The sequence below is a fragment of the Arthrobacter sp. NPDC055585 genome, assembly GCF_053619115.1.
In genome coordinates, this window is sequence record NZ_JBSHIT010000001.1 from 239,422 (window position 1) to 296,680 (window position 57,259).

Sequence of the window (57,259 nt, forward strand, 5' to 3'; positions counted from 1 at the left end):
GGGTGGCCACGGCTCCGGCGAAGAGGGCGCGGCGGATTCCGCCGGGGCAGCGGCGGGCCAGGTAAAGGCCGCCGGCAAGGCTGAGCAGAGCCATTCCCAGCGCGGTCAGGAAGGCCAGCGTCAGGACCGTCTTCACGTCAGCCATGTGGGACACTTCGCTGGCCAGGTACAGCGGATCACCGTCCGGAGTCACCAGGTCCCCGAGGTAGCGGGGGGAAGCGAAGTTCAGCAGGTAGTCCACGGCGTAGGAGCCGTATGTCATGCGGTCATCGGTGCTAAACCCAAAGCTGTCGGCCGGGAAACCGGGGCGGTTGTATTCAATCCACAGGAATACAGGTGTTGCCACGGCGCGGATGGCAGCCGCCAGCAGCATCACCGGGAAGAACACGGCAATTGCCACCTGGATGATCCGGCCAAGGACGGGTTTGGCGGCGGCAGCCCGCTCCCGCTCGGCGCTGCGCCGTGCAGCTTCCTCGGTGGAGATGGCGGGGTCGGTGTCAGCCGGCTGCCGGGTCTCAGGTTCGCTCGTATCCGGCTGTCCCGTGACCGGCTGTTCAGCTGTTCCCGGCCCGTACCAGGGACCGCCTGCGGCGGCGGTAGGGTGGGGGGCGTCTCCCGGCACTGCGTCGTCCGGAGCGCCGGCAGCCGGACGTGTATTTGCGGCTGCTTCCTTGTCCGCGCCCGTTTCATCCGCCGCAGAAGCATCCACCGGGGCGGCAGCGTGCTCTGCGGGCGTACCGTCGGTGCCGTAGCGGCTCAGGTCCGGCATGATGCTGGCAGCACGCATGGGCAGGGTGCTGCGCTGGGCCAGGGAGGGGTGTCCGCCGGGCACCTCTTCGCGTCCGGGACGGGCCTTTGACTGCGGCGGTTCCGGAGCGGGATGAGCTGCGCCGGTTCCGGGCGTTCCCGGCGTCTGCGCATCAGCCCGGTCAGTGGATGTATCCGCAGACGCGGCCTCTGCGGCTTCATCCGGTTTCCCGGCTGACACCTCTGTTTCCGGCGTGGTTCCAGCAAGCCCGGCAAACTCAGCATCCCAGGCGTCGTGTTCTGCCGGGTCGTCCTCGCGGGAGCCCTCAGCGGCCTTGCCGCTGACTATGGTCTCGCTGGCATCGGACGGGCCTGTGCCGCGCCCGTCCGGCGTCTGGCCTGCGGGGACGCCTTCCGTAGTGGGGTCTTGGTCCTGGCTTGCCACTGCTTCGTCTCTCATCCCAATCCTGTATGAAGTCACCGGTGTGGTGGGGGTGTTTCCGGTTCCGTCCTTCATAGACACTACCGGCCGCGGGACCCCGAATCGAAGGAGCCACCCCGAACCGGTGCAACAGCTTTTTGGGCCTCCAGCGCCGCTTAAGCCGACCGGACGGTAGCTTCTCCGGCGTCACGCGCCAGCAGGTCGCCGCGGAAACCTGCGTCGAAGGCACGCTTGCCCAGGATCATCGTGTAGGCCCAGTAGCCAGCCAGCACCAGGGCGCCAATGGAGATGCGCAGCCAGTCCGGCAGCGAACTTGGAGTCACAAAACCTTCCACCAGGCCGGAAATGAACAAAACCACTACCAGCCCCAGAGCCACGGTCATCAGCGATCTGCCTTCCTGGGCCAGGGCGGTGACCCGGGTTCTGGGCCCGGGAGCAACCAGCGCCCAGAAAATGTGCAGTCCGGCGGCCGCGGCAATAAAAATGGCGGTCAGCTCCATGAACCCGTGCGGGAGGACGAAGAGGAAGAAGGTATCCAGCTCCCCGAAGGAAGCCATGGTGCCGGCGGCCGTTCCAACGCCGACGGCGTTTTGGTACAGAATGTAGGGCCCCCAGATTCCGGTGACTCCGAACGCCACCGCCTGCAGCGCAATCCACGCGTTGTTCGTCCAGACCATACCGGCGAAGGACGCGGCGGGATTCTCCGAGTAGTAGCTGGCGAAGTCCGACTCGACGTACTGCCGCAGCTCGGCATCCGTGCCCATCGCAGCCAGGACACCCGGGGTGTTAACCACCCAGTACGCGCTCATGGCCGAGACCAGGACAAACAGCGCCCCGATAATCACAGTCAAGATTCGTACCCGGTAGAACGCGGCCGGAAGCGAATAGACAAAAAACCCGGCCAGGTCCTCCAAGAAATTTGAACGGGCCCCGGTGAATCGGGTCCTGGCGCGGGAAAGGCGCATGGACAGCGCGGCGGAGAGCGCTCCTTCCGGAGCCACGGACCGGACCACGGACAGGTGGGTGGAGGCACGCTGATAGAGCTGCAGCAGTTCATCGGCCTCGGCACCGCTGAGGCGGCGGCGGGCAATCAGTTCATCAAGCCGCTTCCAGTCCTGGCTGTGTACGGCGGCGAAGGCATCCAAGTCCACGCCTCCACCCTAACCGGCACGGCGTCCTGACCTGCATCTGCCTCCCGGTGCAGGCATGGGTAAAGTGGGACCCCAGAGAAGAAGGCACCGCTGCGGGACACACCGGCGGAGTCTCAGGTGGCCGTTCGGGTGGAAGCAGAGGCAGGCATGAGCACGGTAGTGACCGGTGAGGCCGTAGTCCTGGAACTGCGTCCCGCGTCCTTCGCGGCCCGCGCACTCAGCTGCCTGATCGACGTCGTCGCCCAGCTTTTGCTGCTGCTGCTCCTGTTTTTCCTCATCGGCAACACCCTGGACGGTTCGCTGGACCCGGCGCTGACCCGGGCCCTGCTGCTGACCAGCGTGGTTCTCATCCTGGTGGTGGTTCCGGTTGCGGTGGAGACACTCACCAGGGGCAAATCGCTGGGCCGGCTGGTCATGGGGCTGCGCATAGTCCGCGACGACGGCGGTGCTGTGCGCTTCCGCCAGGCCTTCACCCGCGGGATCCTTGCGGTGCTGGAAATCTACATGCTGGCCGGATCCCTGGCATTCATCGTTGCGGTGTTCAACGAGAAGTCCAAGCGGCTCGGAGACATGCTGGCAGGAACGTACTCAATGCGTGAACGGGTGCAGGCACCCCCGCCCCCGGCCGTGGACATGCCCGCAGAACTTGCGCCGTGGGCGGAGCTAGCAGACATCGGCCGCCTGCCCGATCCGCTCTCCCGGAGGGTGTCCCGCTTCCTGGCCCAGTCCGGCAGGATGGCGCCGGCAGCCCGTTCCTCCATGGCCGGCTCGCTGGCCACCGAAGTGTCTGCGTTCGTTTCCCCGCCGCCTCCCGCCGGAACCTTCCCCGAGACCTATCTCCGCGCCGTCACCGCGCAGCGGAGGGAGCGCGACTACTTGCGCCTGAGCGCACAGCATGACCGGACCCAGCGGCTCGGCCAGCGGCTTCACCGGCTTCCCTTCACGGACGCTTAGCCGTACAGCACCCCGGTGAGGACGGAAGCTACAGAGCACACACGTCCTACTTCCCGGACTACGCCCCTGAGCCCCCGGGGCCGGGCCAGGTCCGGGCTCCGCGGCCCGCCGTCGTCCAGGTCTACCGCGATACGGAACCTTCCCGCCGTCCCGGGCGGCACTGACCGGCTGGTTCCCCCGGACAAACAGACAGCCGTGCCGCTTTCCGAAGAAGCGGCACGGCTGTCTGTGCTGTTGCGTTGGGGCGCAGCGGTGCGGTCTAGTACCGGTAGTGGTCCGGCTTGTACGGACCGGCCACGTCCACGCCAAGGTATTCGGCCTGCGGCTTGGTCAGTTCGCTCAGCTCAACGCCCAAGGCACCGAGGTGCAGGCGGGCAACCTTCTCGTCGAGGATCTTCGGCAGCACATACACCTGGTTGGCGTACTCCGGAGTGCCGTCCTCCTTGTTCTGCCCGTGCTTGGTGAACAGCTCGATCTGGGCGATGGTCTGGTTCGCGAAGGAGTTGGACATCACGAAGGACGGGTGCCCGGTGGCGTTGCCCAGGTTCAGCAGGCGGCCCTCGGAAAGCACGATGATGCTGCGCTGGTTCTCGGTTCCTTCGTCGAAGATCCACTCGTGGACCTGCGGCTTGATCTCCACCTTGCGGATGCCGGGCACCCGGGCCAGGCCGGCCATGTCAATCTCATTGTCGAAGTGGCCCACATTGCCCACGATCGCCTGGTGCTTCATCTGTGCCATGTGGGAGGCCATGATGATGTCCTTGTTACCGGTGGTGGTGATGAAGATGTCACCCTGGCCCACAACTGATTCAAGGCGTGCCACCTGGTAGCCGTCCATCGCGGCCTGCAGCGCACAGATGGGGTCGATTTCCGTAACAATGACGCGGGCTCCCTGGCCGCGCAGCGCTTCGGCTGCGCCCTTGCCTACGTCCCCGTAGCCGCAGACGACGGCGACCTTGCCGCCGATCAGCGTGTCGGTGGCACGGTTCAGGCCGTCCGGCAGCGAGTGGCGGATGCCGTACTTGTTGTCGAACTTGGACTTGGTGACCGAGTCGTTGACGTTGATCGCCGGGAAGAGCAACTGGCCGTCAGCAGCAAGTTGGTAAAGCCGCAGCACACCCGTGGTGGTTTCCTCCGTGACGCCGCGGATGCCCTTGGCGATTTCCGTCCACTTGCCCGGAGCCTCGGCCAGTGACCGGCGGAGGGTGTCCAGGATGACCGTGTACTCGTAGGAGTAGTCGGGGTCATCCTCGCTGGGGTTGGCAGGGACGGCGCCTGCTGCTTCGAATTCAACGCCCTTGTGCAGCAGCAGGGTGGCGTCGCCGCCGTCGTCCAGGATCATGTTCGGCCCGCCGGAGCCCTCAGGCCAGGTGAGGATCTGCTCGGCGGTCCACCAGTATTCCTCGAGGGTCTCGTTCTTCCAGGCGAAGACCGGAACACCCTTGGGGTCCTCCGGAGTTCCATCTCCCACGACGACGGCGGCAGCGGCCTCGTCCTGTGTGGAGAAGATGTTGCAGGAGGCCCAGCGGACCTCGGCGCCGAGAGCAGTAAGGGTCTCGATCAGCACGGCTGTCTGCACGGTCATGTGAAGGGAACCGGCAATCCGGGCACCGGCCAGCGGCTGGCTGGGACCGAATTCGCGCCGCAGCGCCATCAGCCCGGGCATTTCATGCTCCGCCAGGCGGATCTGGTGGCGGCCGGCTTCGGCCAGGGACAGGTCAGCTACTTTGAAATCGATGCTCACAGGTTTGCGGTCCTCAGTTCTCAGTGTTGTCGGCCGGGGCGCCGGATGCCGGCAGCAGTACCGGGATGCCCTCTTCGATGGCATAGCGAACGGGCTTGCCGTCCGGTCCGGGAGCGGTGGAAACGAGTTCGTTCCCCTCCTGCCTCAGGGGTGAATGGGTCTGCGGGCAACGCAGGACATTCAGGAGATCGGCGGTCAGGTTAGCCATGGCTGCGGCACTTCCTTGCGAAACGGTTGACTGGTCACGGCCGCGGTTCATCCCCGGCTGATGCCTCCAGCCTATAGCGTGCGGAGCGGCACGGCTTTGCCTAGCTGGGTTCGCTGACTTCTTCGCGCAGTACACGAAGGTGGGAACGCCGTGAACCGGGGATCTCCGCCGGGGGTTCCAGGGCATGCTTGCCGCTGCGGCGTCCGGGCTCTTCGGCTGCGGGGGCTTCCTCCGCTTCGCGGACGGCGTCGACCAGGGCTGAGAGCTCATCGGGGCCCGGGCTCCTCGGGAGTGTGCCGAGGTCCAGGCGGAGCACTTCCCAGCCCCGCGGTGCGGTGAGCCGCTGCGCGTGGAGTTCACACAGGTCGTAGCAGTGGGGTTCCGCGTAGGTTGCCAGCGGACCAAGGACCGCGGTGGAATCGGCGTACACGTACGTCAAGGTAGCGACGGCGGCCTGCCGGCACGCTGAACGTGAACAAAGACGTAAGGATCCCACGGGTCAATACTCTACCCCCGCCGCATCCGGCAGCCGGTGCAGCCACGCCGGTCCTCCCCGCCCGGAAACATGGCCTCCCCGAGGCAGGCGGCGCGGGCTAGAGTAGGTGCCATGTCTCCAGGATCTTCCTCACGGATACGGCTCGACGGCGGATCCGGCGCCGGAGAGCCCGAGCCTGCGGTGCCGCGCCCATTCCGCAGCCGGCGCCGGAACCGCCACGGGCGCGGGCTGCGCGGAGAACTGCTGCCGGCGCATCTGGCCGGGTCCCGGACACGTGCCGAACGCTTTGATGACTGGGTGATGGAATCCGCTGAACGGCTGGAGCGTCTCTGGGGCGAAGATATCCAGACCTACCAGTTCATCGTCCAGGAGATCCCGGACGGCCTCGAGGAACTGGTGCGCCGCGGCGGTTCAATTCCGCTGGCTTCCTCCAGTCCGGGCCTTGGCCCCAAACCTCCGGTGATCACCATCTACCGCCGCCCCGTCGAATCAACAGCACGGGGGCTGGTACCGGTGAATGAACTTATCCACGACGTAGTGGTGGAGCAGCTCGCGTCACTGATGGGTATGGATCCGGAGTCCATCGACCCCACCTACGGCCGGTTCCGGCCGCTGTAGGCCCCGGCCCGCTAGTAGCCGATGCCCACCTGGACGGAACGGCTTCCGGAAGCGCCCTCCGGCAGCGGCAGCACCGAGATGCCGGGGCCCTCACCGGTAACCAGCTGCGCGCCATAGACAGCCTCTCCCACTGCGCTGACCAAAACCGCTGCCAGTTCCCCGCTTCCCATGTCCCGGGACTGCAGCGTCACGGTCCTGCCTTCGGGAATCTGAACGGTCTTCTCCTCCTGCAGGGTTCCGTCGGTTCCCAGTGCACGGACCCGGATCTCGGCCTGGCCGTCGGGCGCGGTCAGGACCAGGGAAGAGCGTCCGCCCGGGACGGAGACCGCCAGGTGTTCGCTGCCCAGCCTGGCATCGGCGGGTGCAACCGCGAGTTCCACCCGCTCGCCGGGGCCAGTACCACGGCTGAACACGGCCGCCGCTGCCACTGCCACATCAGCTGAAAGGTCCAGGGAGTAGGTTCCTTCGGGGAGCTCGGCCAGCGGAATTTCTCCGACTGTGCCGGCCGGCACGCTGAAAACGCCGCCGCCGGGAATTTCCACCTCACCCTTTTCGCCGAAGACCCGAAGGTGGACGGAGGCGTCCGAGGTTCCCGGAACCGCAACGGTCAGCACCGGGGAGACCGATTCGTAGCCGGACTGTTCCGCGAGTTTCCGCGTAGTCTCCGGGGACTGCAGAGCGACTCCGGTGACCACCTGCCGTGGAGCCGGAGCAGCGGTGGGTTCAATGATTTCCACTCCCCCGGCGGTGAGTCCGCGCAGGATGCTCTGTTCGATGAATGCGCTGACCGGTCCGCCGGAGCTGCGCACCCGCACCGCTGCTGAATCCTCGCTGGAGGCCAGCCCGGCAAGGACTATGGACCGCGTCTCACCGGGAGCAACCACAATTCCGCGGCTGCCGCCGGTCTCGATCCTGCCGTCGGCGCCAAAGATTTCAAGGTCCACGGTTGCCGGAGTCGCAGAGGGGTTGTTCAGCCGCAGCACAGCGGTGGCGCCAACCGTGGTCCGTGCTCCCAGCAGCCACATGTCGTTGGAGGGTGTCTGGCAGTTGGCGGCGGCAAGCCCTGCCAGATCTCCGTCCGAGGCGGTGTAGCCCATAACGGCGTTGGCCACGGCTTGCTGGTCTCCGCTGGGTTCAGCTTCGAAAGCGGTAACTGAGCTGACGGTCTGGTTAGCCAGGACTCCGGCCAGCCGGGTGCCTGCCAACGGAACCTCAGTGTCTTCTTCCAGAGCCGCTATGGGCGCTCCGGTGCCAAGCTCGGACAGCGACGCCGGCGCCAGGGTTGTCCCTGTACCGCCTACGACGGCGGTGGTGACAGCGGTGGAAGCTGATTCGGATACGGGGCTGAACTCTGCGTCCACCGATGTGACGTTTCCGGCGAGCAGCCGCAGCGGTTCCGGGCAGACACCGGTAAGCGTTCCTGCGGGCACCTCAGTTGCCGGCGGAGCTGCAGCCAGCTCGGTGCGCGGCGGGGCAGCAATGGCAGCAGCAGCCACAAGGGCTCCGGCGGTTCCGAGCAGCACACTGCCCGAGAACACGGCATAGGCAGTCCTGCGGCCCGCAGCCCTGCGGCTGCGTCCCTGGGCACGCGATGACCCGCCGCTGGATGTCCCGGTGGGATCGGCCATCAGCGCACTCCTTCAGACGAGTTCTTCTTCACCGCTGCGCCCGGTTCCGCTGCGGCAGCCTTTTCAGTACTTTCTTTGGCAGCGCGCTTCCTTCTCCGGGAAGCTTTGTCCCGCCGAACGCGTGGCCCGGGACGGGCATCCTGCGCCAGGGCCGGTTCCTTTTTGCGCTCCGGCACGGGGACCGCGCGGTCCTCCTCCTCAGCGTCCGGGGCTGCAGCCGGGGCTGGGGCGGCAGGTGCACGTACCGGTCCCTGGCGTCCTGGAAGCCGGATGATGCCGGAGCGGGAGGGCGTGGGAACGGCCAGCAGGACCGTCAGTCCAAACACGATGACCTGCACGATTCCGGCCCATGGTTCCCAGGGACTCGTGTAGCTGACCGTGAGTTTTCCGCCTTCTGCGGGGAGCTCAAAAGCCTGTGCCCAGGCATCTGTGGCCGGTTCCAGCGCCTTGCCGTCCAGGCTGGCCTGCCACCCCGTGTCCGCACGTTCAGCCAGTACCAGGCGCCGGCCCTCGGGCCCCGCCGGGATTTCGGTGTCAACGGTGGCCGGGTTGGAGGGAACCAGCTCAAGGGTCTGGCCCCCGGCGTCGACGATGCGGACCCGTGAGGTCTGCCCGGCAACAGTTTCGGTTCCCTGCTCATCCAGTGTTCCCGTTACCCGCCAGAGCCATCCGGAGCCGGTCTGGCCAACTGCGGTCAGGCCCGGAACGGCGTCCAGACGGTCGGCAAGGAGTTCGGCCGCAGTATCCGAGGTCTGAAGCACCACAAAGCCGACGCCAAGCCGGGTAAGGTCCTCACGGGGATCCACACCTGTGCCGGCGGTGATCACCGCGACGGCGCCGCGCAGGGCAGCGGTCGCCTCGTCATCCGGGGCGAGGGTTTCATCTCCGACGGTGCCTTCGACGGCGCGCGCCGCGTAGGCCGCGCTCAGCCCGTCCAGGGTGCTTCCGTCAGCACGCATCAGCGTCGCCGTTATCTGGTCTTCCGGGCCCACGGCCAGCACAAGTGAGCGTGTCTGGTCCGCGCTGTTGCCGCGGTCTGCTGCCGTCGCGGGAAGCACCCTCGGGTCTGTGGGCCGGATGGCAAGCTGCGTTCCCGGCTGCACGCCGCTGGTTTCTGCGGCAGCTGCCGCACCGGTGGCCTGTGGAATGGTCCAGGCTGCCAGGCTCGCTGCGGGTCCGGCACCAAGCAGGAGGACAACGGCAACGGCGCCCGCTGCTGCGGAGCGCCCGGCGGGCCCGGTTTCCTTTTTCCGTCCGGCGAGCACCGCGTCCAGGGCAGGCAGTGCTGCACAGAGCAATGCAAAGACTGCGGCGGAGACCAGCGGGCCGGGGAACGGAGTCACCATTGCTGAGGCTGCACTGCCGGTCACGAGGTAGGCGGACGCTGCGGCCAGGGCCAGCGCCGCCACAGCCATCAGCCATCCAAGGCGCGCCGTGCCAGCCGGCTTGGGGAGGAACAGTGCCGCCGCCGAAAGCACAGCAAGCGGTCCGCCGACCAGCAGGGCAAGCACGAGCGCCCACGGACCGTCAGGCAGGAAACCGAGGCCTGCCACCGGGTCCCCCGCGGAAAAAGCAACGGGGTAGCCAAGAAGCTGCTGCCACAGCGCAGCCGGGGCGAACGGAAGCGGAACACCCGGATCTGCGGCAGCGGCGCGCAGGTTGCCGGACGTGGAAAGGACTACGGGCAGCAGAAGGGCCGCCGGGGCAAGCAGGGACCACCATAGGGTCCGGGCCCGGGAACGCAGGCGCAGCGAGAGCACCAGGACAAGCAGCACGCCGAGGATAAACAGCAGCGGAGCGCTGGCAGTCAGGACGGAGAGCAGCAGTCCGGCAGCCGCAGCAGCGGTCCAGCTCGGAACCCCCTGGACACCGGGCTTGCGGGGAGCCTGGATCTGGTCGGCCGGGGTCCGGGCCTGGTGGGCGGCGGTTCCTGCACCTACGGCACGTGCCATGGCGAGGACCGTCAGCGGCAGAATGATGTGCGCGATCAGCGCTCCCAGGCGTCCCTGTCCCAGGGACACCTGCAGTGCGGGAAGGGTGCCCCAGACCATGGCCGCCCAGAACCTTGCCCCGGGCCGCCGGGTCAGGGCGCCGGAAGCGAACCAGGCGCTCAGGCCCGCCAGAGGCATGGCCAGCAGGACAAGGACCACAACGGCAGCGTTGGCGTTCCCCAGACCGGCTGCGCCGAGCAGCCACAGGACATAGTCAAAGGGGTCGCCGTGGCCGGGGTAACCGGCGCCGACTTCGCTCCACCAGCTGCCGGCGTTGGCCCAGATGGCAGAGAGAGTGCCAGAAACGGGAAGCAGCGCGCCTCCGGTTAGGGCAGGTGCGCCAACTAGCCGGTGAAGTCCGGCCAGGGAGGCAGCCGCGAGGATCAGGGCAGCCGCCAGGGCGCCGGCGCCCGACCAGGCCCGTCCGGGAGCAGCGAGGGCGGCGAAGTCGTCATGGGCGTCGCCGCTGGGTTCATAGGCGTGTGCGGCGCCGGCTGCCTGGGTCTGGTATGCGTTCGCAGCGGCATCAGATTCGTGGACTGACCTGCGGTGTTCACGGACTTCCCGCGGAGTGGTTACCAGCGCGCGGACGGTGCTGCGGGGCAGCCTGCGGGTAGCCGCGGCCCTGCGCCGGGAACGGTAGAGATCAACGGGCCGCAGCACCGCAGCAATACTGGAAACAAGGGAACCCGCAGCGTACCCGGGGTCCTTGGCCAGCATGCCTAGGAAGAATCTGCCGAATCCGCCCAGGACGGCTCCCAGTGCCAGGAACGGCACCTGCCAGCCGGGCGCGTGCTTGAGGCGCAGGAAAACTTCGGCCTTGCGGGCGGCCCGGGCCGTAGCGGCCGGGTTGGGCCGGCTACCGGCGTGCCGGATCCGGGCCGAGGGAACCACCACCACCCGGTTGCCTGCAAGCCGGTTGCGCCAGCAAAGGTCTATGTCGTCCCCGGTGCCGGGAAGGGCGGGGTCGAAGCCGCCCAGGGCGTCCCAGGCGTCACGCCGGATCAGCATGCCGGCAGAGTTCACCGCGAAGATGTCGCTGCGGGAGTCGTACTGTCCCTGGTCCAGTTCATCGACGTCGATCATGGTCAGCCGCTCAGCCCAGCGGCTGATGGACACCCCGACGTCGATCAGTTTGCGCGGGTTGTCCCATTCCACCTGCTTGGCTCCGGCAATGGTCACCGAGGGGGCCAGTTCCACCGCACGCAGCAGCTGCGCCAGCGCACCGGGGTCGGGGGCGGAATCGTCGTGGAGCAGCCAGAGCCATTCCTGCGTGGGATCCGCGGATTCAGCACGCTGCGGCAGCTGCTCCAGTCCTGCTTTGACTGCGGCGCCGAACCCGGACCGGGCACCGGCACCGGTTACTGGGCTGCCTACTGGAAGCCCCAGCTGGAGCAGCGATGCGGAGGAGTCAGTCGAGCCGGCGTCAACGCCGACGCAGAAGTCCGCGGGACGGGTTTGCGCGGCCAGCGCGGAGAGTGTTTCGGGGAGGTACTCGGCACCGTTGTGGGCTACCACTACGGCACATACACGGACGTGCGAAAGAATTAGACTGCCTGCTTCCGAAGCCGGCGGCGTTCCCGCTCGGAAAGTCCGCCCCAGATGCCGAACCGCTCATCGTTGGCCAGCGCGTACTCGAGGCACTGTGAGCGCACAGTGCAGGCAGCGCAGACTTTCTTGGCATCCCGGGTGGATCCGCCCTTTTCCGGGAAGAACGCTTCCGGATCAGTCTGCGCGCACAGCGCGTCCGCCTGCCACCCAAGTTCGCTTTCATCCGCGTAGCCGTCACCAATACCGGGCAGGCCTATCCAGACCGGCCGCTGCTCTGTTTCCGCCGGGGCGGGAAACAGGGAGATGGGAGGATCGAGGAGGTCTTCACCGCTCTGGGGTTCACCTTCGGCAAGTGCTTCGTGGGCGGCAAGGAAGGCTGTGGCAGCATCTTCGAGGCTGCCCCCGGCTCCTTCCCGGAAACGGTCTGCTGCCTGCGGGTCAGCAGGGTCGACGTACCAGTCTCCGGGCACGCCGCGTGAGCCGTAACTCTTTGAAGCCTGCGCCTGGATGTCCGGCCGGCCCTGAATCTTCTCTGCTTGCCCCATGGAGTCCTCCCGGTGTAAATGCTCCAGCAGCGGATATCTGGATTCACCCAGGCGACAATCAGCCTGCTGTGAACGCATGTAGGTCATGGTTTGCTGGAACAAATCCGTCCCCTAATTACACGCGTGTAATACGGTCACGTCAAGCTGTTTCGGCATCCTATAGAGTCGGAACCGTCTCCCGGCGGCGCGCCACGCCGGAAATTTTCCTCCGGACGGTTCCCGCAGCCCGGCCCCACCCTACCGAAAGCGAAAACGCAATGACGGTCAACCCGGTTCCCCGCATACTGAACACGCTCAGGACAGAGCAGGCAACCTCGCCGGCCCTGATCTGGTACGGACCGAATTCCGAACGTGTTGAGCTTTCCGGCAAGGTGCTGGACAACTGGGCAGCCAAGACCTCCAACTACCTCGCTGAAGAACTCGATGCCGAGCCCGGCACCGCCGTCGAACTTGATCTGCCGGTCCACTGGAAGACACTCGTCTGGGCACTGGGCGCGTGGCAGGCCGGCTGCCCAATAGCCCTATCGGCAGCAGCCCGCGCTCCGGTTAGGGCGACGGCGGATAATGCTGAAACCCGGAACCCGGGCGAGCTGGTGGCGGCAGTGGCACTGCCGTCCCTCGCCATGTCCTGGCCGGGCACCCTGCCGGCCGGAACCAGCGACTACGCGGCCGAAGTCCGGGCCTTTGCGGACACTTGGACCGGCCCGGACTACAGCAGTGAACCGGCCGAGGCGATTACCGGCACAACACTAGAACCGGGAGTTGCGTTCAGCGCCCTGACCGGCGCGGAAGAGCTTCAGGGACAGACTGTGCTGGCCCCGGCGGAGGCCGGCATTCAGCGGATCCTGGGCACTGCCCTGGCCGTGTGGGCCAGGGGCGGAACGGTGGTGCTCACCGGCGAAGGCGTCGAGCCCACCGAGCGGATGCTGGCCGCGGAGAAGGTTACTGCTCGGCTTGGGGCCTGACCGGCTTGGCCGGCTCTGCCGCGGGTTCGGCAGCAGAGTGGGCCGGGTCCACGGTTAGCTCCATGGCACGTTCTTCGGCCTCGGCGTCGCTTGCAGAGTTGTTGAACACCCAGTACCGATAGGCGAAGAACCGGACAACTGTGGCGACGCCGATGCCTATGACCCCGGCCATAAACAGCGTTCCGTTGTCCGTGATGCCCATGGGATAGCGGGCGATCCAGGTGAACCCGGTGGAGATGAAAATCCCGATTCCGTTGATCAGGATGAACTGCCCGAACTCGCGGGCTACGTTGGACTGACGGCGGTGGCGGAACGTCCACCAGCGGTTGGCCACCCAGGAGAAGATGGTGGCGATCGTCGCTCCGGCGAACCGCGCCTTGGCCGGGCTGCCCTCCATGACCGTGTGCATGAAAATCCAGGTCAGGCCGTTGTCCACGACGAACGCGACGGCGCCCACGGTGCCGAACTTTGCGACCTCGCGCCAAAAAGCGGACGCCAGGGACCTGAGCCAGGAAATAAATGATCTGATCATGACCCTCCGAGGCCACTCATGTACGCACGGGGATTCCCGCCGGACGAAGGAACTGCCGCGCTATGGCACGGCAGAGAGAACCCACTTTACCTTCCGTTCCCGGAATTTGATCCTCGCTGCCCGTGTTTGGCCCGTGACACAGGGCGGGAACTTCGCGCAGCTTCGGTAACCTGTAGACGTGAGATTTCCTATTATCGGCGTTGTTGGAGGCGGCCAGCTGGCCCGGATGATGGCCCCGGCGGCCACCGAACTCGGGTTTGAGCTGCGGGTCCTGGCAGAAGGCCCGGATGTATCCGCTGTCCCCGCTGTAGCCAATGCCGTCGTCGGCGACTACACCGACTATGAGACCCTGCTGGCCTTTGCCCGCGGTGTGGACGTCCTGACGTTCGACCACGAGCACGTACCCGGAGAGCACCTGCGTGCGCTGGCCGGCGAAGGCGTTAACGTCCAGCCCGGACCGGACGCCCTGCTCCATGCCCAGGACAAGCTGGTCATGCGCGCGGCAGTGGACCGCCTTGGCCTGCCGAATCCCCGCTGGGCGGCAGTTTCTTCGGTCGCGGATCTGATCGACTTCGGCAAGGCATCCGGCTGGCCGGTGGTGCTGAAGACGCCGCGCGGAGGTTATGACGGCAAGGGCGTGCGCATCATTGACGACGCCCCCGCAGCCGTTGCAGCCGGCGACTGGTTCACCGGCACACCCCTTCTGGCGGAGGAGAAAGTTCCCTTCACCCGCGAACTTTCCGCGCTGGTTGCGCGCACCCCGGAGGGCGAAGCTGTGGCCTGGCCCGTGGTCCACTCGATCCAGGTTGACGGGGTCTGCGACGAAGTGATCGCCCCTGCCCAGGACCTGGCACCGGAAACCGCCGCAGCGGCAGCCGAGGCAGCGCTGCGGATCGCTGCAGAGCTGGGAGTCACCGGTGTTATGGCCGCTGAGCTCTTCGAAACGCCCGGACGCGGCCCGGGGTTCCTGATCAATGAACTGGCAATGCGCCCGCACAACTCGGGGCACTGGACCATGGACGGATCCGTGACCGGGCAGTTCGAACAGCACCTGCGCGCCGTGCTGGGCCTGCCCCTGGGCAGCACCGCACTCCTTGGCGGCGTAGCCGTGATGAAGAACTTCCTCGGCGCACAGAACCCGGACCTGTACCTTGGTACCCGGCTGGCCCTCGCGGCTGAACCGGCTGCCAAGGTCCATAATTACGGCAAGACGGTGCGTCCGGGGCGCAAAGTCGGCCACGTAAACGTTGTTGGAGCGGCCGCGGCAGACCTGCCTGCTGTCCGGCGAAGCGCCGAACGGGCCGCCGCGATCATCCGCGACGGCCGCGAACCGAATGAGGAGAAGGCATGAGCACCGCCAATAAGCCGCTGGTCGGCCTGGTCATGGGGTCGGATTCAGACTGGCCTGTCATGGACGCAGCCGCCGCGGCGCTGGCCGAGTTCGGCATCCCCTATGAAGCCGACGTCGTCTCCGCCCACCGCATGCCGGCCGAAATGATCGCCTACGGCCAGGAAGCCCACCGGCGCGGGCTGCGTGTCATCATCGCCGGTGCCGGCGGTGCCGCCCACCTGCCGGGCATGCTCGCCTCCGTGACTCCCCTGCCCGTCATCGGTGTACCCGTGCCCCTGAAGTACCTGGACGGCATGGATTCACTGCTCTCCATTGTCCAGATGCCGGCCGGTGTCCCCGTTGCCACCGTGTCCATCGGCGGTGCCCGCAACGCCGGACTCCTCGCCGTGCGGATGCTGGCTGCGGGCACCGATCCCCTTGCTGCCGGCCTGCAGCAGAAGCTCATTGATTTTGCCGGTGAACTGCGCCAGAGCGCCATGGCCAAGGGCGCACGCCTGCGCACTTCGGTTCCGGAAAGCGCATAGGGCGCGCGGATGAGCAGGAGCGCAGCAGGAGCATCCGGGAGCGTCTATACGGACCCGGTCCGTTATCCGCAGTCAGCATCACCGCGGCTGCGCAGCAAGCGGGCCTTCCTGCTGCTGTTCCTGACGCTGGTGCTTCCCGGGTCGGCGCAGATTGTGGCCGGGGACCGGCGGCTTGGCCGCATGGCCCTGCGAATCACGTTCCTGGTCTGGGCCGCTGTCATTGCGGTGGCCGTGCTGGCGCTCACCAACAGGATCCTGCTGGTGAACATCTTCACCAACCGCTGGGGTTCCTTCCTGATCATGGCCGCGCTTGCCCTGCTGGCCGTGGGCTGGGCCCTGCTGTTCCTGAACACCTTCCGCATCATCCGTCCGCCACTGCTGCAGCGGAATGTCCGACCCGCCGTTGCCGCGGCGATGGTCGTGCTGATGGCCGTCACCAGCGGCGGGCTCGGCTACGGGGCCTGGCTGCTGAACGTCAGCCGGCAGACGTTCGACAACATTTTTGCCTCCGGCCCGGCCTTTGACCCGGTGGACGGACGCTACAACTTCCTGCTGCTGGGGGGAGACGCCGGGGCCGACCGCACCGGACTACGCCCGGACAGCATGTCCGTCTTCAGTGTCGACGCCGATACCGGACAGATCGTCACCTTCGGGCTGCCCCGGAACTTCCAGAACGCCCAGTTCACCGATGATTCCCCGCTCTGGCAGGTTTTCCCCGAGGGCTACAACTGCGGCGACGAGTGCATCCTGAACAGCCTCTACCCGGTGGTCACGGAGCAGTACGCAGACCTCTACCCGAACTCCGAAGACCCCGGCGCCGAGGCGATGATGGACGCTGCGGGCGGCATCCTCGGCCTGGAAATCCAGTCCTACGTGATTGTGGACATGGAGGGTTTCTCCACTCTGATCGATGCAATGGGCGGCGTGAAGATCGACGTCGGCGGCTGGGTTCCCATTACCGCGGCGGAAATCCCCGGCACCAACCTGCACTATCCCCCGGACGGCTGGATCGCCCCCGGCGTCCAGACCATGGACGGCTATACGGCCCTCTGGTACGCGCGTTCACGCGAATTCGTCACCGATTACCACCGCATCGCCCGCCAGCAGTGCGTCCAGCAGGCCATGGTGGCGCAGCTGGACCCTGCCACCCTCCTGACCCGTTTCCAGGCGATTGCCTCGGCCGGTGAGCAGGTGGTCCACACCGACATTCCGCAGGACCAACTAGGCAGCTTTGTGGACCTTGCCCTGAAGTCCAAGAACCACGAGGTCCAGCGGATGACCATTGGTCCGCCGGACTTCGGGACCGCAGCGGACAACTTCGTCACCTACCCTGACTTCACGCTGATCCATTCCCGGGTTCAGGAGATGCTCGCCGAAACCGATGCCGCGGCCGAAGCAACACAAGAGCAGGCACCCCCGGCCCCGGTGGACGACGGCGCGATCGGCCAGGACGACCCGGCTGAGCCGGGGGCACCGGAACCGGCTGCACCTGCCGAGCCCGAGCCCGCGGCACCGGCGAGCCCGGACATCACCGAAGAGTACCTCCAGGAACTGGCCCGCCTGGGCGACACAGCTACGCTGGGCATGCTGCTGGACAACAACGGGAACTGCAGCGCAGGCTGACCCGGACAACCTTCTTCACCTGCGGTCCGCCCGCCGGACTGCCGCCAAGCATCGAAGAGAGAAACATGTATCTGCTTTCCGGAACCCTCCGTCCCTACGCCTGGGGATCCCTGACGGCCATGGCCGAACTTTTTGGCCGCGATCCCAGCGGGGAGCCGGAGGCCGAGCTCTGGTTCGGCGCGCATCCCGGCGCCCCCTCGCCCGTGCTGGGGGAAGAGAACACCAGCCTCGATGAACTCATCGCCCGGGATCCGGAACGGCTGCTGGGAAGGGAGAGCGTGTCAGTGCACGGGGAGGTTCTCCCGTTCCTGGCAAAGGTCCTCGCAGCCGATTCCCCGTTGTCGCTCCAGGTACATCCCACCCGCGAGCAGGCCGCGGCGGGTTTCGCGGCGGAGGAAGCTGCCGGGGTGGACCGCGCCGCAGCCGACAGGAACTACAAGGACTCCAACCACAAGCCGGAAATGGTCTTCGCGCTGACTGACTTTGAGGCCCTGTGCGGGTTCCGGCAGCCCGAAGAGGCCGCGCAGCTTTTCCGCAGCGTGGCCCGGCTCATTGAAGCCGCCGGACATCCCGCGCCGGCGCTGTTCACGGAAACGGCGTCGGACCTGGAGTCGGGACGTCCCGAATCTGAACGGCTGGAGAGCGTCTTCCGGCGCCTGATCAGCGGCGGGGACGAAGTCCGCGAGGCAGTCACGGCTGCTGCCGGGGCGGTACGTTCAACCGAGGGCACCGGGCGGGACGGGCTGGACCCGGCTGTTACCGAACTCGATGAACTTGAGGGCTACTATCCCGGTGATCCCGGCGTGCTCATTTCGCTGCTGCTAAACCGGGTGTCCCTCTCCCCCGGTGAAGCTATTTACCTCCCCGCCGGGAACATCCATGCCTACCTGCGCGGCCTGGGTGTGGAGGTCATGGCCTCCTCGGACAACGTCCTGCGCGGCGGCCTGACGCCGAAGCACGTGGACCTGCCGGAGCTGTTGAAGACCGTCGAGTTCCAGGCGCTGGGAGTCCCCCGCGTCGAGGCGGAACGGACCGGTCTGGGCCAGGAACTGTACCGCCCGCCATTCTCCGAGTTCTCGCTGCAGCGGCTGGAACTTGCCCAGACCGCCGGCTCGGAAAGCATGTCGGCGGCGGACGTTCCGCTGCTGCAGAACGGACCCACGCTGGTCATGGCGCTGCGCGGTTCGCTGGTACTTGATTCCCCGAAACAGGACCTGATCCTGAACCCGGGAGACTGCGCCTTCGTTCCCGCTGACGAGGCCCCGGTGATCGCCAAGCTTGCCTCCCACTCAGCCCAGCACGACGACGGCGCGCTGGCGTTCGCAGTCACCGTCGGGTCAGCGGCCCCGGCAGCGGACCCGGACGCGCCGACCCTGCGGATCTAGTACCGGGGACCGGCAGGAGCCGATGCAGGGGCCTAGCGTCCCAGCCGGCTCCGCAGGGCCCCGATGCCGCCGCGGACCTTCCGCAGCGCCGTCTTGGCCAGCGGCAGCGCATTGGTGAAGACCGGATAGAACGGGGACAGCGGCAAGTCCCAGGTTCCGGCCAGCATGTTCTCGTGCTTCGCCCAGCCCATCTTGAACTTGGAGACGCCGTCGTTGAGCAGTCCGTTGAAGTCGTAGCGAGTGATGCCGCGGGCCTTCATCTCCTGGATGGCCAGCCATTTCAGGGCATAGTTCGCCCGCAGCCGTTCACCTTCTTCGCTCATCCCGCCGTACAGTTCGAAGGCAGTGAAGCCGCTGGCGGAAAGCCACAGGAACGCCACGACGTCGCTGCCCTTGAACGCGGCGTAGACCGGCGAGTCAACGCCCAGGTTGTCGAAGATGTCCAGGTAGTAGCCGTCTTCGTGAATGCCGAACCCGGCGCGTTCGGCCGTCTGCTTGTAGACCTCCAGGCACTGCGAAAGCTCTTCGCGCCGGACCGCCCGGTACTCCAGTTCCTCGCGGCCGGACTTGCGGATGTACTGCCGGTGCTTTTTGCTCATGGCACCCAGCAGCTCCTCCTCATCCTGGCTCAGGTCCAGGATCAGGGTGCGCGGGATCAGAATGGTGTTGGTGCTGGGCCGGAAACCGGCGCGCGGCAGCGCGGCAGCGGCGGGTGAATCCGCATCCCAGTCCGGTTCGACGGTCAGGGCCACTGCATGGTGCTTTGCCTTGGCGTAGGCGGCAACGGCGGCGAGCAGTTCAGTTTCACGGCCCGGCTCTCCCTGCGGACCACGCGGAATGTAGGCGAGGGCCCGGAAAGGGAACGGCAGCCTGCGGATGAGCAGCTGCGCCGTACCGGCAACGGTGCCGCCGTCGGAGAGCAGCAGCCGTTCGGCCTGCCAGCCGTGCTCGGCTTTGGTCTTTCCCCAGCCCCACAGCTGCTGCGGGTGCCCGTTGAACTGGTTGACGAAGCCGTTCCAGGTTGCCGGGTCAGTGCAGGGAGTAACGCTCAATGTCATGCCAACTAGCCTACGTGGAAGCCGGCACCGGCATCGAACGCGCGGTTGTTATGGACCTGAAACCGGACGCCGCCAAAAAGCCCGGAAAATAGTAAGCATGCTTTGTTAGGCTCGAATATGGCTACTTCGACTCCCAGCACATCCAGTCCATCCGAACCGGCGGGTACGGACGCCCGGGGTTCACAAAGCTACTCGGGCAGGGACCTCGCCCGGCAGCTTACGGTCACCGTGTCCTTCATCATCTGCATCGTCGGGTCAGTCATCGGCGTTGGAGTCTTCGGCGGCACCCCCATCGCCGAGGCCGCCGGCGGGGCGCTGAGCGCTGACGCCACGTATCTGGCGCCGGCCAGCCCTGCCTTCTCCATCTGGTCCGTGATCTACACCGGACTCGGTGCGTACACCATCTACCAGTGGCTGCCCTCGCAGCGCGCCTCCGACCGCCAGCGCCGGCTTGGCTGGCTCGTGGCAGCCTCGCTGATCCTGAACGCCGCCTGGATCCTCAGCGTGCAGGCCGGCTCAGTTCCGCTCTCCGTCGTCGTCATTGCAGCGCTGCTCGTGGTCCTGGCGCTCACGTTCGCCCGCTATGCGCGAAGCCGCCCGGACAGCCTGCTCGGCGCCGTCGTCGTCGACGGAACGCTGGGTCTGTACCTGGGCTGGGTCTGCGTGGCGATCTGCGCCAACATTGCCTCGGCCCTGACCTCCGGAGGCTTCGACGGCTTCGGCCTGGACCCGGTCATCTGGGCCGGCATCGTGCTGGCGGCGGCGGCCGGCGTCGGCGTTGGCCTGGCGCTCTACGGCCGGGGCCGGCTGGCACCGGCGGCTGCCCTCGCCTGGGGTCTGTCCTGGATCGCTGTCTCCCGGGTGAACGGTGAGCTGCTCTCCACCCCGACGGCGGTGCTCGCCGCTGCGGCAGCCGCCGTCGTCGTGATTGCCACGGTTGGTGCCCGGTTGGCGGAAATCCGCCGGAACTAGCGCCCACGCCATGAACGGAGGGTCCGGACAGTGTCCGGACCCTCCGTTCGTCAGTTGGCTCAGGCTGGCGCCTGCCGGCCTAGCGCAGGCGGGCGTAGGACTCCCACTTGTGCGACTGGTGCTCGCCGTCAACCACGCGGATGGTTCCGGACTTGGAGCGCATCACGATCGACTGGGTGAGCACACGGTCCTTCTTGTAGCGGACGCCGCGGACCAGGTCGCCGTCGGTGATTCCGGTGGCGGCGAAGTAGCAGTTGTCGCTGGTGACCAGGTCGTTGGTGGAGAGCACCCGGTCCAGGTCGTGTCCGGCGTCGACCGCCTTCTGCTTTTCCTCGTCCGAAGTCGGCCACAGGCGGCCCTGGATGACGCCGCCAAGGGTCTTTACGGCACAGGCGGTAATGATGCCCTCAGGGGTGCCGCCAATGCCCATCAGTGCGTCAACGTCGGTGCCTTCGCGGGCCGCTGCAATGCCGCCGGCGACGTCGCCGTCCATCAGCATGCGGGTGCGCGCACCGGCATCGCGGATTTCCTGGACCAGCGGCTTGTGCCGGTCCCGCTCCAGGATCATGACGTTGAGCTGGTTGATCTTCTTGCCCTTGGCCTTGGCGATCAGGTGCAGGTTCTGCTTGACCGGCAGGCGAAGGTCCACCATGTCCGCGGCTTCGGGACCGGTGACCAGCTTCTCCATGTAGAACACGGCGGAGGGATCAAACATGGTTCCGCGCTCGGCGACGGCCAGCACGGCCAGGGCGTTATTGATGCCCAGGGCGGTCAGGCGGGTGCCGTCGATCGGATCCACGGCGACGTCGCAGAGCGCGCCGGTGCCGTCACCCACGTGCTCGCCGTTGTAAAGCATGGGAGCTTCATCCTTCTCCCCTTCACCGATGACCACAACGCCGTTGAAGTGGACCGTGGAGATCAGGGAGCGCATGGCATCCACCGCAGCGCCGTCGGCTGCGTTCTTGTCGCCGAACCCGACCCAGTGGCCGCCGGCAATGGCCGCGGCTTCGGTGACGCGGACCAGTTCGAGCGCGAGGTTCCGGTCCGGCTCGTCGTCGCCGACTGCCAGAGCGGGTGAAAGAGTTGAGTACTGGGCACCTTGGGACACGTCTAACCTCATCTTTGAAATTCGGGCTGCGCCGTCTGGAATTGTCCGGGGTTGCTTCAGAAGACAGTTCCAAACAGCGGGCCCGCCTGCTGTTCCTTGTTCCGATCATAGTCGCCAAGTGGCCTGCGCCACCGCTGGACCCCTGCATTTCACGCGGACGGACTCCCTGAAGCCGCCCGGTGCCCTTGCGCAGGAATAGGACTTGCCGCCCCGGATAGGCGATCATGGAAGAGTGAGTGAGCAGCAGCAGCCCGAAGAGCCCGTAACCCCCACTTTGACCGCCAAGCAGGCCAAGCGTGCCAATGCGACGGTGATTGGAATGCTCATTGCCACCGGACTTACCCTGGCAATTGTGCTGGTTCCGGTGCTGCTGAATCCGTACCAGAAGCCGCAGCCGCGCAACGTTGATGTGCAGGCCATTGCCTCCGAGGCAGCCGGCGACGCCGGCTACGATCCCCTGGCCCCTGACCTGCCCGAGGGCTGGACTGCGAACTACGCGCGCTGGGACTCCGGCGTCAACAGCGGCGTCCCTGCCTGGGAAGTGGGATATCTCACCCCGGACACCGAGTTCATCCGCCTGACCCAGACCAACACTGCCAATCCCACCTGGGTCTCGCAGACCACCAAGGACTCACTGGTTGCCGGAGAGCGGAGCGCCGGAGGCGCCACCTGGCAGCTGCGGGACAGCGCCAACGGTGAAGCCCACTTTGTCACTGAGGTCAACGGAATGACCGTTGTCCTCAGCTCGGAAGGCGACCTGTCCTCCGTGGACGCGCTGGCTGAAGCCGTACTGCAGGACCTCGCCGCGTCCGGGCAGTAGCACCAAAGCCGCGGTTCGGGTGACTTGCGGCGGTAACAGAACACCGGATCGGTAAAGAAGCGCCGTATTCTTGAACCGTGACCGAATTGAACAGCCCCCTTACTTCTCCCACCACTCCCGCCCAGGCCTGGCAACGCCTGCGCGAAGGCAACGAACGCTTTGTCTCCGGTTCCTCCCGGCACCCGAACCAGGACGCACCCCGGCGCAGTTCCCTCGTCAACGAGCAGAACCCCTTCGCGGTGATCTTCGGCTGCTCCGACTCGCGGCTCGCTGCTGAAATCATCTTCGACCTGGGTCTCGGCGATGTTTTTGTTGTCCGGACGGCCGGCCAGGTCACCGACGACGCCGTGCTGGGTTCACTCGAATACAGCGTCGGCGTTCTGGGCGTGCCGCTGATCGTGATCCTGGGCCATGACAGCTGCGGCGCCGTCACTGCCGCCAAGCACACTGTTGACACCGGTTCCATGCCGGCCGGTTACGTCCGCAACCTGGTTGAACGGATCACCCCGTCCGTCCTTGCTGCCCGCCGGAACGGCCTGGAAGACGTCAATGACATGGTGGTAGAGCACACCCGCCAGACCGCCGAGCGCCTGGTGGAAAGCTCCCGCCTGATTTCCGATGCCGTAGCCTCCGGCTCCACCGCAGTCGTGGGGCTCTCTTACCGGCTGGCTGAGGGCCGTGCCGACCTGGTGTCCAGCATCGGCAGCCTTGAGCCTGAAACCACCGGCCTGGCGGCCGGCTAGCGGGCAGGGAATCCCGCCCCATTCCGACACGCGTTTTCAGCGCCGGCGGGCGTGCCGACTAGGCTGGTAGCCATGACTTCCAACTCCGCTGAATACCGCATTGAACATGACACGATGGGTGAGGTCCGCGTCCCGGTAAACGCCCTTTACCGCGCCCAGACCCAGCGCGCCGTGGAGAACTTCCCGATCTCCGGCAAGCCGCTGGACGACGCACACATCGAGGCACTGGCCCGCATCAAGAAGGCTGCGGCCACTGCCAACGCCGAGCTGGGGGTGCTCGACGACGAGCGCGCCAAGGCGATTGCCGCTGCAGCTGACGAAGTTGCTGCCGGAAACCACAACGGACAGTTCCCGATCGACGTGTTCCAGACCGGCTCCGGCACGTCCTCGAACATGAACACCAACGAAGTCCTGGCAGAGCTCGCCACCCGTGCCCTGAAGGCTGCCGGCAGCGAGACCTCCGTTCACCCGAACGACCACGTCAACGCCTCGCAGTCCTCCAACGACGTCTTCCCGACCTCCGTCCACGTTGCCGCCACTTCCGCCCTGATCAACAACCTGATCCCGGCGCTCGAACACCTGGCCGCTTCCCTGGAGCGCAAGGCAGAAGAGTTCAAGGACGTCGTCAAGTCGGGCCGCACGCACCTCATGGATGCCACCCCGGTAACCCTGGGCCAGGAATTCGGCGGCTACGCTGCGCAGGTCCGCTACGGCATCGAGCGTGTACAGGCGTCCCTCCCCCGCGTTGCCGAAGTTCCCTTGGGCGGCACCGCCGTCGGCACCGGCATCAACACTCCGGCCGGCTTCCCGCAGCGCGTGATCGAGCTGCTGGCTGCCGACACCGGCCTGCCGCTGACCGAAGCACGGGACCACTTCGAGTCCCAGGCCAACCGCGACGCACTCGTTGAGGTCTCCGGCATGCTGCGCACCATCGCAGTATCCTTCTCCAAGATTGCCAACGACCTGCGCTGGATGGGCTCCGGCCCCAACACCGGCCTGGGCGAAATCGCCATCCCCGACCTCCAGCCGGGCTCCTCGATCATGCCGGGCAAGGTCAACCCGGTCATCTCCGAAGCCGTGATGCAGGTTGCCGCCCAGGTCGTGGGCAACGACGCCGCCATCGCCTGGGCAGGCACCTTCGGCTACTTCGAGCTCAACGTCGGCATCCCCGTCATCGCCTCGAACCTGCTTGAATCGATCCGCCTGCTGTCCAACTCCTCGGTCATCATGGCGGACAAGATGATTGACGGCATCGAAGCCAACGTGGAGCGTGCCCGCTACCTCGCCGAGGCCTCCCCCTCGATCGTGACCCCGCTGAACAAGTACATCGGCTACGAGAACGCCGCCAAGATCGCCAAGTTCGCGGTCAAGGAAGGCAAGACCATCCGCCAGGCCGTCGTCGAACTCGGTTTCGTCGAGCGCGGAGAGGTCACCGAGGAACAACTCGATGCTGCCCTCGACGTCCTCTCCATGACCAAGCCGCCGCAGGCTTAGTTTCCGGCATGACTGAAGGGGGCTGCCCGCGGGCAGCCCCCTTTTTGCTGCCCGCCTGCCTCCGCCCGCAGCGCTGTTTGCACTAACAGTATCAGCGTGCAAAAGTTTACTTCGTGAAGAATAGTGCAGAATTCGACGGCGGCCTCCGGGAACGCAAGCGGGCAGCCACCCACAGCGCCATCACCAGTGCTGCCCGCGGCCTGACCGCCGAACGCGGACTGGCCGGCTTCACAGTGGAGGAACTCTGCGAGCAGGTGGGCATCTCCCGGCGCACCTTCTTCAACTACTTCCCCGCGAAGGAAGATGCCGTACTCGGCGCCCCTGCCTCGCTTGCCGAGGAACTCACCGAACCGTTCATCGCGGCCGGAACACCGGGTCCGGGACTGTCCCCCACCCTGCTCCAGGACCTCGTGGACCTTTCCGTGGCCCATATGGAGTCCATGGCTGTCTCCCGGACCGAGCTCGCGCAGCTCAAGGACGCCCTGTCCACCGAACCCAAGCTGGTGCTGAAACTGATGCAGGGCACCCGCGAGGCAGACGAGCGCCTGCGCCGGCTCATCGCCCGGCGCGAGCACCTTGAACCCGCAGATCCGCAGGTCACCGCCGTCTCCACCGTCTTCTCCGCCCTCATCCAACGGGCCGGACCGGAGTTCTTCGATCCGGACAATAAACGCAGCTACCGTGCGGTGCTCACCTCCACAGTCGAGTCCGCCCGGGCTGCCTTTTCTTCCTTCTCCCCCGTCACTGCCAGCAAGGACCCTTCATGACCACCACCGCCGCGCGCTCCTCCGGACCGCTGCTGCTGACCCAGAAGCGCATCTGGATCATCTTCTCCGCCCTCATCGCGGGCATGCTCCTCTCTTCCCTGGACCAGACCATCGTCTCCACCGCCATGCCCACGATCGTCGGTGAGCTGGGCGGCGTCGAACACCAGACCTGGATCACCACGGCCTACCTGCTGGCCACCACCATCGTGATGCCCATCTACGGCAAGTTCGGCGACGTCCTGGGCCGGCGCAACCTTTTCCTCTTCGCGATTGCGCTGTTCACGATGGCTTCCGTGGGCTGCGCCTTTGCCACCGACTTCTGGATGTTCGTCCTCTTCCGCGCCATCCAGGGTCTGGGCGGCGGCGGCCTGATGATCCTCTCCCAGGCGATCATCGCGGACATTGTTCCGGCCAATGAACGAGGCAAGTACATGGGCCCCCTGGGCGGCATCTTCGGTCTCTCCGCCGTAGCCGGTCCGCTGCTGGGCGGGTTCTTCGTTGACCACATGACCTGGCAGTGGGCGTTCTACATCAACATCCCGATCGGCATCGCAGCGTTCCTGATCGCGTTCTTCACCCTCACGCTGCCGAGCAAGAAGGCGGAGAAGCGCATCGACCTTCCCGGCGTCGTCCTGCTCTCCATCGCCACCACCTGCCTGATCTTCTTCACGGACTTCGGCGGCGACGCCGACCGCGGCTGGACTGATCCGCTGACGCTGGCCTTCGGCGCCGGCCTGCTGGCCGCCGCGTTCGCCTTTGTGATGGCCGAGCGGCGGGCACAGGATCCGATCATTCCGCTGAGCCTGTTCAAGAACCCGATCTTCGTCAACAGCACCGCCATCGGCTTCACCCTGGGCATGGGCATGTTCGCTGCCCTGGCCTTTGTTCCGACCTTCCTGCAGATGTCCACCGGCACCTCCGCCGCCGCGTCCGGCCTGCTGATGCTGCCCATGATGGTGGGCATGATGGGCACCTCCATCTGGTCCGGCCTGGCCATCACCAAGACCGGCAAATACAAGAAGTACCCCATCTCCGGTGCGGTCCTGGTCCTCGCCGCCCTGCTGTGGATGACCATGCTGACCGCCCAGACCCCGGTGTGGGTCATCTGCTCCCAGCTGTTCGTCTTCGGCGCCGGGCTGGGCCTGATCATGCAGGTTGTGGTGCTGGTGGTGCAGAACTCCGTTCCGGTGGACCAGATCGGCACGGCCACGTCCTCGAACAACTACTTCCGCGAGGTCGGCGCCTCACTGGGTGTGGCGATCTTCGGCGCCATGTTCACCACCCGCCTCTCGGAGAACCTCATGGGTGTCTTTGAAGGTGCCGGGTTCGACGCCGCAGCGGCCGGCGAGGCAACGGCCACGCTGCAGCCGTCTGCCATGGCCGCCCTGCCCGAACCGGTCCGGGACGGGATCGTCAATGCCTATGCCGAGTCCCTGGCGCCGGTCTTCTGGTACCTGGTGCCGTTCCTGGCCCTGGCACTCATCCTGGCCTTCTTCCTGAAGGAGATTCCGCTCTCCGATGTTGCCGGCATGGTGGCACGCGGCGAGGCTGTGGGCGGCGAGGAAGCGGACCGGCTCGAAGCCGAGCGGCTTGCGGGCCCTTCCACTGCTGCCCCGGTCTCAGGGGACGAGGCGCCTCCCGCCGGGCCGGAGGGTTCCCCGGCATCCGGGCCGGAGAAGAGCTGATACGACGGAACCTGGCGGGCCGGGGGTTCCTCTCAGCGCGCTGTCATCAGGCGTAACGCGGCATGGGGAAGGCATGGTCCTGGACGCACCTTCACCCCGCGGCCCTTAGGATGAGCAGGACGCACCGCCGGTGAACTCCGGCAGTGTGAGCGCACGTGTGCCGGCGCAGGGTTCTCCCGGGAACCCTGCGCCTTCCCCAGCCAGCCGAAGGACCTCGCGGTTCTCAACCTCCAGGACTTTGATTGAAAACCAAGACGCTTACCTCCGGCATCGGTTCTTCGGCCCTCGCTGCGCTGCTGGCACTCACCTGCCTTGCCGGTCCGGCGGCTGCAGTTGAAAACGGATCCACAGAGCCCGAAGCCGTCGAAGTCAGCGTGGCAGAACAGGCCCGGATCATCGGTCCGGACGGTGCAAGCCTCGGCCAGGGGCTTACCCGCATCAACGCCACGGGTGATGCCCAGACCCCGGCAGGAGACCTAGCTGCCCCGACAGCCAAGGCCCCCGATGCTGCACCGTCAGCCGGAAACTGGCAGCCGCCCGGGATCCAGGGAATCGATGTGTCCAGCCATCAGGGCAACGTTGACTGGAACGCGGCCTGGAACCGCGGTGCGCGTTTTGCCTATGCCAAAGCCACCGAAGGCACTACCTACAAGAACCCCAACTTCGGCCAGCAGTACAACGGCTCCTACAACAAGGGCATGATCCGCGGTGCTTACCACTTCGCGCTGCCGAACGTCTCCTCAGCCGTGGAGCAGGCCAACTTTTTTGTGAACAACGGCGGCGGCTGGTCAGCAGACGGCAAAACCTTGCCTCCGCTGCTGGACATCGAATACAACCCGTACAAGTCTCTGGGCAACACCTGCTACGACATGAGCCCTTCCCAGATGGTGAAATGGATCAAGGCGTTCTCAAACCAGGTCAAGGCCCGCACCGGCCGGGTTCCGATGATCTACACGACTACGGACTGGTGGATCACCTGTACCGGGAACAGTGCCGCGTTCAGCGAGCACCCGCTTCATATCGCCAACTACAACCATGTTGGGGCGGGCCCCCTGCCGGCCAGCTGGAGCGCCCACAGCATTTGGCAGTACAGCAGCTCGGGTCCGTTCGTCGGCGACTCCAACGTCTTCAACGGTTCAGCTGCGGGTTTGACCGCCCTGGCACGCAACAGTGCCCCACAGGGACCGTTCAAGGATGTTCCGGCGAACTCTGGCTTCGCCGCTGAGATTGCCTGGCTGAAAAACAAGGGAATCACCACCGGGTTCGACGACGGGACCTACGCTCCGCTGCAGCCCGTAAATCGCGACGCCATGGCTGCTTTCCTTTACCGGCTTTCGGGCAGCCCCGCGCATAAGCCCGCTGCCAGGCCCAGGTTCACTGACGTGCCCGCAGGCAACCAGTTCTACAAAGAGATCGACTGGCTGTCCTCGTCCAAGGTGACGACGGGATGGAATGACGGCACCTTCAAGCCCGTGGCGGCGATCAACCGCGATGCCATGGCCGCTTTCCTCTACCGGATGGCAGGAAGCCCGGTGTACACGCCTCCTGCGGTGTCGAAGTTCAGGGACGTCGGCACGGACCACCTCTTCTACAAGGAGATCAGCTGGCTGGCTGCTACCGGCATTTCGACCGGCTGGACTGACAGCACGTTCCGTCCAGGTCAGCCGATTGCCCGCGACGCCATGGCTGCCTTCCTGTACCGCTTCGACCGGAAAATCTAGCCCTCGCACGGTTACCCGTGACACAAACACCCTGACGGCGGGTAGATGGCATGATGCCGGCGGAACGCACCGGCTACACCTCGAAGACGGGCACTCCGGTGGAAGTCCGTGCCAGCTCGATCAGCATCCGGTGCCGGGCGTTTAGTTCGGGCAGCGCATCCAGGGCGAACCAGCGCACGTCGGTGGATTCGTCGTCGTTCACCCGCGCGGTCCCGGCTACCCAGGAACAGCGGAAGACCAGATTCAGGAACTGGCAGCGGTCCTGGTTGGGGAACATGATCGGATCCGTGGTGCCAACGTGGATGAGGTGTTCCAGCTTCGCCTGCACTCCGGTCTCTTCCTCGACCTCGCGCAGCAGGCCCGGGCCGGGCTCTTCCCCTGGTTCCAGGATGCCGGTGATCAGCGTCCAGCGTCCGTTGTCCGCCCGCCGGCACAACAGCACCTCTCCCTGCGGATTAAAGACAACGGCGGCCACCCCAGGCAGCCACAGCAGCTCATGGCCCACTTTCTCGCGCAGGGAAAGGATGAAGTCGGGTGTGGGCATGGCTCTACTCTAGGCCAGGGACTGCGAGCGCCAGCAAAGCACCGGCCAGCATAAACGGACCGAACGCGATCCGGGTCTTGCCGGTTCCCCGCCGCGAGAGCACCAGTGCCAGGCCCCACAGCCCGCCCAGGACAAACCCTGCCGCAGCGCCTGCCAGCAGGTAGCCGAATCCCGCGAATCCGAGGTAGAGCCCCAGGACACCGGCCAGCTTCACGTCCCCGAGCCCCAGCCCGGACGGTGACACCACACGCAGCAGCAGATACCCGGCGAGCAGAAGCACCCCGCCGAGTGCCATGGATACGAAGCGGCCGGGTTCTCCGGCGGCGAGCGCGGCAGCCCCCAGCAGCACGGCTGAAACAGGATATGCCGGCAGCACCAGCCGGTCCGGCAGCCGCCGTGTCCGCAGATCCGCGGCCGCCAGCATCCAGGCCAGCACCACCAGGTATCCCAGTGCCGCGGCCAGCAGCAGCGCGGACAGCCATGGCCCGCTCCAGTACTCCCCCAGGATCCCCCACATGCGCCCTACGGTACGCCACCGCTGAACCGGGGGTACCGCAGGACGCAGCGGCTGTGGATTACCTAGCCAATAGTCCCCTCTTCCAGCAGATCGGTCACCAGCGCCGCGATGGGAGAGCGCTCGGAGCGGGTGAGGGTCATGTGTCCAAACAGCGGGTGGCCCTTGAGCGTCTCTACAACGGCGGCTATTCCGTCATGACGGCCCACCCGGAGGTTGTCCCGCTGGGCGACGTCGTGGGTCAGGACCACCTTGGAGTTCTGCCCAATCCGGGAGAGCACGGTCAGCAGGACGTTCTTTTCCAGGGACTGGGCCTCATCCACAATCACAAAGCTGTCGTGCAGCGACCGTCCGCGGATATGGGTCAGCGGCAGTACTTCGAGCATCCCGCGGTCCAGCACTTCCTCCACAACTTCCTTGGAGACAAGGGCTTCCAGGGTGTCGAAGACCGCCTGGCCCCACGGGCCCATCTTCTCGCTTTCACTGCCGGGCAGGTAGCCCAGTTCCTGGCCGCCCACCGCGTACAGGGGGCGGAAGACCACCACTTTCCGGTGCTCCCGGCGCTCCAGGACTGCTTCGAGTCCGGCGCACAGCGCCAGTGCGGACTTGCCGGTTCCGGCCCGGCCGCCCAGTGAGACGATCCCGACTTCCGGGTCCATCAGCATGTCGATGGCCAGCCGCTGTTCCGCTGAGCGCCCATGGAGCCCAAATACATCCCGGTCCCCGCGGACCAGCCGCACCTGTTTGTCCGCCCCCACCCGGCCCAGCGCCGAGGAGCGGCCGGAGAGCAGCACCAGACCGGTGTTGACCGGCAGGTCCGCGGCTTCCGGCACGAAGACCGGCTGGTGCTCGTACAGGGCACTGATCTCGGCGTCCCCGGTCTCGACTTCCGCCATGCCGGTCCAGCCCGTGTCCCGGACCAGTTCGTTCCGGTACTCGTCGGCGGTGAGTCCAACTGCTGCCGCTTTTACGCGCAGGGGCAGGTCCTTGGACACCACGGTGATGGTGCGTCCCTCATCGGCGAGGTTCCGCGCAACGGCAAGGATCCGGTTGTCATTCTCCGATCCGCGGATTCCCAGCGGCAGCACTTCCAGGGATACGTGGTTCAGTTCCACCCGCAGGGTGCCGCCCGAGTCTCCGATGGGAACCGGCCGGTCCAGGCCGCCGTGCTCCACTCGCAGGTCATCAAGCAGGCGCAGCGCGGCACGGGCGAAGTAGCCCAGCTCCGGGTCGCTGCGTTTGCTTTCGAGTTCACTGATGACCACCAGCGGAAGGATGACCTCGTGTTCGGCGAAGCGCAGGATGGCCTTCGGATCGGACAGCAGGACTGATGTATCAAGCACGAACCCCTGAGGATTGCCGGCGGCGCCGGTGTGTTCTGGCAGGGATGCTTTGGTTACGGCCACTTAGAACTCCAGTCAGGGACCGCAGGCCCCGAATAGCTAGAAGTGTTCTTTTCCGCAGTCCGGCACGGGATGCCGGGCTGGGGCCTCCCTGCAAACACACTGTCTGCGAGCATGTGTGAGCATCCGGCCTCCGGTTCCATCAGCATGGGGCTGATCGATACGTACAAGCTACGCCCGCATGTGGGCAGCAGGACACAGGGACACGAACGAGTTGTATTTGTTCACATCATGTTTACGCCGGGGCCGCGGAGATGCCCGGGAGTTAGCTGTGCAGGTGTCCGGGATGCCCCCACGACGCCGCCGCGGCCGCGCACAGAGCAATGATCGCCGGCCCCAGTGCCGCCAGTCCCAGGAGCAGATAACCGGCGCCGCCGCAGAGCGAGCCGAGGGTCAGCGAGCACCAGAGCAGCAGGTAGCGGTGCCAGCCGTTGCCCCGCTCCCCGAACAGGGCAGCGGTAACCTTCTGCCCCAGCTTCACCAGCGTCCCGGTCATGTAGGTTATGCCGATCGACACTTCACCGCCGCGTTCAAAGACGGTGTTGAGCAGGCCCATGGACGCCGCAAGCGCCGGCGCCAGGACCCATTCGGCGCCGGGCAGCGCTGTACTGGCCCAGGCGGCTGATAGGACGGCGGCGGAGAGCAGGCAGATGGCCGGACGGCGGTGAAGGCTCATGACCCGGCGCAGGACGGAGGCAGCCACCACACCGAGGAAAAAGGCTGCGATCAGCCCAAACGCCTGCAGGAAGCCGCTCAGTGAAGTATCTGCAACCGCAGCGCCGGCCCGTGTCGAGTTCCCGGTCATAAAGGAGACAAAGTAGCCGCCCAGATGAAGGAAGCCGACGGCATCCACGTAGCCTGCGGTCCAGGCCAGCCCGGAGGCCAGGGCGATTTCCGAACGGGAGTGCTGCAGCATTGCCAGTTGTACCGGTCAGGATCCAAAACGCCGCTGGCGGCTGGCGTAGTCCCGCAGCGCCCGGAGGAAGTCCACCCGGCGGAAGTCGGGCCAGAGGGCCTCGCAGAAATAGAACTCGCTGTAAGCACTCTGCCACATGAGGAACCCGGAGAGCCGCTGCTCACCGGAGGTACGGATCACGAGTTCGGGATCCGGCTGGCCCCGGGTGTATAGGTACTCCGAAATCTGCGCGTCGCTGAGCTCGGCGGTGATCTCTTCGATGGGTTTTCCCTGGGCCTGTGCGTCGCGCAGCAGTTCCTTCACGGCGTCGACAATTTCCCGCCGTCCGCCGTAGCCGATGGCCACGTTCACGTGCAGGCCCGTGGCTGAAGCCGTCGCCTCGCCCAGGCGCTCGAGCTGGCAGGTCAGCTCGGTCGGCAGGATGTCCAGCGCACCGACTGGCTGGACCCGCAGGTCGCCCCTCTCCCCCAGCCGGTCGAGGGTGTTGGCGATGATCCCCAGCAGCGGCTCCAGCTCATCGGGATCACGGTTAAGGTTGTCTGTGGAGAGCATGTACAGGGTCACTACCCGCACTCCGAGTTCCTCGCACCAGCCCAGGAACTCAAGGATTTTGTCTGCTCCGGCCTGGTGGCCGTCGGACGTCGGAGCTCCGGCGAGCTTGGCCCAGCGGCGGTTGCCGTCCACCATCACGCCAATGTGCTCGGGGATCCGGTCCTTGACCAGGCTTCGGCGCAGGCGCCGTTCGTAGTAGGCGTAAACCACACCGGGAAAGCGCACGGGTGACTCACCTGCCTATCATTTTGAACTGGGGTCCGCGGAACGCGGCGGCTTCTCATCTCAAGGCTACCGCGCAGCGGAAGCCCTCCTGTGCAGGCCGGAGCCGAGCCGTGGCTACCGGCAGGTAACCTACCGGGTCGTAAGTTAGGATTGGCAGCATGAGTTCATCCTCGGAACGAGTACCGGTCCAGCAGGATCCGGAGTCCCGGCAGGCACCGGGACCGCTGGAATCAGCAGTTGAAACCGTAGCCGATGCCCTGGACATCAAGCCCCGGCTTCGCGGCTGGCTGCATGCCGGCGCCGCGCCCCTGGCCCTGGCAGCCGGCATAGTCCTGGTGGCACTTGCGCCCACGACCGGCACCCGCATTGCCTCCGCTGTGTATGCCTTCACCGGCATCCTGCTGTTCGGCGTCTCGGCTGTCTACCACCGCGGCAACTGGAGCCCCAAGGTCAAGACCGTCCTGAAGCGGTTGGACCACACCAACATCATGCTGGTGATCGCCGGGTCCTACACACCGCTGGCGTGGTCACTGCTGCCGCGAGAGAAGGCCGCGGTACTGCTGATCATCATCTGGAGCGGCGCGCTGGCCGGAATTGCGTTCCGGCTGCTGTGGCTGCATGCTCCGCGCTGGCTCTATACCCCGGTCTACATTGCCCTGGGGTGCGCGGCTCTCTTCTACATTCCCGACTTCTGGGCCGTGAACATGCCCGCGGCCATCCTGGTGATTGCAGGCGGCGCGGCTTACATCGCTGGCGCCGTCATCTACGCGATGAAGCGCCCCAATCCCTCAGTGGAGTGGTTCGGGTTCCATGAGATCTTCCATGCCTTCACACTCGCCGGGTTTACCTGCCACTACATCGCCATCATCCTGGCGGTGCTGTCCGTCCAGGGCTAGTTCGGGCACAGGGCTAGTTCGGGCCCAGGCCGGTTAGGTCCGGGCAGCCAGCTCGGCTTCCAGCTCCGTAACGGAGTCCACCGGCCGCCGGCACACCATCCCCCGGCAGACATAGGCCAGGGCCGGCGCTTCTGTTTCCCGCCCCTCCAGCAGACCCACCCTGTCTGCTTCCCCGTGGGCGATCACCAGTCCCGGGCCGCCGGCAGTACGTCCCGCGGAAAGCAGCTGAGCCACCGCTGCGGGATCGGTCCCGGTGACGGCCAGCTCCTGCGGACCGTTCAGGATGAATTGCTGCACGGCCATGGACCAGCCCACGGCCTGGGGAATCGACGGCGCCGCACGCTGCACGTGTGCAACAAGCCCTTCGGCAAGGACCCGGTGCCAGCCAGGGCCGCCGTAGGAAGCTGAGGTGAGGAGCACGCCGGCCAGCAGCGCGGTTCCGCTGGGAACAGCGTCATCGAGCGGGTTGGCGGCAGACTGTCCGCCCTGCGCGTGCCGAATCTGCTCCGCTTCGCCCGCCGTATCAGAGAGCCCGGCGGGGCCCAGGAACCGGTCGACGGCGGTTGCTGCCAGATCCTGTGCGGCACGGTGCCAGCGCGGGTTGCCTGTTGCGGCGTACAGCGCGAAGAGGCCTTCTGCCACGCCCGCGTAATCCTCCAGCTGCCCTTCAATACCCTGTGCCTGCCCGTCGATTGACACCCGGCGCAGGATCCGCCCGTCCCAGTGCACATCCAGCAGGTAGCCGGCCGCCTTCTCGGCGGCGGGAAGCATCCAGTCTTCCGGCCTTCCGGCGTCCGCAAGGGCTGTCGCGGCATCCGCCAGCCCGGCAACTGCCAGCCCGTTCCAGCCGGCCACGACTTTACTGTCACGTTCAGGCTGCGGGCGCGCGGACCGCGCAGCGGCCAGGGCTGCCCGGGCTTCTTCCCACACCCTGGCCTGGGCTTCGTCCGGTACGGCGCGAAGCCGGATCGTGCTGCCGGGAAGCCGATGGGAAGCGCCGTCGTCGGCGTCCAGATCCAGCAGGTCCAGAGCCGCTGACCGTGGCCCCAGGATCTGCTGCAGCTCCGCCCGGGTAAAAACATAGGTTGCGCCCTCCACCCGGTGCCCGTCCACCAGGGTGTCAGCGTCCAGGGAGGAAGCGAAAGCGCCGCCCGGAACAGCCAGCTCCGCTGCCATCCAGCCTGCCGTCCCGCGGGTCACGCGCAGTGCCAGCGCCCTCACATCGGCATCGGCTGCCTGGCGGGAGAAGTGCGCGTAGATCCTCAGGAGCTGGGCGTTGTCGTAGAGCATCTTCTCGAAATGCGGCACCTGCCAGCGGCGGTCGACCGCGTACCGGGCGAATCCGCCGCCCACCTGGTCATAGATTCCGCCCAGGGCCATGGCGGTGAGGGTGCGGCCGGCCAGTTCCCCCGCTGTGCCTGCCGTCGCGGCGCTGCTGTGTGCGTGGGCCAGGAGGAAACGCAGCAGAGGCGACGGCGGAAACTTCGGCGCACCGCCGAACCCGCCGTATTCAGTGTCCTCTGCCCCCGCCAGGGCAGCGACGGCGGCTTCCAGCGCGCCTGCGGCGCCGCTGCCGGTTTCCGGGAGCGGGACCGACGCAGACAGGTCCCCCAGCAGGTTCCGGTTCGCGAGCTGGTTTGAGGCGAGGTGGGCGGCTATCTGTTCCGCGCTCTGCTCGACGTCGCTGCGCCGGTCGCGCCAGGCGGCGGAGACTGCCTCCAGCACCTGACGGAAAGACGGGGTCCCCTGAAGCTGCCGGGGCGGAAAGTAGGTCCCGGCGTAGTAGGTCCTGCCGTCGGGGAGCGTAAACACGCTCATGGGCCAGCCGCCCTGACCTGTGAGGGCCTGGGTGGCTGCCATGTAGGCGGAGTCGACGTCGGGACGTTCTTCCCGGTCCACCTTGATGCTGACGAAGTCCCGGTTCAGCAGCCGTGCGGTCTCCGGGTCCTCGAAGGATTCGTGCGCCATCACATGGCACCAGTGGCACGCTGCGTAGCCGATGGAGATAAAAACGGGCACGTCACGGCGCCGGGCTTCGTCAAACGCCTCGTCCCCGAAAGGCCACCAGTCCACCGGGTTTCCGGCATGCTGGCGCAGGTAGGCGGAGGCCTGGTTCTTCAGCCGCTCCGCCATGGTCCTTATCCTGCCGGATTGGAGCTCGAGGGCCGGGGGTCAGCGTGGTCCGTATTCTCAGCGGCGTCGAGGGCGGCATCCTCTGCAGCTTCGTCGCCTGCCGGTCCCTCAGCCTCCGTGCCGCCGCCTTCACCGGTGATCTGGGAACGGTACCGGACCCGCCGGATCCGCTTGACCATGTCCCGGATGAGGAACACTACGCACAGCGCCAGGAACAGCGTTGCCAGGAAGCCCAGCAGGCCGGGAGTGATGTCCCCTTCCTCAAGGCCGGGCTTTAGGTCGCCCTCGATTGGGTTGGTGACAGTCAGGGTCAGGCTGTACAGCAGGTTCACGAAGTTTCTCTCTCTTGGCAGAAGGCGGCGCACAGGGCACCGGATCTACCCTCTATCGTATGCCAGCGAAGAGGTCGTTTTCAGGTACCTGTGACGGGACCCGGGATTCAATCAGTGAATAGTCTTCCCAGGGCCATACCCGGCGCTGCATGTCGGTGCTGACCGCGAAGAAGAAACCGTCGGGGTCCACCTGCGTGCGGTGGGCCTTCAGTGCCTCGTCCCGCACCGGGAAGTATTCTCCGCACTCAACCTGCGTGGTGGTGGGATGAAGCGGAGCCGGCGGCTGGTGCCCCTCGGTGTCCGCTTCCAGCCAGGCCGCCAGCCGTTCGGCGTACGGAGATTCCAGGCCGGCCTCGGTCAGTGCCTCGTGCAGGGCGCGGAAACGTTCGGGATTGAAACCGCGGTCGTAGTAGAGCTTCAGGGGTTCCCAGGGGGCACCGGTGCCGGGGTACTTATCGGCGTCGCCGGCGGCATGGAAGGCTTCAACGGCTACCTTGTGCGCCATGATGTGGTCGGGGTGGGGGTAGCCGCCGTTTTCGTCGTAGCTGACGATCACGTGCGGGCGGAACTCCCGCACCAGCTTCACCAGCGGAGCCGCTGCGGTCTGAAGCGGGCGGAGGGCGAAGCAGCCTGCGGGCAGCTCCGGCAGCGGATCGCCTTCGGGCAGGCCGGAGTCCATAAAGCCCAGCCAGCGGTGTTCAATGCCCAGCGCGGCCTGTGAGGCTGCCATTTCGCTGCGGCGCAGGCCCGCCAGGTCCCGCTTGGCAGCGGGGATGCCGGCAGCAGCCGGATTGAGTACGTCGCCGCGCTCTCCCCCGGTGCAGGTCGCTACCATCACTCGGACGCCTTCGGCTGCGTAGGCGGCCATGGTCGCGGCGCCCTTGCTGGCCTCGTCATCGGGGTGGGCGTGAACCGCCAGCAGGCGCAGTTCTCCGGGCACTGAATTGGTTTCGGTGGACAACGCGGTTACTCCTGACAGCCGGCGGAACGCGCCGACAAGAATGTTCGATAAAATGAAACAGTGAGCACTGAGGACAGCATTCGGGACAGTACTGGGGACAGCACAGACGGCGTACCGGTTCCCGAGCGCCCCGCGGACGGTTCGTCGCCCGAGACAAGATTAGCCAATCGCTATGGCGCGCCCAAGCCGGGACTCAGCTCCCGCACCAAGATTGTCCTGGGCTCGCTCGCCGGGGCTGCGGCAGTCGGTGCCGTGATCTTCATGGCCATCCCCTCCGGAGCCGGCACCCTGACCTCCAAGGACGTCGGGTTCACCATTCCGGACGCCACCTCCGCCGTCGTCGACTTCAATGTCACCAGGCCCGCCGATGCCACGGTGGACTGCGCTGTGCAGGTCCTCAGTGAAAGCTATGCCGTGGTGGGCTGGAAGACCGTCCGGATTCCCGCGGGCGAGACCCCCACCGTGTCGGTGAGCACCTCGGTTCGGACGGACTCGCTGGGGGTGACGGGCGGCGTCAACGCCTGCTGGATTGTGGAACAGGAATCCTAGTTCCGCGCTCCTGCAGGATCTACTCGCGGAGAAACCCGGCCGCACGTCTTGGGTTTGTGCCTCCTGCTGACTAGTATGGAGGCTACGTTACGCCCCGCCCAGGTGATCGCCGGATAAAAATCCGAGCAAACCGGTCACCGTCCGGCGGGGTCTTTGCTTGTCAGGCCATCCGGCCTCGCCGGCAATTTCAGCCAAGCCGAACCTGTTCCCTGGGTTCGGATGTCACATAAGGAGAGACCCGTGTCTACCAACAGCGCATCTGTCGCCTGGCTCACGCAAGAGTCTTACGACCGCCTGAAGGCGGAGCTGGACCACCTTTCCGGCCCGGGCCGGACTGAGATCGTTGCTCGCATCGAACAGGCACGGTCTGAAGGCGACCTGAAGGAGAACGGCGGCTACCACGCAGCCAAGGAGGAGCAGGGCAAGGCTGAAGCCCGCATCCGCCAGCTGACGCAGCTCCTTGAGAACGCGCACGTCGGCGAAGCTCCGGCGGATGACGGCGTGGTGGAACCCGGTATGCTGGTTGAGGCCAGGATTGCCGGTGACCTGGAGAAGTTCCTGCTTGGCAGCCGCGAAATCGCCGGGGACAGCGACATCGACGTCTACAGCGAGAAGTCGCCTCTCGGCGCGGCCATCAACGGCCTGCGTGCCGGTGAGTCCACGTCCTACGCAGCACCGAACGGCAAGAGCATCTCCGTGGAGATTGTTTCAGCCACCCCTTACGCCGGGTAGCCACGCCGCTTTCAGGAACGGGTCCGCCGGATGGCGGGCCCGTTCGTGCTTTCCGGGCCGTCGTCCCGGCGCCGCAGCAGGATCGCTGCAATCACTCCTCCGGCGGCACCAAAGAGGTGGGACTGCCAGGACACTCCGGCGGCAGTGGGCAGCACTCCCCACAGCAGGGAGCCGTAGATCAGGAACAGCACCCCGCCCAGCAGGATCTGGATCAGGTCCCGGTTATAGAACCCGCGGACCATCAGGTACGCGAACAAACCAAAAACGACGCCGGACACCCCGATGGTCAGTCCCCCGCCAAAGAGCCACACCCCCAGGCCCGAGGCAAGCCAGCAGATCGCCAGCACAGCTGCGAACCGGCGCAGCCCCTCCAGCAGCACCAGGAACGCGAAAGCCAGCAGCGGCAGCGAGTTGCTGATCAGGTGGCCGGTTCCGGCGTGCAGGAGCGGGGAAAACACAATCCCGTCCAGTCCGTCCAGCTGCCGCGGGATGATGCCCAGGCCGGGAAGCAGCGTGGTCTGAAAGGGCAGGGTCAGGAAGTAGATGATCCACAGGCCCGCGGTGAAGCAGGCTGCAACAACCAGTGCGCTCTTCGCCCGCTGCTTCATGGCTTAGCCGTGCAGCACTACGGGGTGGAAGCCTTCGGCGCGCAGATTCTGCAGCACCTTCTCGCAGTGCTCGTGCCCCTTGGTTTCCATATTGATGGTGATTGCTACGTCGCCCATGCTGATCGATCCTCCCACCCTGGTGTGGTCCACTCCGGTGACGTTGGCGTCGGACTCGGCGATGATCCGCGAAATCGTGGCCAGTGAGCCCGGACGGTCATCCAGCAGCATCCGCACCACCAGGTAGCGGCCGGCGGCCGCGAGGCCGCGCTGGATTACCTTCAGCATAAGCATCGGATCAATGTTTCCGCCCGAGAGGATCACAGCAGTGTTGCCCGGATTCTCGATTTTTCCGTCGAGCAGTGCGGCAACCCCCACGGCACCGGCGGGTTCAACCACCAGTTTGGCCCGTTCCAGCAGGAAGATCAGGGCACGGGCCAGTGAATCCTCACTGACGGTGACGACGTCGTCGACCAGTTCCTTGATGATGGAGAAGGGAAGCTGCCCCGGACGGCCAACGGCGATGCCGTCGGCAATCGTGGATACCTTGCTCAGCGGCACCAGCGCGTCGGCAGCCAGCGACGGCGGGTAGGCAGCGGCGTTCTCGGCCTGGACGCCGATGATCTTCACTTCCCGGCCCAGTTCCCGTGCGCGTTCCTTGATCGCGACGGCGACTCCGGCCAGCAGTCCGCCTCCGCCGACACCCATCAGCACGGTGTCCAGGTTCGGGATCTGCTCCAGCAGTTCCAGGCCCAGAGTTCCCTGTCCGGCCACGATGTCCACGTTGTCGAAGGGGTGCACAAATACAGCACCGGTTTCATCGGCGTAGCGCTGCGCCTCAGCCAGTGCTTCATCCACGTTGTGGCCGTGCAGCACCACTTCCGCACCGTGGCCCTGGGTGGCGGCCAGCTTCGGCAGGGCGACACCGAGCGGCATAAAGATCCGGGCCTTGATGCCCAGCCGCGCTGCGGCGACGGCAACACCCTGGGCGTGGTTGCCGGCAGAGGCCGCGACGACGCCGCGGGCCTTCTGTTCCTCGCTGAGCTTGGCCATGCGGACGTAGGCGCCGCGGACCTTAAAAGAGCCGGCCCGCTGGAGGTTCTCGCATTTGAGGTACACGTCGGACCCGGTAAGCCGTCCCAGCGCCCGGGACTGCTCAATGGGGGTATGGGCAATAACCCCGTCCAGCAGCTTTGCAGCCGCCTGGATGTCGTCAAGGGTTACTGGCAGCTGGGGTGAATCGCTCAACGTTGGTTCTCTTCTTTGGTTGCAGTGGGTTCTGTGTCCTGGCCTTCGCGCAGGGCCTCGGGATCTTCGTCTTCTTCTTCGTCTCCGGCTTCCGGAGGAGCCGTGCCCGGTGGCCCGAACTCAGCGTCCCGGTGCAGCATCGGGTCGTGCTCCCACTGCCGGCCGGCGATGTAGCGCACCGTGGCGTTCAGGATGGCCATCAGGGGTACCGCGAAGAGGGCACCGGGAATTCCCGCGACCAGGCTGCCGCCGGTGACGGCGAGGATCACAGCGAGGGGGTGCAGGGAGACTGCCTTGCCCATGATCAGCGGCTGCAGGATGTGGGATTCAATCTGCTGGACCACCAGCACGATGATGAGCATAAAGACGGCATTGGGCCAGCCGTTGGCGACGAGCGCGAGCAGCACGGCAATACCACCGGTGACGAACGCGCCGATCAGCGGGATGAAGGAACCCAGGAATACCAGGACGGCGAGGGGAAGCGCCAGCGGCACACCGATCAGCGCAGCGCCTCCGCCAATGCCAACCGCGTCGATGAACGCGACCACCATCTGCACCCGGACATAGTTGGTCATGGATTCCCAGCCGCGGATTCCTGCCCCAAAGGCAGCGGGCCGTGCCCGCTGCGGCATCAGGCCCACGGTAAACCGCCAGATCTTTCGCCCGTCGAGCAGGAAGAAGACCAGCGCGAACAATGTCAGCAGGATTCCGGCGGCAAAGTGTCCGGCGCTGGTACCAACACTGACAGCGCCGGAGAGAATGCTGGCTGTGTTGTCCTGCAGGGCCGAGGTCGCCTCGTTGAGCAGGCTGTCGATCTGCGTGGATGTTACTCGCAGCGGGCCGTCTGCGAGCCAGCCCTGGATCTGGTCGAAGCCGGTAATCACTTCGTCCCAGAGGTCGCGGAAGCCAAGGGCCAGCTGCCGGCCCACCAGGGTCAGCGCGGCGACGATCAGGCCAAGGAAAGAGACGATTGTGACGGCGACAGCCAGGCCGGAGGGCACTTTGTTCCGGCGCAGCCATGAGCTGACCGGTGCAAGCAGGCCGGCCAGCAGGGCAGCGACCATCAACGGAATAATCAGCAGGGAGAAGTGGGCCAGCAGCCACACCAGTCCCGCACCAACAACCAGTACGACGCCGAGCCGCCAGGCCCAGGAGGCGCTGACACGCAGCGCGTAGGGAACGTCATCGCCTTCGCGTTGAGAGCGCACCGCAGCGGCCTGGACAGCCTTGGGCGCGGCAACTTTGCGCGCATGTGGTCTCATGGGCTCATCTTTCCATATTCAACTGGTCATTCCCTGACCTTTACGCTGCCTCCGGATCAGAGGTCAGCCCGGATTCCCCACTCGGCGCTGAACTCCTCGCCCGGCTCCAGCCAGCGCAGTCCATCGCCTGAATTGAAGCAGTTTGCCGGCGCTGTCATGGGCTCCAGGGCAACAGCACAGGACCTGCCCGGCAGCTTGTCCGTGACAAAAACGTGTACGTAGCTGAACTCCTGCTCAGCCCAAAGCTGCACGCTGCGCCCGTCAGGAGCGGTGAGCTGGTGCCGGAACAGCCCTTCCCGTGCGGTCAGGTCTGTGAACGCGGCGTCCAGGTCCAGCCCTCCCACCCGCTGCCCGGCGCTGAGGTTCTCCGCACCGTCCGCAGGCACCCGCCCGGTGGGGATGAGCGAGGCATCCGTGGTCAGGCGGGCGGCGGCGTCGACCCGGAGCGTCAGCTCTTCGCTTGGCACATCCCCCAGGCGCAGGAACGGGTGGGCGCCCAGCGCGAACGGCGCCTTCCGGGCACCGACGTTGGCCAGCGACTGGCGCACCCGCAGCCCGCCGTCGCTGTCCAGGCTGTACCGGACCGAGTGCACCAGGTGGAACGGGTAGCCGTGCTGGGGGAAGATCTCCGCGGTGAGCAGCACCGAATCCGCCGTGCTCTCCGCTGCCGTGTATCCGGTGTTCCGCAGCAGTCCATGGATGGCGTTCTGCAGTTTCGGCTCGGTGATGTCCAGCTGCTGCTCCTGCCCGTCCAGCTCCCAGCGCGCACCGGCGATCCGGTTGGCCCAGGGCGCCAGCAGAATCCCGGCGGCCGACGGCGGAATGCTCTCATCGGGGTAGGTTTCCACCAGCTGCGTGCCCCCGACGGTGTAGCTGCGCAGCCCTCCGCCGAGTGAAGCTACGACGGCGGCTGCGTTTCCCCGTTCGAGTCGGTGCTGAGCGCCGGTTGCCGGCAGGGCTGTGTCCCCGGTCCCAAAAGTCATCCTCTTAGCCTAGACCCGCCGGGGCCCTGCACAGCCAGCCTTTTCCTCATTCCTCGAAGTGTGTCCGGACCCTGTCACTGACGGCGGCCACTACTCCGGCGGCAACGCTGCGGATTTTCATGTTGCGGGTGTTCGAGACACTGCGCAGGATCTCCACCGCAGCCTCCTGGCTGCAGTTGTTCTGGGCCATGATGATGCCCACCGCTATGTCCACCACGGTCCTGGATTCAAGGGCAGCCTGCAGGTTGCGGGCCCGGAACAGATGGTTATCTATCCGCAGTGCCAGCCGCAGGGTCCGGGACGCGTCCGCCGCCGTCCGTTCCACCAGGCGCAGCGTGCGGGGCTGGAAAAGATGCGGGCGGGGCGAGAAGGCACAGAGCGCCCCGCGGGCATTTCCTTCCAGCGCCAGCGGAACTGCGGCCATGCTCCGCACTCCTTCTTCAGCGCTGCTGCCCGGAAATCCGTGCCAGCGCCTTTCTGTCCACGCGTCGGTGACGACCACGGACGTTCCGGTGGCCACAGCTTCCGCGGCCGGGCCGCCGTCGGCGAAGACGGGTCCGGCGATTCGCTCAGCCCGGTCGTCGCTGTGCCCCTCGGCCCGGGCCCGGCGGGCACGGTCTATCAGCAGTGAGCAGCCCAGGACCTGGCTGCCGAGCAGCGTAAGAGTTAGGACCGCCAGTTCAGACAGGTAGGCCTGCAGTTCTTCCGCGCCCAGGAGCAGTTCCTGGAAGGCGGCAGCTGGTTCCGGATGCACCTCAGTCACGATTCCCCCTCGATCAGTGACTCCGGATGGTACGGACCAGCCCGGGCGCGCAGAAGCGAAATCGGAGAATTTCGGCTTAACGGACGGCGGGACCGGCAGCTTCGCAGCTGCGGTCCCGCCGTTATTGCCTTGTCTTTTGCGGTTAGTCGTTGCCGCGCAGGATAGCCAGGATGCGGATGATCTCCACGTACAGCCAGACCAGGGTCACGGTCAGGCCGAAGGCAGCGGTCCAGGAGTAGCGCTGCGGTGCGCCGGCCTTGACGCCCTGCTCAATCGAGGTGAAGTCCATGATCAGGGAGAAGGCGGCCAGGCCTACGGCCAGCAGGCCAATGATGATGCCCAGCGGAATGCCGGCAATTTCCATACCGCGCACGCCCCACGGATCATCGACTACGCCGAAGATCATCAGGCCCACGTTGACCAGCGAAAACACCGCGTATCCGATGAGCGCGATCATAAAGAAGCGCATCGCCTTCGGCGTCGCGCGGACCTTGCCGCTCTTGAACAGCACGAGGGTTACGGCGAAGACGGCCAGGGTGCCGATCACGGCCTGCAGGCCGATGCCGGGGAACATGGCGTTGAGCACCTGGGTCAGGGCGCCAAGGAACATACCCTCAAGAAGTGCATAGGCGAGGATGAGCCCCGGTACCGGCTCACGCTTGAAGGAGTTGACCAGGCCCAGGACAAATCCGCCCAGTGCGCCGACGATCATCAGCAGTCCGGCTGCCCCGGGCAGCACGAACACCGGGATTGCGGCGCCGAGCAGCACAACTGCCAGGCAGCCGAGTGTTTTCATGATGACGTCGTCGTACGTCATCCGCCCGGTCTCGCGCGGACCTGCCGCCGGTGCCGAGTAAAGGTTCTGCAGATCCTGCGGGCTCATAGGATCCTGCCCCGCAAAGGGGCCGCCTGCAGGAACGGTGGGCGCTCCGCCGCGGGTCTGGGAACGGAAATTCTTTCCGTTGAAAACCGGGTTGCCGCCTAGTGCCATGAAAGTGTCCTCCGTCTTGGGGGGCTTGGTTTAAAGATCAGCCTACCAATCCGAACGTACGGGGCGGCCGGATGATTCCGCCGCGGCCGCACCGTTTGGTAACGGTTTGGTACCTAGAGGGCCCAAAACTGGCTCCGGACTTCCATAATGAAGCACCCGGCGGAGTCGTTACCTGATCGCGACACAACCTCGCACTTTGTGTCACCCCACCGAAACAAACGCCGGGTAGCATGATCACCACTCGTGACTGACATCACAAAGGTCACATATAAAATGCGCCGAAAACCGGCGCATATATACCCCCGGCGGAGGTAATTCACTTTGGGAAGAATATCGGCACTCGCCCGGTATATGGGGATGCTCGTGGCGGTGGCCGGCATATTTGCCGGCCTGCTGCTCGCCGCCCCAGCCGTGCATGCAACGACAGCTCCACCCCCGGCCTCGGAATCCCCGGCACCGGAGAGCAGTACCGAAGTATCAGCGCAGGACTCCGGCAGTGCCGGAGAGGACGAAGTGACCGACGGCGCCGAGTACCAGGACCGTATCAGCGGCGTCCTGCGGAACGCCGGCTCCCCGGTCTCGGGTGTGACCATCAAGGCGAGCGCCAACGGCTACGAAGCCGAAACTGAAACTGCCGAGAACGGGTCATGGTCCATCGGAGTTCCCGAACAGGGCGCCTACGAAGTAGAGCTGGACGAATCCACTCTGCCTGAAGGCGTGGCACTGGCTGAAGGCCAGCAGAACCCGCGCACAGTAACTTTCGCCGGAACCTCAAACATCACCACCCTCTTCCTCCTGGGTGAGGGCATTGTGCTCCAGGGGGACAGCTTCGGCACCAAGCTCGTTGAACGGGCCGTGGCCGGGCTGAGCTTCGGGCTGCTGTTGGCCCTGAGCGCCGTCGGGCTCTCCCTGATCTTCGGCACCACCGGCCTGACCAACTTCGCCCACGGTGAGATGGTGACCTTCGGCGCCGTACTGGCCTTCGGGTTCTCTGCGCTGGGCCTGCCGCTTTGGCTCGCGCTGATACTGGCGGTGGCCGGCGGCGCCGGACTCGGCTATGTGCAGGACGCCGGGCTCTGGAAACCGCTGCGCCGGCGCGGCACCGGCCTGGTGCCCATGATGATCGTCAGCATCGGCCTGGCCCTCGCCCTGCGCTACACCATCCTCTTCTTCTTCGGCGGCGCCACCCAGCAGCTGCCGAACTCGCAGAGTCCCATGCTGGAGCTGGGCCCGGTATCCATCTCACGGAACAACCTCGTCTCCCTGGTTGTCTCGCTGGTCGTCATCCTGATCGTGGCCGCGCTGCTGCTGCGAACCCGGATCGGCAAGGCCACCCGCGCCGTCGCGGACAACCCCCCGCTGGCAGCTGCCTCGGGCATCGACGTCGACCGCGTGATCCGTATTGTCTGGATGGCCGGCGGCGCGCTTGCCGCGCTGGGCGGCATTCTGTGGGCGTACTACCGCCCCGGCGTTTCCTTCAACATGGGCCAGCAGATCCTGCTGCTGATCTTCGCGTCCGTGACCCTGGGCGGGCTGGGCACCGTCTTCGGCGCCCTGATCGGCTCGATCATCGTGGGACTCTTCGTGGAAATCTCCACCCTCTGGCTCGAGGCGGACCTGAAGTACGTCGGCGCGCTGCTCATCATGATTCTCGTCCTCCTGGTTCGACCGCAGGGTATCCTCGGCCGCCGAGAGCGCATAGGTTAGGGGCCTCGACATGGACTTTGGAAACATCCTGCTGGGTGCAGTCAACGAATTTTTCACACCCACCACTGCTGCCTACGCGCTGGCGGCCCTCGGGCTGGCCGTGCATTTCGGCTACACCGGACTGCTGAACTTTGGCCAGGCCGGTTTTATGGCAATCGGAGCCTACGGCTTCGCCATCCCCACCCTGAGCTTCAACGCTCCCCTGCCGGTGGCTTTGCTGATCGCGATGCTCGCTTCCGTGGCCTTTGCGGTGATCCTCGGATTGCCCACGCTGCGCCTGCGGGCGGACTACCTGGCAATCGTCACCATCGCCGCAGCGGAAATCGTCCGTTACATCGTGACCACCAACGGCCTGACGGAAGTCACCGGTTCAGCCAACGGCCTGGCGGCGTTCGAGGGCGGGTTCTACTCGCTCAACCCCTTCGCCCCCGGTGTGTACAACCTCGGCCCGTTCAGCCTGAACGAACGCGATCTGTGGATCCGTGTGGTGGCCTGGACCGTCGTCGCACTGGCCTGCCTGGTCATCTGGCTTCTGGTCCGCAGCCCCTGGGGCCGTGTGGTCAAGGGAATCCGTGAGGATGAGAACGCCGTACGCTCGCTCGGCAAGAACGTCTACGCCTACAAGATGCAGGCCCTGATCATCGGCGGCATGCTCGGTTCACTGGCAGGCATTATCTTCACGCTCCCCCGCGGAGCGGTGCAGCCGGCCAACTACGGCACCGAACTGACGTTCTTCCTCTACACGGCACTGCTGCTGGGCGGCATGTCCACCGTGCTCGGCCCGGTCATCGGCGCCATGATGTTCTGGGCTGTGCTTTCCCTGACCCAGGGCCTGCTCTACGGCGCCATTGAGTCCGGGGCCATCACCTTCCTGAACACTACCCAGGCCGGGCAGCTGCGTTACATCCTTGTAGGTGTAGCCCTCATGCTGCTGATGATCTTCCGGCCACAGGGCGTGCTGGGTAATAAGAAGGAGCTGTCATTCGCATGAGCCATCAAGCAGAGAGCCCCCAGCCGGCCCGCCGGCCCGGTGCCCATGCCGCAGAACCGGCGGCGGAAACCGTACCGGCCGGCGAAGCACCGGCAACCGTGGACGAGCACGAAAACTGGGCGGGCAACAAATACATGACCGATGACCGCCCGATCGCCGCCGACGCAATCGGACCGGGCTGCCGCAAGCGCGATCCGATTCTGGTGGCCTCCAACGTGACCCGCACCTACGGCGGCATCCACGCCGTCGACGTCGAGCATGTGGAGATCCCGCGGAACAAGATCACAGCCCTGATCGGCCCCAACGGCGCCGGCAAGACCACGCTGTTTAACCTGCTCACGGGATTCGATACCCCGCAGTCCGGGGAATGGAAGTTCGAAGACCGCGACCTTGCGGGTGTTTCGGCCTACAAGGTCGCCCGGCTGGGAATGGTGCGCACGTTCCAGCTGACGAAGGTCATGGGCAAGCTGACGGTGCTGGAGAATATGCGCCTGGGCGCCAATGAACAGCCGGGCGAGGCCCTGCGCCGGGCGCTGTTCCGGCCGCTGTGGAAAAAGCGGGAGGACGAGATCACCGAACAGGCCGACGGCCTGCTGGCGAAGTTCAAGCTCGACGCCAAGCGCGCCGACTATGCAGCTTCCCTCTCCGGCGGACAGCGCAAGCTCCTGGAAATGGCGCGGGCGCTGATGGTCAATCCCAAGCTGGTAATGCTCGATGAGCCCATGGCAGGTGTGAACCCGGCACTGACCCAGTCCCTGCTGGACCACATCAAGAACCTCAAGGCCGAAGGCATGACGGTCCTGTTCGTGGAACACGATATGCACATGGTCCGGCACATCGCAGACTGGGTGATCGTCATGGCTGAAGGCAAGGTTGTAGCCGAGGGCCCGCCTGCCGAAGTCATGAAGGACCAGGCCGTGATTGATGCCTACCTTGGCGCACACCACGATGTGGACCTGGGCGATTCAGAAGGGTTCGAGAAGCTCGAAGCGGTTCTGGAGAAGGATCCGGATTCAGACATTCAGGGCGGCGAGGGGCTGGCCCCCGTGACCATCCAGGAACGTAAGGACATGGCATGACGGCTGAAAATTTCGAGGGCGACTCCGTCGTCAAGGTCACCGACCTGGTGGCGGGATACATTCCCGGAGTCAACATCCTCAACGGTTGTTCCATCGAAGCCCGCCGCGGTGAACTCATTGGCATCATCGGGCCGAACGGTGCCGGCAAGTCCACACTGCTGAAGGCCATGTTCGGCCTGGTAAAGGTCCACTCGGGCACCGTTATGGTGCGCGGGCAGGATCTCACCGGGCTGAAGGCCAACAAGCTGGTCAGCCGAGGCGTGGGGTTCGTGCCGCAGAACAACAACGTGTTCGCGTCGCTGACCATTGAAGAGAACCTGCAGATGGGCCTGTACCAGCAACCGAAGAACTTCAAGGAACGCTTCGAGTTTGTGGCTGACCTGTTTCCGGAGCTGAAGAAGCGGCGCAGCCAGCGTGCTGGTTCGCTCTCCGGCGGTGAACGCCAGATGGTGGCCATGGGCCGGGCCCTGATGATGGAGCCGGCTGTGCTGCTGCTGGATGAGCCTTCCGCCGGTCTCTCCCCCGTGAAGCAGGATGAGACGTTCCTGCGCGTACATGAGATCAACCGGGCCGGCGTCTCGGTGATCATGGTGGAGCAAAACGCCCGGCGCTGCCTGCAGATCTGTGACCGCGCGTATGTGCTCGACCAGGGCAAGGACGCGTACACCGGTACCGGACGCGAGCTGATGAAAGATCCCAAGGTCATCCAGCTGTACCTGGGAACCCTGGCTGACACGGCCTAGGCCTGGTCCCAGTCAGGCGAGTGCCCGTCCGGAGCTTCGGCTCCGGACGGGCACTCTGCTTTAACCTGGCATTGCCTGGTCTGGCGTGCCCTGGTCTGGCCCGGATTTAATGGGTGCTCGCCGCCCTCTCCGGATCAGGCCGTTACCTGCCGCCCGCCCCCATGCCTTGGTGGACCGCGTACGGACTTCGTCACGAGCCTTCCGTACCGCTAACACTCCCCCCGCGCCCGGTGCCTCCTGTGCCGGTGCCTCCTGTGCCGGGTTCCTGCGCCGGGTTCCTGTGCCGCACAGCGAAGGGCCCCTGCCGGAGCAGGGGCCCTTCGAGTGGTGCGGTGGTGATTTAGTGTCAGCCTGCCTTAGAGCTTGCCCACCTCGGAGCGGCTCGGAACCGGCTTGTTCTCCGCGTCGAACTGGTAGATACCGATGAAGGCTTCTGTCGGGTCACCGTTCTCATCGAAGGTAACCGGTCCGGAGTAGCCGTCGTAGTCGATGTCTCCGCCTTCGCGCAGGATCGTCACGCAGCCGGCGAAGTCGAAGCACTTCTCACCGTCTGCTGAAACGCCCTGCAGCTCGGCTGCCATGGCGGCGCCGTCGGTGCTGCCTGCAGCTTCTGCGGCCAGGGCCAGCATGGTCACTGCGTCGTAGCTTTCACCCGCGTACGCCCAGTCCTTCAGGGCCGGATCAATTCCGAGGAGGGCATCCTTGAAGTTGTCCGAGGCGAACGGCCCGGGGATGGTGCCCTGGGCGCCTTCGAGCGTTCCGGCGTCGAGGTCGCCGCTGTAGTCCGAGGTGTTGCCGTCAACGAAGAAGATCTGTGACGGGTCAACGCCCTTGCCGGTCAGCAGCGGTGCGATGCTCTTGGCCTGGTCGAAGCTGATCACCACAATTGCATCCGGGTCGGCGCTGGTAACAGCGTCAACCTGGCTGCTGAACTGGGAATCGCCTTCATTGAACATCGGCTCTGCCACGACCTGGCCGCCTGCGGCCTCAACGGAGCTCTTGATGTTCTGCTGCAGGCCGGTGCCGTAAGCGTCGTTCAGCACGATCATGCCAACGGTCTGGGCGCCGCACTCCATGATGTAGTTGCCCAGGGTACGGCCCTGGAGAACATCGGAGGGAGCGGTGCGCCAGTAAAGCCCGTTGTCATCCCAGTCAGTGAAGTCCGGGGAGGTGTTGGCCGGGGAGAACTGAATGACTCCGGCTCCGGTGATCTGGTTGATGACAGTCTTGGAAACACCGGACGAAGCAGCACCGATGATGGCGCTGACGTCCTGTCCCAGCAGATCCGTCACGGACTGCGTGGCGATGTCCGTGGTGGTATCGCCGGAGTCTCGGTGAACAACTTCGATGGGCTGGCCGAGGACGCCGCCTGCTGCGTTGACCTCTTCAACGGCCAGATCGACGCCGGCAATTTCCGGCGGGCCGAGGAAGGCGAGGGCACCTGTGGTGGGCAGCAGGGTCCCGAGCTTGAGCGGAGTGTCCGTTGTCCCGGTGGAGGCTGGAACCGCTGAGGGGTCACCCTTCTCTCCGGGGTCCTCACCCTTGCCGCCCTGGCTGGGCGGGCAGGAAAGTACCGAACTGTTAGCTGCTGGCGAAGAAGAATCCCCGGACGGTGAGGAGTCGGTTCCAGAGTCACCGCCGCTGCCGCAGGCTGAGGCGAACAGGGCGACGCCTACGCCCAATGCTGCCAGCCTTGCTGCGCGGCCGTACCCATCCCCGAGGCCAAGCGGCCCGGTCTTGCGAAGTGCAGTCATGTAGTTTTTCTCCCCGATCGAAAGGCGGGTGCCTTTGATGCTGTCATCAGGTGTTCCTGATAAGAGAAAAAGCTAATGGAAGATTGTGACGAAGATAAGAGGTTCCGGTTACAGCCTTGTAACACTCATCACACTCGTGATGCCAATGTTGCAGGATGCGCAGACCAGCCGTTTGAGATGTTTCACTTTGTACCCCGGGTGGGACTCACAGTGGCCTAGGACCTAGCCAGGAGCATCGGACAACGAGTCCTGGGCGTTGTGATCTGCGATCCGCTGCTCAGCTTCCAGCCACATCCGTCCTAGTTCCAGATCGTAGGCATCCGCAAGCTTGTAGTTGTTCCCGTAAAAGGCATCACCCGGAGAAGCCGTCAGTTCGCCAACAACCGGCCCGCTCGGGCCGGCAAACATGTCTACCCGCATGAAAGGTGTACCAAGTTTCTTGGTCACGTCAGCAGCGATCTGGAGCATCTCCTCATAGTCGTCTGGACGGTCGTGCTCTCCCCGCTTCGTCGTCGACCAGTCACTAATGATGGTGTGAGTGAGGTCCAGCGGTTCGAAGGACCCATCGAAGAACGCGTTTTCCGGGATCGCAGGATTCCGGTTGATCTGCTGAACCTGACCGGGCTCGTCATAGAAGACCGCAATTTTATAGTCGAGCGGCACGGGCTGCCCAGGGTTGCGGCTTTCGATTTTCTCTTCCATCATCAAACGATAAGCGCCTTTGTATTTGCATCGTTCGTAGACCTTTTGCTGCTCGGCCTGGATGTTCTCGAACGTCAGCACCCGGTCTTTGAGTTCGTCATGGAAAGTCCCGTCATCCAGCTTCTCGAGCAGCATGACGCCCCACATGGAGAACATCACCGTAGGTTTCAGGACGAATTTCTTGGGTGCACCGTCGAAAGTGATTTCTCCAGGCGTCTTCCAGAAGTTGTAGACATCCGGAGTCGGAAAACCATGCTCTTTGCAGAAATTGTGCAGCTTGAATTTGTCGTGCACCCACCAAGGGATGTTGGTCTCTTTGCCTGCATTGCGGTGCGCGATCCGGGTGGTCCAGGGCGTCGGCAAGAGGATCCTCCATAGATTTGGGTGCTCGTCAGGTAGACGATACATGAAGTTAGCTGCGCCATACGCGCCGCCTTTGCTGGCGCACTCCAAGCAGAAAAGGGGACAACCGCGTCCGGCCAACTAGTGTCGCGAGTGTCCACGGAACAACTAGAGAAGCCGCCAAGACACTCCATTGGTTGAGTGGCGTCAAAGTCAGCAGCCAGATGAAGAGCGCATGCGTGAGCACAACCATGAGGCCGCCCTTGGCTAGGAGGCTGGTTATGGTATCGAAGGTGGACCCCAGATTCTTAGCCCCGACTTCAACTATGAGAGTCAGGCCGAAACAAACGGATGTGGCCACGATCATTCCCAGTACTGGGGTCCCGAAGTCGCCCGCCTTTATGTCCATTGGGGCAGACGTACCGGTGGAGACCATCAGCACGGACGCACCGAGCGAAACAGCTGCCGCAGCTGTTGGGTAAGGGATCCGGCTACGATACCTTTTGAGGGCCGCGCCTGCGGCAATAAAGATCGTACACGGAACAGCCAAGCCCAAGGAAAGTGGAAGCTCCGCCAAGACTTCCCCAATTGTCGCTGCCAGGATGAGCCCGGACAAGAGGAATGCCCATCTCAGTGCTGCCCTGTTTTCCAGAAGCCGAAACAGGACCGTGGAAAAGAATAGGGCCGTGACAAACCAGAATGCAGAGAACGGCCTCCCAAGATGGGACCCGCCCACAAGCAGTGTCATCAGACGGGATAAGTCAAGGTGACCAGCAATGCTCCACGCCGTAACAACCGGCAGAGCAATCAAGATCAGCCATGATGTGTAAGGGATGATAAGGGTGCGAAAGCGCTTGTCTACCTCAAACCTGACAGTCCTGTTGCCAGTCCACAAATAACCTGAGAGGAAAAAGAAGATAGGAACGTGCCACGTGTAGAGGACTTGGCGAATAAGCTCAGTCTCAAAAACATGACCAACTACCACGGCCATGATGCCAAAGATGCGGATAAGGTCGATAGCGGCCGAACGTCCTGACCTTCGGCCGCTTTGAAGGTGCTGCTGAACCACGGTGCCCCCCTGTCTACGCTTTTGCTTAGCAACGCTAAGCTGTTGAGCGCCCGCACGTCTGAGCAACTCGCCGTGCGGCTCCATCAGGAATCGACAAGGGCCGCAGGTGGGAGCCAATACGTCCTCGCTCGAATGGGCCATCGCGTCCAAAACTGATTGTCCTACGGTAGCTATGGAGTGGTGGGTAGACCAACCACCCCATAGTTGCCAGTTCTATGCCCGACTATCGGAGCACTAGCTTTGCACCTTGGTATCGGTGCCTCCTCGGGACGGAACGTGTCACCGACCTCTCGGTCCCGTTGGCCTCCTGGCCTCTGCCGGTTCCGCTCAGTAGTTGAGTGGAGAGACCGTGAGTCAGGCGTTTTTCGCCACAAGACGTTTTTTTACTTCGCCCATTCCTGCCCCAATTCGGCGTCGCCCTCTTCAGTGAACTTGTAGTTGTCCCCCGTAGAGAACATCTCCAGGGGAGGCTGTCAGTTCGCCGATCACGGGACCATTGGGGCCGGTAAACATATCCACACGAATAAATGGGGGGTGCCCAGCGCCTGCGTCACTTCAGAGGCGATCTTCAGCATCTCCTTTATGTCTCAAGGACGCTGGTGTTCCCTGCTTCTTCGTTGACCGATCTCTAATGATCATGCGGTCCAGGTCTAGCGGCTCAAAGTCGCCATCGAAAATGTATTCCACAATTGCGGGGTTGCGGTTGATCTGAAGAATCTGTCCCGGCTTTTCAGAGAAAACTGCGATCTAATAGTCGAAGGTAACAACTGGCTGGGAACGCTGTTCGGTCTTTTCTTCCATCATGAGGCGCCATGCGCCCTCATATTTCTATTGCTCGTAAATCCGCTGCTGCCAGCCTGAATCTGATCGAACGTGAGGGTTCGGCCTCTGAGTTCTTCATGGAACCTACCGTATTCGAGCTTCTCCAGCAGCATCACTCCCCAAATGGAGAACATCACGGTGAGCTTTAGAACAAACTTCTTCGGCGCATCGTCGACGCGTGCCGAAACTGGTCCCCGAGCCACTCAATCAGGCGGTCACAGGCGTGCTGCCCACTGCGTCCAATTCGGCAACTTTCTCGCCATCCGATATGTGTCGGACGATCTTGGCAGGAACTCCCGCCACTATCACATTGTCCGGAACGTCGTTAATGACTACAGCACCAGCCGCGAGAATGGACCGCGAGCCGATAGTAACTCCACCGAGCACCGTTGCCCCTGCGCCGATCCACGTTCCCCGTCCGACCCGAATCGGGTCCTTGCGTGGGGTCCCGGTACGTCTGGAGCCCGTCGATATGTCGTGGGTGTCCGATATAAGCCGGACGAAGGGGCCGATCGACACGTCGTCTTCGATGGTCACACCAGGCCGGATATAGCTCCCCTGGTTTATGAACACACGCTTACCAACATGGATCGGGCCGACCCAATCTGCACCCCGCCACACCTGTGTGTGGTCACCAAGGGTGATCGAGGCATTCTCGTTGCTCACCAATACGCAATCAGGGCTAACTCTAACGTTGACCCCGAGAATCGTCCGAGACCCGTGCTTGGGCTTCGTCAGTTCTGCAACCGTTTCTTTCAACTCATTTAGCTGAGCAGTGAGTTGTTCAATCATTTCATTGGTTTCCACCCATACAGAATACCGGCCAGCCCTATCAGACCCTCGTCACCGTCGCTGTATTACGGCCATCAAACCACTCCCGTCCTTGTTGTGTTGCCCAGGAATGACCTGATCAAATCAGCAGTCGATCGACGGTAGCTCCTGACACCACCGCAGGGCTTCAGTCATGGCTTCTCTAAACTGAGGCGGCGACGGCGGTTCATGTCCAACGGACCCATCGTAAGTATGGACCCGGAACCTGTTGCAGTTTTCGCCGGCTGCTACGGCCTCTTGGAAGGGCAAGAGGTGTTGTGCGTGATGAAAGTCGTTGGGGTTATCAGCGTAGAGTACATGGTTACCAACGGGAACTGAATATCGCCTTATCGGGGACATATGATCGCCGATGGCAAGTGTCCAGTCATTAGTGAAATCCACGTCCACCACGCCCTCTGTGATCAACTCCGGGTGGTACACCTCAATATACTTCCGTTGCACCCATACCCCGTGGCCACCGACTAGGTAACCGTGGATACTGGTCTGCGGGTTGAACGCTAGACAGACGGACCCAGGAACTAGGGCAGAAACCTGCAAAGCAGCAAAACCGCCCCCCGATGATCCAGTGAATATGATCCGCGATGCTCCTACGGCCTGAGCTGCTCTTGTTGCCCATTCTGCCAAAATCGGCTGCAGATCAACGCCCGGCCAACCGGTGAACCACGCCAGCTCGATGCTGTCGTCTGCGAATAAACCCGGATCCGAGAAGAAAAGCATGGACTGAGCAAATTCGCCAGTTGTTCCAAGGCGTTCAAATCGGGGAAGGTCGAAACGCTTACGGTCCAACGCGCCATGAAATGTGACGATTAGAACATCCGTTCCCTCATTTACCAGAAGAGCGTCCAAAGGCCGGTCATCCTGAAGCACACAGCGGTACCTTGACGCACCCAAATCTGTTTGCGGCTGAAAACTGTCCGGTGACGTGACATAAGAAGTGGGAGCGTTTAGGCCGTCTTTGTCGAGAGCAGATGCTGCTACCGTTGCAGTCCCGTGCATCACATTTTCCATGTGAATAGAATACAGGCCTTCCGGTAGCTTGCCCCAGCCTAATAGCAAGTAACACAAACCACTAGGTAATAACGCATTCCTTTCGGTCCATCTCCTTGACTCCGATGTCACAGGTTGGATCCTGCCAAGATTCCCAGGGGTGGTACAGGCGGTCTTGGCAGGCTGAGCACCCGGTTTCCGTAATTTTGTACCCCAGGTGGGACTCGAACCCACAACACACAGATTTTAAGTCCGCTGCCTCTGCCATTGGGCTACTGGGGCCCGCGCACCGCGACGACGGCGGAATGGCCGGGTTCGAAGCGCATAAACCAGCCTACTTGAGCGGCGCAGAAGCACAGAAACTGCCCGCTGCCCAACCAGCCGTACTGCCGGTTAAACCGCCAGCGGCGGCCGCCGGAGGTATCCGGTCGGCCGCCGCTGTATGGCAGTTTCGCTGGTGTTACTTTGCAGCAGGCTTCTTGGCAGGCGTTGCAGCCTCCACGAATGCCTTCCGCGGGTTCTTCAGGTGCATTAGCTGAGTGAAGTCGCGGCCGAACCAGAAGTTCGATGCCCAGCCGGAAACCACGCGGAACTTGCGCTCGAACATCGGCATGGCCATGCCGTGGTAGCCGCGGTGGGCCAGCCAGGCCGGAAGGCCCTTCATGCCGAAGCCCATGATGTTCGCAACGCCCTTGTACTGGCCCATGCCGGCAACGGCGCCGAGGTTCTTGTGGCGGTATTCAACAACCTGGCCCTCGCCGTAGCGGTCAGCAAGCAGGTTCTTGGCCAGGCGCTTGGCCTGACGGACAGCGTGCTGTGCGTTGGGAACGCAGAACCCGCCGACGCCGCCACCGGTGAGGTCGGGAACAGCAGACACGTCGCCGGCTGCCCAGGCACCTTCCAGGGGACCGTCGTCGCCGGTGATCCGCAGTTCGGCGTTGGCACGCACGCGGCCGCGGTCATCGATCGGGAAGTCGGTGGCGCGGACCATCGGGTTGGCCTGGACACCTGCGGTCCAGATCAGGGTGTCGGCTTCGAACTCGCCGGCCGGGGACTTGTCCGCCATGTTGATCAGCTTCAGCAGGCCGCCTTCGGCGCTGGCCAGGGAGGTGTTGAGCAGGACTTCGATGCCGCGCTCACGCATGGAGGAGACAACCCACTCGGCCTGGTCCGGCTTGACCTCGGGCATAACGCGGCCCATGGCTTCGATCATGACGAAGCGCAGGTCTTCACGCTTAAGGCGGTTGTTCTCCCGAACGGCGCCGCGGGCCATGTCTTCGATTTCCGTGATGGTTTCAATACCGGCGAAGCCGCCGCCGACGACGACGAACGTCAGGGCGCGGGCACGCGCAGCCTGGTCGGTCATCAGGGAGGCGGTTTCGATGCGCTCGAGCACCTTGTTCCGCATTTCCACGGCTTCTTCGATGGTCTTCATGCCAATGCCGACCTCGGCGAGGCCCGGAATCGGGAAGGTGCGCGTGACGGAACCGGCGGACATAACGACGTCGCGGTAGCTGAGTTCGAACGGTGCGCCGCCGTCAGCAGGCTCCACCGTAGCGGTGTGCGTGGCGTGGTTGATGGCCACGACCTTGCCGGAGATCAGTTCGGTGTCCTTCAGGTGCATCCGGTGTGAAACAACGGCGTTGCGCGCGTTGATGGTGCCGGCAGCGACCTCGGGAAGGAAAGGCTGGTAGGTCATGTACGGCAGCGGATCCACTACCGTAACGATCCCGCCGTTGGCCTTGACCTTCTTTTGGAGGTTCTTGGCTACGTACAGACCGACGTAGCCACCGCCAACCA

At 64.9% G+C, this 57,259-nt stretch carries 52 protein-coding genes and 1 tRNA gene (2 of these 53 running past the window's edge); 21 read left to right on the forward strand and 32 right to left on the reverse strand.

From position 1 onward, the window contains the following. Together ACWGQ2_RS00950 and ACWGQ2_RS00955 are read right to left on the reverse strand one after the other, a co-directional pair. A protein-coding gene (locus ACWGQ2_RS00950; RefSeq protein WP_452013379.1) for a lipoprotein intramolecular transacylase Lit crosses the window boundary here: on the reverse strand, positions 1–1,207 show its 5' portion. Its footprint begins 299 nt before the window's first position; the window shows 1,207 of its 1,506 coding nt (coding positions 1–1,207); it begins with the start codon at positions 1,205–1,207; its stop codon lies off the left edge, out of view. A 137-nt stretch (positions 1,208–1,344) separates the two neighbouring features. Continuing rightward, entirely contained in the window at positions 1,345–2,340 is a 996-nt protein-coding gene (locus ACWGQ2_RS00955) for a stage II sporulation protein M (protein WP_452013381.1), read from the reverse strand. A gap of 147 nt (positions 2,341–2,487) precedes the next feature. Here ACWGQ2_RS00955 and ACWGQ2_RS00960 point away from each other — a divergent pair, with 147 nt between their 5' ends. Continuing rightward, complete coding sequence (locus ACWGQ2_RS00960; RefSeq protein ID WP_452013384.1) at positions 2,488–3,294, forward strand: RDD family protein; 807 nt, start codon at positions 2,488–2,490, stop codon at positions 3,292–3,294. Between the two features lie 259 nt (positions 3,295–3,553). Here ACWGQ2_RS00960 and ahcY read toward each other — a convergent pair whose 3' ends face one another. The 3 genes from ahcY to ACWGQ2_RS00975 all read right to left on the reverse strand — a co-directional run bounded on the left by ahcY (position 3,554) and on the right by ACWGQ2_RS00975 (position 5,742). Continuing rightward, positions 3,554–5,038, reverse strand: a complete 1,485-nt coding sequence (gene ahcY, locus ACWGQ2_RS00965) for an adenosylhomocysteinase (protein WP_452013386.1) — start codon at positions 5,036–5,038, stop codon at positions 3,554–3,556. A gap of 13 nt (positions 5,039–5,051) precedes the next feature. Further along, positions 5,052–5,246, reverse strand: coding sequence for a Trm112 family protein (locus tag ACWGQ2_RS00970; RefSeq protein ID WP_452013389.1), 195 nt, complete (start codon positions 5,244–5,246; stop codon positions 5,052–5,054). A 100-nt stretch (positions 5,247–5,346) separates the two neighbouring features. Continuing rightward, the gene (locus tag ACWGQ2_RS00975; protein ID WP_452013391.1) at positions 5,347–5,742 is read right to left on the reverse strand and encodes a DUF3499 domain-containing protein; all 396 of its coding nucleotides are present in this window, start codon (positions 5,740–5,742) and stop codon (positions 5,347–5,349) included. 111 nt (positions 5,743–5,853) lie between these two features. On the opposite strand from ACWGQ2_RS00975, the gene ACWGQ2_RS00980 reads away from it, so the two are divergent. After that, complete coding sequence (locus ACWGQ2_RS00980; protein WP_452013394.1) at positions 5,854–6,360, forward strand: metallopeptidase family protein; 507 nt, start codon at positions 5,854–5,856, stop codon at positions 6,358–6,360. Between the two features lie 11 nt (positions 6,361–6,371). Here the strand turns inward: ACWGQ2_RS00980 and ACWGQ2_RS00985 are convergent, their stop codons facing one another. Genes ACWGQ2_RS00985 through ACWGQ2_RS00995 form a run of 3 tightly spaced genes read right to left on the reverse strand, consistent with a single transcriptional unit; the run spans position 6,372 to position 12,075 of the window. Continuing rightward, positions 6,372–7,988, reverse strand: coding sequence for a DUF5719 family protein (locus tag ACWGQ2_RS00985; protein ID WP_452013396.1), 1,617 nt, complete (start codon positions 7,986–7,988; stop codon positions 6,372–6,374). After that, positions 7,988–11,497, reverse strand: a complete 3,510-nt coding sequence (locus ACWGQ2_RS00990) for a glycosyltransferase (RefSeq protein WP_452013399.1) — start codon at positions 11,495–11,497, stop codon at positions 7,988–7,990. The genes ACWGQ2_RS00985 and ACWGQ2_RS00990 overlap by 1 nt, the downstream gene beginning before the upstream one ends. A 29-nt stretch (positions 11,498–11,526) precedes the next feature. Then, a complete protein-coding gene (locus ACWGQ2_RS00995) occupies positions 11,527–12,075 on the reverse strand; it encodes a WhiB family transcriptional regulator (RefSeq protein ID WP_452013402.1) in 549 nt (182 codons plus the stop codon). Positions 12,076–12,332: 257 nt separating this feature from the next. Between ACWGQ2_RS00995 and ACWGQ2_RS01000 the strand changes: the two genes are divergently transcribed. Further along, positions 12,333–13,040, forward strand: a complete 708-nt coding sequence (locus ACWGQ2_RS01000; protein WP_452013404.1) for a TIGR03089 family protein — start codon at positions 12,333–12,335, stop codon at positions 13,038–13,040. On the opposite strand, the gene ACWGQ2_RS01005 is transcribed toward ACWGQ2_RS01000, so the two are convergent. Beyond that, positions 13,018–13,572: a GtrA family protein gene (locus ACWGQ2_RS01005; RefSeq protein ID WP_452013406.1), complete on the reverse strand. Its 555-nt coding sequence runs from the start codon at positions 13,570–13,572 to the stop codon at positions 13,018–13,020. The genes ACWGQ2_RS01000 and ACWGQ2_RS01005 overlap by 23 nt on opposite strands. Before the next feature lie 178 nt (positions 13,573–13,750). On the opposite strand from ACWGQ2_RS01005, the gene ACWGQ2_RS01010 reads away from it, so the two are divergent. The 4 genes from ACWGQ2_RS01010 (at position 13,751) to manA (ending at position 18,455) form a co-directional block, all read left to right on the forward strand. Beyond that, positions 13,751–14,923, forward strand: coding sequence for a 5-(carboxyamino)imidazole ribonucleotide synthase (locus tag ACWGQ2_RS01010; RefSeq protein WP_452013408.1), 1,173 nt, complete (start codon positions 13,751–13,753; stop codon positions 14,921–14,923). Further along, a complete protein-coding gene (gene purE / locus ACWGQ2_RS01015) occupies positions 14,920–15,447 on the forward strand; it encodes a 5-(carboxyamino)imidazole ribonucleotide mutase (protein WP_452013410.1) in 528 nt (175 codons plus the stop codon). The genes ACWGQ2_RS01010 and purE overlap by 4 nt, the downstream gene beginning before the upstream one ends. Before the next feature lie 9 nt (positions 15,448–15,456). Beyond that, the gene (locus tag ACWGQ2_RS01020) at positions 15,457–17,070 is read left to right on the forward strand and encodes an LCP family protein (protein ID WP_452013412.1); all 1,614 of its coding nucleotides are present in this window, start codon (positions 15,457–15,459) and stop codon (positions 17,068–17,070) included. A gap of 65 nt (positions 17,071–17,135) precedes the next feature. Continuing rightward, positions 17,136–18,455 (forward strand): mannose-6-phosphate isomerase, class I, encoded by a 1,320-nt coding sequence (gene manA / locus ACWGQ2_RS01025; protein ID WP_452013414.1) that lies wholly within the window; start codon positions 17,136–17,138, stop codon positions 18,453–18,455. A gap of 32 nt (positions 18,456–18,487) precedes the next feature. Here manA and ACWGQ2_RS01030 read toward each other — a convergent pair whose 3' ends face one another. Beyond that, positions 18,488–19,513, reverse strand: coding sequence for a lipid II:glycine glycyltransferase FemX (locus ACWGQ2_RS01030; RefSeq protein ID WP_452013416.1), 1,026 nt, complete (start codon positions 19,511–19,513; stop codon positions 18,488–18,490). Between the two features lie 117 nt (positions 19,514–19,630). On the opposite strand from ACWGQ2_RS01030, the gene ACWGQ2_RS01035 reads away from it, so the two are divergent. Then, complete coding sequence (locus ACWGQ2_RS01035) at positions 19,631–20,485, forward strand: tryptophan-rich sensory protein (protein ID WP_452013418.1); 855 nt, start codon at positions 19,631–19,633, stop codon at positions 20,483–20,485. A 79-nt stretch (positions 20,486–20,564) separates the two neighbouring features. Here ACWGQ2_RS01035 and glpX read toward each other — a convergent pair whose 3' ends face one another. Continuing rightward, a complete protein-coding gene (glpX, locus tag ACWGQ2_RS01040) occupies positions 20,565–21,605 on the reverse strand; it encodes a class II fructose-bisphosphatase (RefSeq protein ID WP_452013420.1) in 1,041 nt (346 codons plus the stop codon). A gap of 220 nt (positions 21,606–21,825) precedes the next feature. Between glpX and ACWGQ2_RS01045 the strand changes: the two genes are divergently transcribed. The 6 genes from ACWGQ2_RS01045 to ACWGQ2_RS01070 all read left to right on the forward strand — a co-directional run bounded on the left by ACWGQ2_RS01045 (position 21,826) and on the right by ACWGQ2_RS01070 (position 28,823). Further along, a complete protein-coding gene (locus tag ACWGQ2_RS01045; RefSeq protein WP_452013423.1) occupies positions 21,826–22,413 on the forward strand; it encodes a DUF4245 domain-containing protein in 588 nt (195 codons plus the stop codon). A 77-nt stretch (positions 22,414–22,490) separates the two neighbouring features. Continuing rightward, positions 22,491–23,156 (forward strand): carbonic anhydrase, encoded by a 666-nt coding sequence (locus tag ACWGQ2_RS01050; protein ID WP_452013425.1) that lies wholly within the window; start codon positions 22,491–22,493, stop codon positions 23,154–23,156. Positions 23,157–23,228: 72 nt separating this feature from the next. After that, positions 23,229–24,650, forward strand: a complete 1,422-nt coding sequence (locus tag ACWGQ2_RS01055) for a class II fumarate hydratase (protein ID WP_452013428.1) — start codon at positions 23,229–23,231, stop codon at positions 24,648–24,650. A 113-nt stretch (positions 24,651–24,763) separates the two neighbouring features. Next, positions 24,764–25,417: a TetR/AcrR family transcriptional regulator gene (locus tag ACWGQ2_RS01060; protein WP_452013430.1), complete on the forward strand. Its 654-nt coding sequence runs from the start codon at positions 24,764–24,766 to the stop codon at positions 25,415–25,417. Next, the gene (locus tag ACWGQ2_RS01065) at positions 25,414–27,102 is read left to right on the forward strand and encodes an MDR family MFS transporter (RefSeq protein WP_452013433.1); all 1,689 of its coding nucleotides are present in this window, start codon (positions 25,414–25,416) and stop codon (positions 27,100–27,102) included. The genes ACWGQ2_RS01060 and ACWGQ2_RS01065 overlap by 4 nt, the downstream gene beginning before the upstream one ends. Positions 27,103–27,344: 242 nt before the next feature. Beyond that, entirely contained in the window at positions 27,345–28,823 is a 1,479-nt protein-coding gene (locus ACWGQ2_RS01070; RefSeq protein ID WP_452013436.1) for a GH25 family lysozyme, read from the forward strand. 73 nt (positions 28,824–28,896) lie between these two features. Here the strand turns inward: ACWGQ2_RS01070 and ACWGQ2_RS01075 are convergent, their stop codons facing one another. The 5 genes from ACWGQ2_RS01075 to ACWGQ2_RS01095 form a co-directional block, all read right to left on the reverse strand. Then, the gene (locus ACWGQ2_RS01075) at positions 28,897–29,367 is read right to left on the reverse strand and encodes an NUDIX hydrolase (protein WP_452013438.1); all 471 of its coding nucleotides are present in this window, start codon (positions 29,365–29,367) and stop codon (positions 28,897–28,899) included. Positions 29,368–29,371: 4 nt separating this feature from the next. After that, positions 29,372–29,884, reverse strand: coding sequence for a prepilin peptidase (locus tag ACWGQ2_RS01080; RefSeq protein ID WP_452013441.1), 513 nt, complete (start codon positions 29,882–29,884; stop codon positions 29,372–29,374). Positions 29,885–29,946: 62 nt separating this feature from the next. Then, a complete protein-coding gene (locus ACWGQ2_RS01085; RefSeq protein ID WP_452013443.1) occupies positions 29,947–31,287 on the reverse strand; it encodes a PhoH family protein in 1,341 nt (446 codons plus the stop codon). Positions 31,288–31,549: 262 nt separating this feature from the next. Then, a complete protein-coding gene (locus tag ACWGQ2_RS01090; RefSeq protein WP_452013446.1) occupies positions 31,550–32,200 on the reverse strand; it encodes a YoaK family protein in 651 nt (216 codons plus the stop codon). Positions 32,201–32,215: 15 nt separating this feature from the next. Further along, positions 32,216–32,977: an isoprenyl transferase gene (locus ACWGQ2_RS01095; RefSeq protein WP_452013448.1), complete on the reverse strand. Its 762-nt coding sequence runs from the start codon at positions 32,975–32,977 to the stop codon at positions 32,216–32,218. A gap of 158 nt (positions 32,978–33,135) precedes the next feature. Here ACWGQ2_RS01095 and trhA point away from each other — a divergent pair, with 158 nt between their 5' ends. Next, positions 33,136–33,873, forward strand: coding sequence for a PAQR family membrane homeostasis protein TrhA (gene trhA / locus ACWGQ2_RS01100; protein ID WP_452013451.1), 738 nt, complete (start codon positions 33,136–33,138; stop codon positions 33,871–33,873). 33 nt (positions 33,874–33,906) lie between these two features. On the opposite strand, the gene ACWGQ2_RS01105 is transcribed toward trhA, so the two are convergent. Genes ACWGQ2_RS01105 through mca form a run of 3 tightly spaced genes read right to left on the reverse strand, consistent with a single transcriptional unit; the run spans position 33,907 to position 37,299 of the window. Then, entirely contained in the window at positions 33,907–36,006 is a 2,100-nt protein-coding gene (locus ACWGQ2_RS01105; protein WP_452013454.1) for a thioredoxin domain-containing protein, read from the reverse strand. Between the two features lie 5 nt (positions 36,007–36,011). Next, entirely contained in the window at positions 36,012–36,338 is a 327-nt protein-coding gene (locus tag ACWGQ2_RS01110; protein ID WP_452013456.1) for a hypothetical protein, read from the reverse strand. 52 nt (positions 36,339–36,390) lie between these two features. Further along, positions 36,391–37,299 (reverse strand): mycothiol conjugate amidase Mca, encoded by a 909-nt coding sequence (gene mca / locus ACWGQ2_RS01115; RefSeq protein WP_452013459.1) that lies wholly within the window; start codon positions 37,297–37,299, stop codon positions 36,391–36,393. 60 nt (positions 37,300–37,359) lie between these two features. On the opposite strand from mca, the gene ACWGQ2_RS01120 reads away from it, so the two are divergent. Next, positions 37,360–37,848 (forward strand): DUF4307 domain-containing protein, encoded by a 489-nt coding sequence (locus ACWGQ2_RS01120; RefSeq protein ID WP_452013461.1) that lies wholly within the window; start codon positions 37,360–37,362, stop codon positions 37,846–37,848. 219 nt (positions 37,849–38,067) lie between these two features. Beyond that, complete coding sequence (gene greA / locus ACWGQ2_RS01125; RefSeq protein WP_452013463.1) at positions 38,068–38,580, forward strand: transcription elongation factor GreA; 513 nt, start codon at positions 38,068–38,070, stop codon at positions 38,578–38,580. A gap of 11 nt (positions 38,581–38,591) precedes the next feature. Here greA and ACWGQ2_RS01130 read toward each other — a convergent pair whose 3' ends face one another. From ACWGQ2_RS01130 to ACWGQ2_RS01155, 6 genes are all read right to left on the reverse strand, one after another. Next, complete coding sequence (locus ACWGQ2_RS01130) at positions 38,592–39,188, reverse strand: rhomboid family intramembrane serine protease (RefSeq protein WP_452013465.1); 597 nt, start codon at positions 39,186–39,188, stop codon at positions 38,592–38,594. 3 nt (positions 39,189–39,191) lie between these two features. Further along, positions 39,192–40,433, reverse strand: coding sequence for a threonine ammonia-lyase (ilvA, locus tag ACWGQ2_RS01135; protein WP_452013467.1), 1,242 nt, complete (start codon positions 40,431–40,433; stop codon positions 39,192–39,194). Further along, entirely contained in the window at positions 40,430–41,695 is a 1,266-nt protein-coding gene (locus tag ACWGQ2_RS01140) for an AI-2E family transporter (RefSeq protein ID WP_452013470.1), read from the reverse strand. Before ACWGQ2_RS01140 ends, ilvA begins: the two co-directional genes overlap by 4 nt. Before the next feature lie 56 nt (positions 41,696–41,751). Next, positions 41,752–42,678 carry an aldose 1-epimerase family protein gene (locus ACWGQ2_RS01145; protein WP_452013473.1) on the reverse strand — a complete coding sequence of 309 codons (927 nt, stop codon included), beginning with the start codon at positions 42,676–42,678 and terminating at the stop codon, positions 41,752–41,754. Between the two features lie 46 nt (positions 42,679–42,724). Beyond that, positions 42,725–43,441, reverse strand: coding sequence for a GAF and ANTAR domain-containing protein (locus tag ACWGQ2_RS01150; protein ID WP_452013475.1), 717 nt, complete (start codon positions 43,439–43,441; stop codon positions 42,725–42,727). A 142-nt stretch (positions 43,442–43,583) separates the two neighbouring features. Beyond that, positions 43,584–44,432, reverse strand: coding sequence for a Bax inhibitor-1/YccA family protein (locus ACWGQ2_RS01155; protein ID WP_452013478.1), 849 nt, complete (start codon positions 44,430–44,432; stop codon positions 43,584–43,586). 351 nt (positions 44,433–44,783) lie between these two features. Here ACWGQ2_RS01155 and ACWGQ2_RS01160 point away from each other — a divergent pair, with 351 nt between their 5' ends. From ACWGQ2_RS01160 to ACWGQ2_RS01175, 4 genes are all read left to right on the forward strand, one after another. Further along, positions 44,784–46,139, forward strand: a complete 1,356-nt coding sequence (locus ACWGQ2_RS01160) for a branched-chain amino acid ABC transporter permease (protein WP_452014462.1) — start codon at positions 44,784–44,786, stop codon at positions 46,137–46,139. A gap of 10 nt (positions 46,140–46,149) precedes the next feature. Beyond that, complete coding sequence (locus ACWGQ2_RS01165; protein ID WP_452013481.1) at positions 46,150–47,130, forward strand: branched-chain amino acid ABC transporter permease; 981 nt, start codon at positions 46,150–46,152, stop codon at positions 47,128–47,130. 134 nt (positions 47,131–47,264) lie between these two features. Then, positions 47,265–48,209: an ABC transporter ATP-binding protein gene (locus ACWGQ2_RS01170; RefSeq protein WP_452014464.1), complete on the forward strand. Its 945-nt coding sequence runs from the start codon at positions 47,265–47,267 to the stop codon at positions 48,207–48,209. Next, positions 48,206–48,952, forward strand: a complete 747-nt coding sequence (locus ACWGQ2_RS01175; RefSeq protein WP_227895187.1) for an ABC transporter ATP-binding protein — start codon at positions 48,206–48,208, stop codon at positions 48,950–48,952. Before ACWGQ2_RS01170 ends, ACWGQ2_RS01175 begins: the two co-directional genes overlap by 4 nt. A 356-nt stretch (positions 48,953–49,308) precedes the next feature. On the opposite strand, the gene ACWGQ2_RS01180 is transcribed toward ACWGQ2_RS01175, so the two are convergent. The 7 genes from ACWGQ2_RS01180 to ACWGQ2_RS01210 all read right to left on the reverse strand — a co-directional run. Next, a complete protein-coding gene (locus ACWGQ2_RS01180; RefSeq protein WP_452013484.1) occupies positions 49,309–50,706 on the reverse strand; it encodes an ABC transporter substrate-binding protein in 1,398 nt (465 codons plus the stop codon). Positions 50,707–50,928: 222 nt separating this feature from the next. Then, entirely contained in the window at positions 50,929–51,771 is an 843-nt protein-coding gene (locus ACWGQ2_RS01185; RefSeq protein WP_452013486.1) for an ATP-grasp fold amidoligase family protein, read from the reverse strand. Between the two features lie 49 nt (positions 51,772–51,820). Beyond that, a complete protein-coding gene (locus tag ACWGQ2_RS01190; RefSeq protein ID WP_452014466.1) occupies positions 51,821–52,960 on the reverse strand; it encodes an acyltransferase family protein in 1,140 nt (379 codons plus the stop codon). A gap of 888 nt (positions 52,961–53,848) precedes the next feature. Next, the gene (locus ACWGQ2_RS01195; protein WP_452013488.1) at positions 53,849–54,448 is read right to left on the reverse strand and encodes an acyltransferase; all 600 of its coding nucleotides are present in this window, start codon (positions 54,446–54,448) and stop codon (positions 53,849–53,851) included. 108 nt (positions 54,449–54,556) lie between these two features. Then, on the reverse strand, positions 54,557–55,480 hold the full coding sequence (locus ACWGQ2_RS01200; RefSeq protein ID WP_452013490.1) for a hypothetical protein: 924 nt from the start codon (positions 55,478–55,480) through the stop codon (positions 54,557–54,559). 188 nt (positions 55,481–55,668) lie between these two features. Beyond that, positions 55,669–55,741, reverse strand: a tRNA-Leu gene (locus ACWGQ2_RS01205). A 178-nt stretch (positions 55,742–55,919) separates the two neighbouring features. After that, positions 55,920–57,259 carry the 3' portion of an NAD(P)/FAD-dependent oxidoreductase gene (locus ACWGQ2_RS01210; protein ID WP_452013493.1) on the reverse strand. 43 nt of this gene lie beyond the right edge of the window, so only the last 1,340 of its 1,383 coding nucleotides appear in the window; its start codon lies off the right edge, out of view; the stop codon is at positions 55,920–55,922.

Bases quoted from the DNA above. Each gene is read 5' to 3' on its own strand.
- greA (WP_452013463.1), top strand. From the start codon at position 38,068: ATGTCACATAAGGAGAGACCCGTGTCTACCAACAGCGCATCTGTCGCC.
- ACWGQ2_RS01035 (WP_452013418.1), top strand. From the start codon at position 19,631: ATGGCTACTTCGACTCCCAGCACATCCAGTCCATCCGAACCGGCGGGT.
- ACWGQ2_RS01175 (WP_227895187.1), top strand. From the start codon at position 48,206: ATGACGGCTGAAAATTTCGAGGGCGACTCCGTCGTCAAGGTCACCGAC.
- ACWGQ2_RS00985 (WP_452013396.1), bottom strand. From the start codon at position 7,988: ATGGCCGATCCCACCGGGACATCCAGCGGCGGGTCATCGCGTGCCCAG.
- ACWGQ2_RS01180 (WP_452013484.1), bottom strand. From the start codon at position 50,706: ATGACTGCACTTCGCAAGACCGGGCCGCTTGGCCTCGGGGATGGGTAC.
- ACWGQ2_RS01160 (WP_452014462.1), top strand. From the start codon at position 44,784: ATGGGGATGCTCGTGGCGGTGGCCGGCATATTTGCCGGCCTGCTGCTC.
- ACWGQ2_RS01075 (WP_452013438.1), bottom strand. From the start codon at position 29,367: ATGCCCACACCCGACTTCATCCTTTCCCTGCGCGAGAAAGTGGGCCAT.
- ACWGQ2_RS01165 (WP_452013481.1), top strand. From the start codon at position 46,150: ATGGACTTTGGAAACATCCTGCTGGGTGCAGTCAACGAATTTTTCACA.
- glpX (WP_452013420.1), bottom strand. From the start codon at position 21,605: ATGAGGTTAGACGTGTCCCAAGGTGCCCAGTACTCAACTCTTTCACCC.
- ACWGQ2_RS01105 (WP_452013454.1), bottom strand. From the start codon at position 36,006: ATGGCGGAGCGGCTGAAGAACCAGGCCTCCGCCTACCTGCGCCAGCAT.
- ACWGQ2_RS00970 (WP_452013389.1), bottom strand. From the start codon at position 5,246: ATGGCTAACCTGACCGCCGATCTCCTGAATGTCCTGCGTTGCCCGCAG.
- ACWGQ2_RS01005 (WP_452013406.1), bottom strand. From the start codon at position 13,572: ATGATCAGATCATTTATTTCCTGGCTCAGGTCCCTGGCGTCCGCTTTT.
- ACWGQ2_RS01170 (WP_452014464.1), top strand. From the start codon at position 47,265: ATGACCGATGACCGCCCGATCGCCGCCGACGCAATCGGACCGGGCTGC.
- ACWGQ2_RS01140 (WP_452013470.1), bottom strand. From the start codon at position 41,695: ATGAGACCACATGCGCGCAAAGTTGCCGCGCCCAAGGCTGTCCAGGCC.
- ACWGQ2_RS01065 (WP_452013433.1), top strand. From the start codon at position 25,414: ATGACCACCACCGCCGCGCGCTCCTCCGGACCGCTGCTGCTGACCCAG.
- ACWGQ2_RS01020 (WP_452013412.1), top strand. From the start codon at position 15,457: ATGAGCAGGAGCGCAGCAGGAGCATCCGGGAGCGTCTATACGGACCCG.
- ACWGQ2_RS01090 (WP_452013446.1), bottom strand. From the start codon at position 32,200: ATGCTGCAGCACTCCCGTTCGGAAATCGCCCTGGCCTCCGGGCTGGCC.
- manA (WP_452013414.1), top strand. From the start codon at position 17,136: ATGTATCTGCTTTCCGGAACCCTCCGTCCCTACGCCTGGGGATCCCTG.
- ACWGQ2_RS00980 (WP_452013394.1), top strand. From the start codon at position 5,854: ATGTCTCCAGGATCTTCCTCACGGATACGGCTCGACGGCGGATCCGGC.
- purE (WP_452013410.1), top strand. From the start codon at position 14,920: ATGAGCACCGCCAATAAGCCGCTGGTCGGCCTGGTCATGGGGTCGGAT.
- ACWGQ2_RS01145 (WP_452013473.1), bottom strand. From the start codon at position 42,678: ATGACTTTTGGGACCGGGGACACAGCCCTGCCGGCAACCGGCGCTCAG.
- ACWGQ2_RS01030 (WP_452013416.1), bottom strand. From the start codon at position 19,513: ATGACATTGAGCGTTACTCCCTGCACTGACCCGGCAACCTGGAACGGC.
- ACWGQ2_RS01200 (WP_452013490.1), bottom strand. From the start codon at position 55,480: ATGGAAAATGTGATGCACGGGACTGCAACGGTAGCAGCATCTGCTCTC.
- ACWGQ2_RS00995 (WP_452013402.1), bottom strand. From the start codon at position 12,075: ATGGGGCAAGCAGAGAAGATTCAGGGCCGGCCGGACATCCAGGCGCAG.
- trhA (WP_452013451.1), top strand. From the start codon at position 33,136: ATGAGTTCATCCTCGGAACGAGTACCGGTCCAGCAGGATCCGGAGTCC.
- ACWGQ2_RS01080 (WP_452013441.1), bottom strand. From the start codon at position 29,884: ATGTGGGGGATCCTGGGGGAGTACTGGAGCGGGCCATGGCTGTCCGCG.
- ACWGQ2_RS01130 (WP_452013465.1), bottom strand. From the start codon at position 39,188: ATGAAGCAGCGGGCGAAGAGCGCACTGGTTGTTGCAGCCTGCTTCACC.
- ACWGQ2_RS01155 (WP_452013478.1), bottom strand. From the start codon at position 44,432: ATGGCACTAGGCGGCAACCCGGTTTTCAACGGAAAGAATTTCCGTTCC.
- ACWGQ2_RS00960 (WP_452013384.1), top strand. From the start codon at position 2,488: ATGAGCACGGTAGTGACCGGTGAGGCCGTAGTCCTGGAACTGCGTCCC.
- ACWGQ2_RS01000 (WP_452013404.1), top strand. From the start codon at position 12,333: ATGACGGTCAACCCGGTTCCCCGCATACTGAACACGCTCAGGACAGAG.
- ACWGQ2_RS01055 (WP_452013428.1), top strand. From the start codon at position 23,229: ATGACTTCCAACTCCGCTGAATACCGCATTGAACATGACACGATGGGT.
- ACWGQ2_RS01190 (WP_452014466.1), bottom strand. From the start codon at position 52,960: ATGGCCCATTCGAGCGAGGACGTATTGGCTCCCACCTGCGGCCCTTGT.